The 41,391-nt window shown below is 59.7% G+C and carries 46 protein-coding genes, 1 tRNA gene and 2 pseudogenes; 47 read left to right on the top strand and 2 right to left on the bottom strand.

Going from position 1 to position 41,391, the window contains the following annotated elements:
- From tuf (HY067_03120) to rplQ, 43 genes and pseudogenes are all read left to right on the top strand, one after another.
- Window positions 1–139: elongation factor Tu (tuf, locus tag HY067_03120; GenBank protein MBI3526937.1), on the top strand; the 139-nt coding region annotated here is incomplete at its 5' end.
- A gap of 46 nt (window positions 140–185) precedes the next feature.
- Window positions 186–261 (top strand) — tRNA-Trp (locus HY067_03115).
- Between the two features lie 82 nt (window positions 262–343).
- Window positions 344–691: a preprotein translocase subunit SecE gene (gene secE / locus HY067_03110; GenBank protein MBI3526936.1), complete on the top strand. Its 348-nt coding sequence runs from the start codon at window positions 344–346 to the stop codon at window positions 689–691.
- Window positions 691–1,227 carry a transcription termination/antitermination protein NusG gene (nusG, locus tag HY067_03105; protein MBI3526935.1) on the top strand — a complete coding sequence of 179 codons (537 nt, stop codon included), beginning with the start codon at window positions 691–693 and terminating at the stop codon, window positions 1,225–1,227. The genes secE and nusG overlap by 1 nt, the downstream gene beginning before the upstream one ends.
- Before the next feature lie 65 nt (window positions 1,228–1,292).
- A complete protein-coding gene (gene rplK, locus HY067_03100) occupies window positions 1,293–1,724 on the top strand; it encodes a 50S ribosomal protein L11 (protein ID MBI3526934.1) in 432 nt (143 codons plus the stop codon).
- A gap of 1 nt (window position 1,725) precedes the next feature.
- A complete protein-coding gene (gene rplA / locus HY067_03095) occupies window positions 1,726–2,424 on the top strand; it encodes a 50S ribosomal protein L1 (protein MBI3526933.1) in 699 nt (232 codons plus the stop codon).
- A gap of 238 nt (window positions 2,425–2,662) precedes the next feature.
- Window positions 2,663–3,193: a 50S ribosomal protein L10 gene (gene rplJ, locus HY067_03090; protein MBI3526932.1), complete on the top strand. Its 531-nt coding sequence runs from the start codon at window positions 2,663–2,665 to the stop codon at window positions 3,191–3,193.
- Window positions 3,194–3,237: 44 nt separating this feature from the next.
- Window positions 3,238–3,618, top strand: a complete 381-nt coding sequence (gene rplL / locus HY067_03085) for a 50S ribosomal protein L7/L12 (GenBank protein MBI3526931.1) — start codon at window positions 3,238–3,240, stop codon at window positions 3,616–3,618.
- A 253-nt stretch (window positions 3,619–3,871) separates the two neighbouring features.
- A complete protein-coding gene (gene rpoB, locus HY067_03080) occupies window positions 3,872–7,945 on the top strand; it encodes a DNA-directed RNA polymerase subunit beta (protein ID MBI3526930.1) in 4,074 nt (1,357 codons plus the stop codon).
- A gap of 38 nt (window positions 7,946–7,983) precedes the next feature.
- Entirely contained in the window at window positions 7,984–12,225 is a 4,242-nt protein-coding gene (gene rpoC, locus HY067_03075; GenBank protein MBI3526929.1) for a DNA-directed RNA polymerase subunit beta', read from the top strand.
- A 134-nt stretch (window positions 12,226–12,359) separates the two neighbouring features.
- Window positions 12,360–12,737: a 30S ribosomal protein S12 gene (rpsL, locus tag HY067_03070; GenBank protein MBI3526928.1), complete on the top strand. Its 378-nt coding sequence runs from the start codon at window positions 12,360–12,362 to the stop codon at window positions 12,735–12,737.
- 33 nt (window positions 12,738–12,770) lie between these two features.
- The gene (gene rpsG / locus HY067_03065) at window positions 12,771–13,241 is read left to right on the top strand and encodes a 30S ribosomal protein S7 (protein MBI3526927.1); all 471 of its coding nucleotides are present in this window, start codon (window positions 12,771–12,773) and stop codon (window positions 13,239–13,241) included.
- A 24-nt stretch (window positions 13,242–13,265) separates the two neighbouring features.
- Window positions 13,266–15,362: an elongation factor G gene (fusA, locus tag HY067_03060; protein ID MBI3526926.1), complete on the top strand. Its 2,097-nt coding sequence runs from the start codon at window positions 13,266–13,268 to the stop codon at window positions 15,360–15,362.
- Window positions 15,363–15,378: 16 nt separating this feature from the next.
- Window positions 15,379–16,445 (top strand): annotated as a pseudogene (tuf, locus tag HY067_03055) (elongation factor Tu).
- A 5-nt stretch (window positions 16,446–16,450) separates the two neighbouring features.
- Window positions 16,451–16,759, top strand: coding sequence for a 30S ribosomal protein S10 (gene rpsJ / locus HY067_03050; protein ID MBI3526925.1), 309 nt, complete (start codon window positions 16,451–16,453; stop codon window positions 16,757–16,759).
- A 98-nt stretch (window positions 16,760–16,857) separates the two neighbouring features.
- Window positions 16,858–17,502: a 50S ribosomal protein L3 gene (gene rplC / locus HY067_03045; GenBank protein MBI3526924.1), complete on the top strand. Its 645-nt coding sequence runs from the start codon at window positions 16,858–16,860 to the stop codon at window positions 17,500–17,502.
- A complete protein-coding gene (rplD, locus tag HY067_03040; GenBank protein ID MBI3526923.1) occupies window positions 17,502–18,122 on the top strand; it encodes a 50S ribosomal protein L4 in 621 nt (206 codons plus the stop codon). Before rplC ends, rplD begins: the two co-directional genes overlap by 1 nt.
- Window positions 18,123–18,181: 59 nt before the next feature.
- Window positions 18,182–18,466 carry a 50S ribosomal protein L23 gene (gene rplW, locus HY067_03035; GenBank protein ID MBI3526922.1) on the top strand — a complete coding sequence of 95 codons (285 nt, stop codon included), beginning with the start codon at window positions 18,182–18,184 and terminating at the stop codon, window positions 18,464–18,466.
- Window positions 18,467–19,294: a 50S ribosomal protein L2 gene (gene rplB, locus HY067_03030; protein MBI3526921.1), complete on the top strand. Its 828-nt coding sequence runs from the start codon at window positions 18,467–18,469 to the stop codon at window positions 19,292–19,294. It begins immediately after the preceding gene.
- Between the two features lie 13 nt (window positions 19,295–19,307).
- A complete protein-coding gene (gene rpsS, locus HY067_03025) occupies window positions 19,308–19,607 on the top strand; it encodes a 30S ribosomal protein S19 (protein ID MBI3526920.1) in 300 nt (99 codons plus the stop codon).
- Window positions 19,608–19,628: 21 nt separating this feature from the next.
- Window positions 19,629–19,964 carry a 50S ribosomal protein L22 gene (gene rplV / locus HY067_03020; protein ID MBI3526919.1) on the top strand — a complete coding sequence of 112 codons (336 nt, stop codon included), beginning with the start codon at window positions 19,629–19,631 and terminating at the stop codon, window positions 19,962–19,964.
- Between the two features lie 2 nt (window positions 19,965–19,966).
- Window positions 19,967–20,677 carry a 30S ribosomal protein S3 gene (gene rpsC / locus HY067_03015; protein ID MBI3526918.1) on the top strand — a complete coding sequence of 237 codons (711 nt, stop codon included), beginning with the start codon at window positions 19,967–19,969 and terminating at the stop codon, window positions 20,675–20,677.
- Window positions 20,661–21,074 carry a 50S ribosomal protein L16 gene (rplP, locus tag HY067_03010; GenBank protein ID MBI3526917.1) on the top strand — a complete coding sequence of 138 codons (414 nt, stop codon included), beginning with the start codon at window positions 20,661–20,663 and terminating at the stop codon, window positions 21,072–21,074. Before rpsC ends, rplP begins: the two co-directional genes overlap by 17 nt.
- 3 nt (window positions 21,075–21,077) lie before the next feature.
- Entirely contained in the window at window positions 21,078–21,272 is a 195-nt protein-coding gene (rpmC, locus tag HY067_03005) for a 50S ribosomal protein L29 (GenBank protein ID MBI3526916.1), read from the top strand.
- A complete protein-coding gene (rpsQ, locus tag HY067_03000; GenBank protein ID MBI3526915.1) occupies window positions 21,269–21,544 on the top strand; it encodes a 30S ribosomal protein S17 in 276 nt (91 codons plus the stop codon). Before rpmC ends, rpsQ begins: the two co-directional genes overlap by 4 nt.
- Before the next feature lie 149 nt (window positions 21,545–21,693).
- Window positions 21,694–22,062 (top strand): 50S ribosomal protein L14, encoded by a 369-nt coding sequence (gene rplN, locus HY067_02995; protein MBI3526914.1) that lies wholly within the window; start codon window positions 21,694–21,696, stop codon window positions 22,060–22,062.
- A 9-nt stretch (window positions 22,063–22,071) separates the two neighbouring features.
- On the top strand, window positions 22,072–22,389 hold the full coding sequence (rplX, locus tag HY067_02990; protein MBI3526913.1) for a 50S ribosomal protein L24: 318 nt from the start codon (window positions 22,072–22,074) through the stop codon (window positions 22,387–22,389).
- A gap of 10 nt (window positions 22,390–22,399) precedes the next feature.
- On the top strand, window positions 22,400–22,993 hold the full coding sequence (gene rplE, locus HY067_02985) for a 50S ribosomal protein L5 (GenBank protein ID MBI3526912.1): 594 nt from the start codon (window positions 22,400–22,402) through the stop codon (window positions 22,991–22,993).
- Window positions 22,994–23,000: 7 nt separating this feature from the next.
- Window positions 23,001–23,306: a 30S ribosomal protein S14 gene (rpsN, locus tag HY067_02980; GenBank protein MBI3526911.1), complete on the top strand. Its 306-nt coding sequence runs from the start codon at window positions 23,001–23,003 to the stop codon at window positions 23,304–23,306.
- Between the two features lie 13 nt (window positions 23,307–23,319).
- Window positions 23,320–23,715, top strand: a complete 396-nt coding sequence (rpsH, locus tag HY067_02975; protein MBI3526910.1) for a 30S ribosomal protein S8 — start codon at window positions 23,320–23,322, stop codon at window positions 23,713–23,715.
- Window positions 23,716–23,737: 22 nt separating this feature from the next.
- Window positions 23,738–24,271 carry a 50S ribosomal protein L6 gene (rplF, locus tag HY067_02970; GenBank protein ID MBI3526909.1) on the top strand — a complete coding sequence of 178 codons (534 nt, stop codon included), beginning with the start codon at window positions 23,738–23,740 and terminating at the stop codon, window positions 24,269–24,271.
- A gap of 17 nt (window positions 24,272–24,288) precedes the next feature.
- A complete protein-coding gene (gene rplR / locus HY067_02965; protein ID MBI3526908.1) occupies window positions 24,289–24,639 on the top strand; it encodes a 50S ribosomal protein L18 in 351 nt (116 codons plus the stop codon).
- Between the two features lie 11 nt (window positions 24,640–24,650).
- Complete coding sequence (gene rpsE, locus HY067_02960) at window positions 24,651–25,163, top strand: 30S ribosomal protein S5 (GenBank protein MBI3526907.1); 513 nt, start codon at window positions 24,651–24,653, stop codon at window positions 25,161–25,163.
- Between the two features lie 18 nt (window positions 25,164–25,181).
- Window positions 25,182–25,391, top strand: a complete 210-nt coding sequence (gene rpmD / locus HY067_02955) for a 50S ribosomal protein L30 (GenBank protein MBI3526906.1) — start codon at window positions 25,182–25,184, stop codon at window positions 25,389–25,391.
- The gene (gene rplO / locus HY067_02950) at window positions 25,392–25,826 is read left to right on the top strand and encodes a 50S ribosomal protein L15 (protein MBI3526905.1); all 435 of its coding nucleotides are present in this window, start codon (window positions 25,392–25,394) and stop codon (window positions 25,824–25,826) included.
- A gap of 2 nt (window positions 25,827–25,828) precedes the next feature.
- Window positions 25,829–27,145: a preprotein translocase subunit SecY gene (gene secY / locus HY067_02945; GenBank protein MBI3526904.1), complete on the top strand. Its 1,317-nt coding sequence runs from the start codon at window positions 25,829–25,831 to the stop codon at window positions 27,143–27,145.
- 9 nt (window positions 27,146–27,154) lie between these two features.
- On the top strand, window positions 27,155–27,373 hold the full coding sequence (gene infA, locus HY067_02940) for a translation initiation factor IF-1 (protein MBI3526903.1): 219 nt from the start codon (window positions 27,155–27,157) through the stop codon (window positions 27,371–27,373).
- A 42-nt stretch (window positions 27,374–27,415) separates the two neighbouring features.
- Window positions 27,416–27,529 carry a 50S ribosomal protein L36 gene (gene rpmJ / locus HY067_02935; GenBank protein ID MBI3526902.1) on the top strand — a complete coding sequence of 38 codons (114 nt, stop codon included), beginning with the start codon at window positions 27,416–27,418 and terminating at the stop codon, window positions 27,527–27,529.
- 40 nt (window positions 27,530–27,569) lie between these two features.
- Window positions 27,570–27,959 carry a 30S ribosomal protein S13 gene (gene rpsM / locus HY067_02930; protein ID MBI3526901.1) on the top strand — a complete coding sequence of 130 codons (390 nt, stop codon included), beginning with the start codon at window positions 27,570–27,572 and terminating at the stop codon, window positions 27,957–27,959.
- A 27-nt stretch (window positions 27,960–27,986) separates the two neighbouring features.
- Window positions 27,987–28,385 carry a 30S ribosomal protein S11 gene (gene rpsK / locus HY067_02925; protein MBI3526900.1) on the top strand — a complete coding sequence of 133 codons (399 nt, stop codon included), beginning with the start codon at window positions 27,987–27,989 and terminating at the stop codon, window positions 28,383–28,385.
- Window positions 28,386–28,402: 17 nt separating this feature from the next.
- The gene (rpsD, locus tag HY067_02920; protein MBI3526899.1) at window positions 28,403–29,029 is read left to right on the top strand and encodes a 30S ribosomal protein S4; all 627 of its coding nucleotides are present in this window, start codon (window positions 28,403–28,405) and stop codon (window positions 29,027–29,029) included.
- Between the two features lie 99 nt (window positions 29,030–29,128).
- Window positions 29,129–30,103, top strand: coding sequence for a DNA-directed RNA polymerase subunit alpha (gene rpoA / locus HY067_02915; GenBank protein MBI3526898.1), 975 nt, complete (start codon window positions 29,129–29,131; stop codon window positions 30,101–30,103).
- 11 nt (window positions 30,104–30,114) lie between these two features.
- Window positions 30,115–30,510 (top strand): 50S ribosomal protein L17, encoded by a 396-nt coding sequence (rplQ, locus tag HY067_02910; protein MBI3526897.1) that lies wholly within the window; start codon window positions 30,115–30,117, stop codon window positions 30,508–30,510.
- Between the two features lie 195 nt (window positions 30,511–30,705).
- Here rplQ and uvrA read toward each other — a convergent pair whose 3' ends face one another.
- Window positions 30,706–33,555 carry an excinuclease ABC subunit UvrA gene (gene uvrA, locus HY067_02905; protein ID MBI3526896.1) on the bottom strand — a complete coding sequence of 950 codons (2,850 nt, stop codon included), beginning with the start codon at window positions 33,553–33,555 and terminating at the stop codon, window positions 30,706–30,708.
- 101 nt (window positions 33,556–33,656) lie between these two features.
- Here uvrA and HY067_02900 point away from each other — a divergent pair, with 101 nt between their 5' ends.
- From HY067_02900 to HY067_02885, 4 genes and pseudogenes are all read left to right on the top strand, one after another.
- On the top strand, window positions 33,657–35,006 hold the full coding sequence (locus HY067_02900; protein MBI3526895.1) for an MFS transporter: 1,350 nt from the start codon (window positions 33,657–33,659) through the stop codon (window positions 35,004–35,006).
- A 3-nt stretch (window positions 35,007–35,009) separates the two neighbouring features.
- Window positions 35,010–35,474 carry a single-stranded DNA-binding protein gene (locus HY067_02895; protein ID MBI3526894.1) on the top strand — a complete coding sequence of 155 codons (465 nt, stop codon included), beginning with the start codon at window positions 35,010–35,012 and terminating at the stop codon, window positions 35,472–35,474.
- 234 nt (window positions 35,475–35,708) lie between these two features.
- A complete protein-coding gene (locus HY067_02890; GenBank protein MBI3526893.1) occupies window positions 35,709–39,179 on the top strand; it encodes an indolepyruvate ferredoxin oxidoreductase family protein in 3,471 nt (1,156 codons plus the stop codon).
- Between the two features lie 130 nt (window positions 39,180–39,309).
- Window positions 39,310–40,505: pseudogene (locus HY067_02885) on the top strand (metallophosphoesterase).
- A gap of 24 nt (window positions 40,506–40,529) precedes the next feature.
- Here HY067_02885 and ugpQ read toward each other — a convergent pair.
- A complete protein-coding gene (gene ugpQ / locus HY067_02880) occupies window positions 40,530–41,282 on the bottom strand; it encodes a glycerophosphodiester phosphodiesterase (protein ID MBI3526892.1) in 753 nt (250 codons plus the stop codon).
- Window positions 41,283–41,391: the final 109 nt, after the last annotated feature.

The raw sequence follows: 41,391 nt of genomic DNA, 5'->3' as shown, positions 1-41,391 counted from the left end.
GATGGTGATGCCAGGGGACAACATCGGGATCACGGTGCAGTTGATTCAGCCCATTGCGATGGAAGAGGGCTTGCGCTTTGCCATTCGCGAGGGTGGTCGTACCGTGGGCGCCGGCGTCGTCGCCAAAATCCTGGAATAAAGGAAGTTTGAAACCGGGGCGTATGTAACGTCCCCACCGAATCGGAAGGCCAGTAGCTCAATTGGCAGAGCGTCGGTCTCCAAAACCGAAGGTTGGGGGTTCGAGACCCTCCTGGCCTGCCACCCGACAACCCGCAACCGGGATTTTATTAAGAGCCTAAGGTTGCGGGTTGGCGTTTAAAAGGTGGCTGAACAAGGTTCATAGATGGCAGACAAGATCAAACTGGGACTGGCGGTACTGCTGGTTGTCGCGGGCGTCGCCGGTTTTTATTTGCTGAAGGATAGCGCGGCAATTCTGCGTGTTGCTTCGGTGTTGGCCGGCCTCGTGGCAGCGGCGCTCGTTGCATGGACGACTGCGCCGGGCCGGGAGTTCTTCGTGTTCGCCCAGGAATCCGCCGCCGAAACAAAAAAGGTTGTCTGGCCGTCGCGCAAGGAAACGGTGCAGACCACCGGTATGGTGCTGGCATTCGTGCTGGTGATGGCCATATTCCTCTGGATCGTGGACGCGCTTCTGGTTTGGGGTGTGAAATTCTTGATGGGGCCTGGGGCGTGATGTCGAAGAAATGGTACGTGGTACACGCCTATTCGGGCTTCGAAAAAAGCGTTCAGCGTGCGCTGATCGAGCGCATCGCCCGAGCCGGGATGGAAGACAAGTTCGGTCAGATTCTGGTCCCGGTCGAGGAAGTCGTGGAGATGAAGGGTGGCCAGAAGAATATAAGCGAGCGCAAATTCTTCCCCGGTTATGTGCTGGTGGAAATGGAAATGTCGGACGAAACTTGGCATCTGGTCAAGAACACTGCCAAGGTGACCGGTTTTGTCGGCGGCGCGCCAGGGCGACGTCCGCCCCCGATCAGCGAAAAAGAAGTTCAGGCGATCTTGCATCAGATTCAGGAGGGCGTGGAAAAGCCCAAACCAAAGGTCTTGTTCGAAACGGGAGAGGCGGTTCGCGTAAAGGAGGGTCCGTTCACGGATTTTCACGGTTCCGTCGAGGAAGTGAACTACGACAAGAACAAGTTGCGGGTATCGGTATCCATCTTCGGGCGCGCCACGCCCGTAGAACTGGACTTCAGCCAAGTCGAGAAGGCTTGACTGTTTTGTAACGGGGAGCGCGCTCGCGGGCGCGCGCTGGGACCCACTCTCTAGAGGAGTTTTTTGTGGCCAAGAAAATTGTCGGTTTCGTCAAGCTGCAGGTACCTGCAGGCAAGGCCAACCCGAGTCCGCCCATCGGTCCGGCACTCGGCCAGCGTGGCCTGAACATCATGGAATTCTGCAAGGCATTCAACGCTCAGACGCAGGGCGTCGAGCCCGGTCTGCCGCTGCCGGTAGTGATCACGGCCTTCGCGGACAAGAGTTTCACCTTCATCATCAAGACCCCGCCCACCTCGGTGCTGATCCGCAAGGCGGCCAAGATCGAGAAAGGCAGCTCGACGCCGCACACCGATAAAGTGGGCCGGCTGACCCGTGCGCAGGTCGAGCAGATCGCGAAGCAGAAGACGCCCGATTTGACGGCGGCCAGCCTGGAAGCGGCCATGCGCACCGTAGCTGGCAGTGCCCGCAGCATGGGCGTAGAAGTGGAGGGGTTCTGACATGGCTCACCTATCCAAGCGAACCAAGGCACTGCGGTCCAAGATCGACCGCGACAAGATTTATCCGATTGTCGATGCGATCAAGCTCGTCAAGGAAGGTGCAAGCGCGAAGTTCAACGAATCGATCGACGTTGCCATCAATCTTGGCATCGACGCCAAGAAGTCGGACCAAGTCGTGCGCGGCGCGATCGTGTTGCCCAAAGGCACCGGCAAGACCGTGCGCGTCGCCGTCTTTGCCCAAGGCGATAAGGCGCAGGCGGCGAAAGACGCAGGTGCCGATGTCGTTGGTTTCGAAGATCTGGCTGCCCAGGTCAAAGAGGGCAAAATCGACTTCGATATCGCCATCGCCACGCCGGATGCCATGCGTGTGGTCGGCCAGTTAGGCCAGGTGCTCGGTCCGCGCGGTCTGATGCCCAACCCGAAAGTGGGCACGGTAACGCCCAACGTCGCGGAAGCGGTCAAGAACGCCAAGGCAGGCCAGGTGCAATACCGTGCAGATAAAGCGGGTATTGTCCAGTGCACCATCGGCCGTGCTTCATTCACCGAAGATGCGCTCAAAGAAAACTTTCTGGCTTTGATCGATGCATTGAACAAAGCCCGACCGGCAAGTACTAAGGGTATCTATTTAAAAAAGGTCTCGGTCTCCAGCACCATGGGACCGGGCGTGAAAGTGGACCAGGGAAGCCTGGCCGCTCAGTAAGAACTTTGGGACCCGGCTGCTTCAAACAGCCGGGGCCGTCAAAGACCGTAGGAATCCGCAAGGATTTAATCGTCGAGTGCAGGATCGCGACGTCCTACGCAGATGGCGTACCCACGAAACAGGTTTCGAGCAGATTGGTTGTTGTTGTCGGCTCCTGGATCGAAGGTCGCTGTATCTGAAGGGTGAGGCTGATTACCTCGGTGAGAGGCCTCTTGTTCAACTTTAGGAGGGTAGACCTTTGAGTCTCAATCTAGACGACAAGAAAGCGGCGGTGGCGGAAATCAGTGCGAAGGTTGCGGATGCGCAATCCATCGTACTCGCCGAATACCGCGGCCTCGAAGTCGGTGACATGACCGCGTTGCGCGCCAAAGCCCGCAACTCGGGCGTGTACCTCCGGGTTCTCAAGAACACCCTGGCACGCCGCGCCGTAACCGGCACGCCGTTCGAGAGTCTGGCCGAGCACATGATCGGCCCACTCGCTTATGGCATTTCCACCGATCCGGTGGCAGCGGCGAAGGTGCTCAATGAATTCGCCAAGGCGAACGAAAAGTTCGTCATCAAGGCCGGCGCCATGCCTGGCCAGGTCATGACCCCGAAACAGGTCGCGACTCTGGCCACCATGCCCAGCCGCGAGGAATTGCTGGCGAAACTCATGGGCACCATGCAGGCACCGGTCGCCAAATTTGTCCAGACGCTCAATGAAGTGCCTGGAAAATTCGTGCGTACCGTGGCTGCAGTCAGGGATCAAAAAGAGAAACAGGCTGCGTAATCGATTCCGCGACTCAACAATTTTCAAGATTTCAGGAGAACAACATGGCAGTAGCCAAAGCTGACATTCTCGAAGCAATTTCAGGCTTGACCGTTCTGGAGCTGTCCCAGCTCATCAAGGACATGGAAGAAAAATTCGGCGTTTCCGCGGCTGCGACCGCGGTTGCCGTGGCTGCACCCGCCGCCGGTGGCGGAGCGGCTGCCGCAGAAGAAAAGACCGAGTTCACCGTCATTCTCAATTCGTCTGGGGACAACAAGGTCAACGTGATCAAAGTGGTTCGTGCGGTTACCGGTCTTGGACTGAAGGAAGCCAAGGATCTGGTAGACGGCGCGCCGAAGCCCGTCAAAGAAGCCATTCCGAAGAAGGATGCCGAAGACATCAAGAAACAGCTCGAAGACGCTGGCGGCAAGGCTGAAATCAAGTAAGCAAGGCACTCGGAAGGCTGGCGGCTTCGGTCGCCGGCCTTCCCCCGTCTGACGAGCGGGTCGGAGAGGCCAAAGAAAAACCTGAAAACGGTTTTTCTTTGTCTTCTGAAGCGACTGCAGAAGACAGGTTTGGTCGGATGATCGGGGTCCCGTTCATCGTCAGCCAGCGGTTGGTAGAGGCCAACCACCACGCCAAACACCAGTCGATGAACGCAGCGTGCGGCTCCCGCCGCTGCCGTGAATCGGAGATGTCATGGCTTATTCCTTCACCGAGAAAAAGCGGATTCGCAAGAGTTTCGCCAAACGCGCGAGCGTGCTGCCCGTCCCTTATCTGCTGGCAACGCAGATCAATTCCTATGCGCAGTTTTTGCAGGCGGACGTGCATCCGGACAAGCGCAAGACTCAAGGGCTGCAGGCGGCGTTCCAGTCGATCTACCCAATCGCGAGCCACTCCGGCAATGCACGGCTCGATTTCGTCAGCTTCCAGCTTGGGATTCCGCCTTTCGATGTGAAGGAATGCCAGCAGCGCGGGTTGACCTTTGCCGCGCCGCTGCGCGCCAAGGTGCGGTTGACGATCATGGACAAGGAAGCGGCCAAGCCGACCGTCAAGGAGGTGAAGGAACAGGAGGTCTACATGGGCGAGATTCCGCTCATGACCACCACCGGCTCATTCGTCATCAACGGGACCGAGCGCGTCATCGTGTCCCAGTTACATCGGTCGCCTGGCGTTTTCTTCGAGCACGACCGCGGCAAGACGCACTCGTCCGGCAAGCTGTTGTTCTCCGCACGCATCATTCCCTACCGCGGCTCGTGGCTGGATTTCGAATTCGACCCCAAGGATTATCTGTACTTCCGCGTCGACCGTCGGCGCAAGATGCCGGCGACCATTTTGCTGAAGGCGATTGGCTACACCCCGGAACAGATCCTGGCGGGCTTCTTCATGATGGACACCTTCCATCTTTCGAAGAAGGGCATTCAGTTCGAACTCAAGCCGGACCGCTTGCGCGGCGAAACGGCACGTTTCGACATCGTCACCAAGCAGGGCAAACTCATCGTCCAGAAAGACAAGCGTATTACGGTCAAGCACGTGCGCGAAATGGAGCAAGCGGGCTTAAGCAAGATCACGGTTGCAGAGGACTTTCTGATCGGACGTACGTTGGGGCACGGCCTGGTCAACAAGGAGACCGGGGAGATCGTCGCCAATGCCAACGATGAGGTGACGGAAGATCTGCTGAAGAAGATCGTCGAAGCCGGCGTGGATACGATCGAGACCATCTATACCAACGATCTGGATCAGGGGCCTTACATCTCGCAGACACTGCGCACCGACGAAACCACCGACCAGCTGGCTGCGCAGGTGGCGATCTATCGCATGATGCGTCCGGGGGAACCGCCGACCGAAGACGCTGTTCGTACGCTGTTCAACGGCCTGTTTTACGCCGAGGAGCGTTACGACCTGTCCGCAGTGGGCCGGATGAAATTCAACCGCCGCGTCGGCCGCGATGAGCTGACTGGTCCGGGCACGCTGTCGAACGAGGACATCATTTCCGTCATCCAGATCCTGATCGACTTGCGCAACGGGCGCGGCGAAATCGATGACATCGACCATCTGGGCAATCGCCGCGTACGTTCGGTCGGCGAACTGGCGGAAAATCAGTTCCGTGCGGGTCTGGTACGGGTCGAGCGCGCGGTCAAGGAGCGTCTGTCCCAGGCCGAGTCGGAAAACCTGATGCCGCACGATTTGATCAACGCGAAGCCGGTTTCCGCGGCGGTGCGTGAATTCTTCGGTTCCAGCCAGCTGTCGCAGTTCATGGATCAGACCAATCCGCTTTCCGAGATTACCCACAAGCGCCGTGTGTCGGCGCTTGGACCGGGCGGTTTGACTCGCGAGCGGGCCGGCTTCGAGGTGCGCGACGTGCATCCGACCCATTACGGCCGGGTGTGCCCAATCGAGACGCCGGAAGGCCCGAACATCGGCCTGATCAACTCGCTGGCGCTTTATGCGCGCACCAATGAATACGGCTTTCTCGAAACGCCGTATCGCAAGGTTGCCAACGGCCGTGTAACCGATGACATCGAATTCCTGTCGGCGATCGAGGAAGGCAAGTACGTCATCGCGCAGGCCAATGCCGCTATCGACAAGAAGGGCAAGCTCCTCGACGAATTGGTCTCTTGCCGCTATCAGAATGAATTCATGATGGCTACCGGCGACCGCGTGGAATACATGGATGTGGCGCCTTCGCAGATCGTGTCGGTTGCCGCTTCGCTGATTCCCTTTCTGGAGCATGACGACGCCAACCGAGCGTTGATGGGGTCGAACATGCAGCGGCAGGCCGTGCCTTGCCTGCGCGCGGAAAAACCGCTGGTTGGTACCGGTATCGAACGCACAGTTGCGGTGGATTCCGGCACGGCCGTGCAGGCGTTGCGCGGCGGCGTGGTTGACTACGTAGACGCTTCGCGCATCGTGATACGCGTGAACGACGAGGAAACCTCGGCGGGCGAAGTTGGCGTGGATATCTACAACCTAGTCAAATACACGCGCTCCAACCAGAATACCAACATCAACCAGCGGCCGATCGTCAAAGTCGGCGACAATATTGCCCGTGGTGATGTCGTTGCGGACGGTGCCTCAACCGACGTTGGAGAATTGGCGCTCGGGCAGAACCTTCTGGTCGCGTTCATGCCCTGGAACGGCTATAACTTCGAGGATTCGATTCTGATCTCGGAGCGAGTCGTTGCCGAGGACCGCTTCACTTCGATTCACATCGAGGAGCTGTCGGTGGTAGCGCGCGACACCAAGCTTGGACCCGAGGAAATCACGCGCGATATCTCCAACTTGTCGGAAGGCATGCTGGCGCGACTGGACGAGTCGGGCATTGTTGCCATAGGCGCCGAAGTCGAGGCGGGCGATGTGCTGGTGGGCAAGGTTACGCCCAAGGGCGAGACTCAGCTTACTCCGGAAGAAAAGCTGCTGCGTGCGATCTTCGGCGAGAAGGCCTCCGATGTGAAGGACACCTCCCTGCGCGTGCCCTCGGGCATGTCCGGCACGGTGATCGATGTGCAAGTGTTTACACGCGAGGGAATCGAGCGCGATAAGCGTGCCGCTCAGATCATCGACGATGAACTCAAGCGGTACAAGAAGGACCTGGCGGACCAGTTGCGGATCGTCGAGGACGACGCATTCGGTCGTATCGAGCGCCTGCTGACCGGCAAGACCGCCAACGGTGGGCCGAAGAAACTTGCGAAGGGCACCAAGATTACCAAGGCCTACTTGCAGGAGATCGAGCGCTACCACTGGTTCGATATACGCCTGTCCAACGAAGAAGCGGCGCAACAGCTCGAAAGGTTGCAGGAAGGCCTGGAACAGACCCGCAAGTCCTTTGATGCTGCTTTCGAGGAAAAGAAACGCAAGCTGACCAGCGGCGACGAACTGCCCCCGGGCGTGCAGAAGATGGTCAAGGTCTACCTGGCGGTCAAGCGCCGGCTGCAACCCGGCGACAAGATGGCTGGTCGCCACGGCAATAAGGGCGTCATCTCCAAGATCACACCGATCGAGGACATGCCGCACATGGCAGACGGGACGCCAGTGGATGTTGTGCTCAATCCGCTCGGTGTGCCGTCGCGGATGAACGTCGGTCAGATCCTGGAGACCCATCTCGGTTGGGCGGCCAAGGGACTTGGCAAACGCATCGGCGAATTGTTGAAGGCGCAGGCGAAGATCGCCGACATCCGCAAGGCACTGATGCTGATCTACAACTCCAGCGGCAAGGCCGAAGACCTGAGCACCTTGTCCGACGAAGAGGTAATCGACCTCGCGACTAACCTGCAAGCCGGCGTGCCTTTCGCGACCCCCGTATTCGACGGGGCAACCGAAGAGGAAATCAAGACCATGCTCGAGCTCGCAGGCCTGCCCAAATCGGGACAGGTGACGCTTCTCGACGGGCGCACCGGCGAGAATTTCGACCGACCGGTCACTGTGGGTTATATGCACATGCTCAAGCTGCACCACCTGGTCGACGACAAGATGCACGCGCGTTCCACCGGCCCGTACTCGCTCGTCACCCAGCAGCCGCTGGGCGGCAAGGCGCAATTCGGCGGCCAGCGCTTCGGCGAAATGGAAGTGTGGGCGCTGGAGGCATATGGCGCCGCGTACACGCTGCAGGAAATGCTCACTGTCAAGTCCGACGATGTGGGCGGTCGCACCAAAGTGTACGAAAACATCGTCAAGGGCGAACACAAGATCGACGCCGGCATGCCGGAATCCTTCAACGTGCTGGTGAAGGAAATCCGCTCGCTCGCGATCGACATCGACCTAGACCGTTATTGATCCGGCAGTAGCCCATACCCACTGCTAAGGAGTCGTGAATGAAAGCTTTGCTCGATTTGTTCAAGCAAGTCACACAGGAAGAAGAGTTCGATGCCATCAAGATCGGCCTGGCATCGCCCGAAAAAATCCGGTCCTGGTCCTACGGGGAAGTGAAGAAACCCGAAACCATCAACTACCGGACGTTCAAACCGGAGCGCGATGGCCTGTTCTGCGCCAAGATTTTCGGTCCCGTGAAGGACTACGAGTGTCTGTGCGGAAAGTACAAGCGCCTTAAGCATCGCGGCGTCATCTGCGAAAAATGCGGCGTAGAGGTAACGCTGTCCAAGGTGCGCCGCGAGCGCATGGGACATATCGAACTGGCCTCGCCGGTGGCACACATCTGGTTCCTGAAGAGCCTGCCGAGCCGGCTCGGCATGGTGCTCGACATGACGTTGCGCGATATCGAACGGGTGCTTTATTTCGAAGCTTTCGTGGTGACCAATCCGGGGATGACGCCGATGAAGCGCGGCGACCTGCTCTCCGAAGATTCCTATATCGAGAAGGTTGAGGAATTCGGTGACGAGTTCCAGGCTGCCATGGGTGCCGAGGGCGTGCGCGAGCTGCTGCGTCATCTCAATCTCAATAAGGAGATCGACACTCTGCGCAAGGATCTGGAAGCGACGGATTCCGAAACCAAGATCAAGAAAATCGCCAAGCGCCTGAAGGTGATGGAAGGCTTCCAGAAATCGGGCATCAAGGCCGACTGGATGGTGATGGAAGTGTTGCCCGTGCTGCCGCCGGAGTTGCGCCCGCTGGTCCCGCTCGACGGTGGCCGCTTTGCGACTTCCGATCTGAACGATCTGTATCGCCGGGTGATCAACCGCAACAACCGGCTCAAGCGTCTGCTGGAACTCAAGGCCCCGGAAATCATCGTGCGCAACGAAAAGCGCATGCTGCAGGAGGCTGTCGATTCGCTTCTGGATAACGGTCGTCGCGGCAAGGCGATGACTGGCGCGAACAAGCGTCCGCTGAAATCGCTCGCCGACATGATCAAGGGCAAGGGCGGCCGTTTCCGCCAGAACCTGCTGGGCAAGCGCGTCGACTATTCCGGTCGTTCGGTGATCGTGGTCGGTCCCCAGCTAAAGCTGCATCAGTGCGGTTTGCCGAAGAAGATGGCGTTGGAGTTGTTCAAACCTTTCATCTTCCACAAGCTCGAGATCATGGGCATTGCCGGCACCATCAAGGCAGCCAAGCGTGAGGTCGAGAACGAGAACCCGGTGGTCTGGGACATCCTGGAAGAGGTCATTCGCGAGCATCCGGTGATGCTGAACCGTGCGCCCACATTGCACCGTCTGGGCATCCAGGCGTTCGAACCGGTGTTGATAGAAGGCAAGGCCATCCAGCTCCATCCGCTGGTCTGCGCGGCGTTCAACGCCGACTTCGACGGCGACCAGATGGCGGTGCACGTGCCGTTGTCGCTGGAAGCGCAGATGGAAGCGCGGACGCTGATGCTGTCGACCAACAACATTCTGTCGCCTGCGAACGGTGAACCGATCATCGTGCCGTCGCAGGACATCGTGCTGGGGCTCTACTACATGACGCGCCAGAAAATCGGCGCGCGCGGCGAAGGCATGATTTTCCGTGATGTAGCCGAGGTGCAGCGTGCCTATGACAACCGGCAGGCTGAACTCCACGCACGGGTATTGGTGCGCATCAAGGAACTGCAGAAGGACGCGGCGGGCCACGTGACCGAGAAGATCACTCGCTACGACACGACCGTCGGTCGGGCGCTGCTATCCGAGATTCTTCCTCCCGGACTGCCGTTCGAGCTGATCAACAAGGCGCTCAAGAAGAAGGAGATCTCCAAGTTGATCAACGCCGGCTTCCGGCGCTGTGGCCTGCGCGAAACGGTGATCTTCGCCGACAAGCTGATGTACACCGGATTTACTTACGCGACCCGCGCCGGCCTCTCGATTTGCGTGGACGACATGGAAATCCCGCCGGAGAAGGAGCAGCTGATCGCCGCCGCCGAGAAGGAGGTGCAGGACATCGAGGCGCAATACACGTCCGGCCTGGTCACTCAGGGCGAGCGCTACAACAAGGTGGTGGATATCTGGGGGCGCGCCGGAGACATGGTGGCCAAGGCGATGATGGAACGCCTCGGCCAGGAACCCGTGGTGGAATGGGATTCCAAGAAAGACGAGTGGGCGCAGATGAAGGACAAGAAGGGCAATCCGATGTCCCAGGAATCGTTCAATGCCATCTACATGATGGCCGATTCGGGAGCGCGTGGTTCTGCGGCGCAGATTCGCCAGCTTGCCGGAATGCGCGGCTTGATGGCGAAGCCCGACGGTTCGATCATCGAAACGCCGATCACCGCGAATTTCCGCGAAGGCCTGAACGTGCTTCAGTACTTCATTTCGACGCATGGCGCGCGCAAAGGTCTGGCCGATACCGCGTTGAAGACGGCGAATTCCGGCTATCTGACGCGACGCCTGGTCGACGTGACCCAGGATCTTGTGGTCATCGAGGACGATTGCGGTACGACGCAGGGCGTGGCGATGAAGGCGTTGATAGAGGGCGGTGAAGTGGTCGAACCGCTGCGTGATCGTATTCTCGGCCGCGTAGCAGCGAACGACGTCATTGATCCGGAGAGCAGCCAGGTCATCTTTTCGGCCGGCATGCTGCTGGATGAAGAGGCGGTGGAGCAGATCGAAGCTCGAAGCATCGACGAGGTCAAGGTGCGTACGCCGCTTACTTGCGATACGCGTTACGGATTGTGCGCCCAGTGCTACGGACGCGATTTGGGCCGCGGCCAGATGGTCAACGTCGGCGAAGCGGTCGGTGTGATCGCGGCGCAATCCATCGGCGAACCGGGAACGCAGTTGACGATGCGTACGTTCCACATCGGCGGTGCGGCATCGCGTACCGCAGTGGCAAGTCAGATCGAATCCAAGTCCAATGGCTCGGCGCGATTCTCGCCGTTGATGCGCTACGTCACCAATGCGCGCAATGAGCAGATCGCGATCTCGCGTTCCGGTGAAGTGCTGATTCTGGACGACAACGGCAGGGAGCGCGAGCGTCATAAGGTGCCTTATGGCGCCACTCTGCTTGTGGCTGATGGAAGTCCGGTCAAAGCCGGCAAGGTGCTGGCGACCTGGGACCCGCATACCCGGCCGATCATCACCGAGTATGCCGGCCGCGTGAAGTTCGACAACGTCGAGGAAGGCGTCACGGTTGCGCGTCAGATCGACGATGTAACCGGCCTCTCCACCCTCGTCGTGATCGATCCTAAGCGACGTGGTTCGGCACAGGTCAAAGGTTTGCGCCCCAGCGTCAAGCTGATCGACGACAAGGGCAGGGAAGTGAAGCTGCCCGGATCCGACCTGCCGGTCAACATCACCTTCCAGATACATTCCGTGATTACGGTGAAGGACGGGCAACAGGTCGGCGTCGGTGAAGTGCTCGCGCGTATTCCGCAGGAAACTTCCAAGACCCGCGACATCACCGGTGGTCTGCCGCGAGTGGCCGAGTTGTTCGAAGCAAGGTCACCGAAAGACGCGGGCGTGCTTGCGGAAGTGACCGGCTCCGTCTCGTTCGGCAAGGACACCAAGGGCAAACAGCGTTTGGTGATCACCGATCCGGACGCCGTTGCTCACGAATACCTGATCCCCAAGGACAAGCACGTGATGGCGCACGACGGCCAGGTGGTGAACAAGGGCGAAGTCATCGTCGACGGTCCGGCCGATCCGCACGACATCCTGCGTCTGCTGGGTGTCGAGGCGCTGGCACGTTACATCACGGATGAAGTGCAGGATGTCTATCGTCTGCAAGGCGTCAAGATCAACGACAAGCACATCGAAGTGATCGTGCGGCAGATGTTACGTCGGGTGCAAATCGTGGATATCGGCGACTCGGAGTTCATTATCGGGGAGCAGGTCGAGCGCTCCGAAGTGCTCCAGGTCAACGACAAGCTCGTTTCCGCAGGCAAGAAGCCGGCGATTTACGAATATCTGTTGCTTGGCATCACCAAGGCGTCGCTCTCCACCGATTCGTTCATTTCCGCGGCTTCCTTCCAGGAAACCACCCGCGTACTGACCGAAGCGGCGATCATGGGCAAGAAGGACGACCTGCGCGGCCTCAAGGAGAATGTCATCGTAGGCCGGCTGATTCCGGCAGGTACCGGATTGGCTTATCACAAGAATCGGCGTACCCGCGATCAGGTGGATCAGTTCGGGGCGGAGAGTCTTATCGCCGAACCAGCCACCGCGGAAGCGGCAGGCGACGAGCAGGTTGCTTGACACTCTAGGCGACGGCACTTAGAATCTGCCGTCTTTTTACCCGCCGTTCCGGCGGCAATCCCGGAGCGGTGGCGGACGCAGTACACACAAGGGACGGCGGCGACGCCGTCCCGGGTTTTTTAGGACTGTAAATAATGCCAACAATCAATCAGTTAGTCCGAAAATCCCGGACTTCGCCGAAAACGAAAAGTAAGGTGCCCGCGCTGGCGAGATCGCCGCAAAAGCGTGGTGTGTGCACTCGCGTGTACACCACAACCCCGAAGAAGCCCAACTCCGCATTGCGTAAAGTTGCCAAAGTCCGTCTAACCAATGGCTTCGAAGTCATCAGCTACATCGGCGGTGAAGGACACAATTTGCAGGAGCACTCGGTCGTGCTGATTCGCGGAGGCCGGGTGAAGGATCTGCCGGGTGTGCGTTACCACATGGTACGCGGCAGTCTGGATACCCAGGGTGTGAAGGATCGGAAGCAGAGCCGCTCCAAATACGGCGCCAAGAAGCCGAAAGCCGCCTGATCGCGGAAAAAAATTCTGAAGGACTGAGGACTTATGCCACGACGCAGAGAAGTACCGAAGCGCGAGACGCTTCCGGATCCCAAATACAGCAGCCAGGAGCTTGCCAAGTTCGTCAACGTGCTGATGACGCGCGGCAAGAAATCGGTCGCGGAACGCATCGTCTACGGGGCACTTGATCAGATCAGCAAAAAAACCGGCAAGGATCCGCTGGAAGTTTTCAGTCTGGCACTCAACAACGTGCGTCCGATGGTTGAGGTCAAGAGCCGACGCGTCGGCGGTGCGAACTACCAGGTTCCGGTCGAAGTGCGCTCGGTGCGCCGCAATGCCCTGGCGATGCGCTGGCTGCGCGATGCCGCACGCAAGCGCGCCGAAAAATCGATGGATGCGCGTCTGGCAAGTGAGCTGGCCGAAGCCGCGGAAGGCCGCGGCGGCGCGATGAAGAAGCGCGAGGAAGTGCACCGCATGGCAGAGGCCAACAAGGCTTTTGCCCACTATCGGTTCTAACTCGCGAGACATCCGGAAAAACTCATGCCCCGCTCCACGCCTATCGAACGTTACCGCAACATCGGCATCAGTGCGCATATCGATGCAGGTAAGACCACGACCACCGAACGCATCCTGTTCTACACCGGTGTATCGCACAAGATCGGCGAGGTCCACGACGGCGCCGCCATCATGGACTGGATGGAGCAGGAGCGCGAACGCGGCATTACCATCACTTCGGCGGCAACGACGTGCTTTTGGAAGGGGATGGACGGCACGCGACCCCAGCACCGCATCAACATCATCGACACGCCGGGACACGTCGATTTCACCATCGAAGTCGAGCGTTCAATGCGGGTGCTCGATGGTGCGTGCATGGTCTATGACGCTGTGGCGGGTGTGCAGCCGCAGTCGGAGACGGTCTGGCGCCAGGCGAACAAGTACAAGGTGCCGCGACTGGCATTCATCAACAAGATGGACCGGCAGGGCGCCGACTTCTTCAAGTCCTACGATCACATCAGAACGCGGCTGAAGGGTAATCCGATACCGATTCAGGTGCCGATTGGCGCGGAGGAGAAATTTGAAGGCCTGGTCGATCTGGTCAAGATGAAGGCCATCTACTGGGACGAAGCGTCCCAGGGGATGAAGTACGAGGAGCGCGAAATTCCGGCTGATCTCGTCGAGGAATGCAAGACCTGGCGGGAAAAGCTCGTCGAAGCTGCGGCGGAAGCCAATGACGAGTTGATGAACAAATATCTCGAGGGGCACGATCTCTCGATCGAAGACATCAAGAAGGGCCTGCGCATCCGCGTCATCAAGAACGAGGTCGTGCCCATGCTGTGCGGCTCGGCGTTCAAGAACAAGGGCGTGCAGGCCATGCTCGACGCTGTGATCGACTACATGCCGTCGCCGATCGATATTCCCCCGGTCTCCGGTGAGACCGAGAGGGGCGAGCTCGTGACGCGCAAAGCTGACGACAGCGAGCCGTTTGCGGCGCTGGCGTTCAAGATCATGACCGACCCTTACGTCGGCCAGTTGACGTTCATCCGAGTCTATTCCGGCGTGCTGAATTCCGGCGACACCGTTTACAACTCGGTACGCGAGCGCAAGGAACGTATCGGCCGGCTGCTGCAGATGCACGCCAACCAGCGCGAGGAAATCAAGGAAGTGCGCGCCGGGGACATCGCGGCCGCCGTCGGCCTGAAGGAAGCATCGACCGGCGAAACGCTGTGTCATCCCGACAAGATCATCATGCTTGAGCGCATGGTTTTCCCGGAGCCTGTCATTTCCCAGGCCGTGGAACCGAAAACCAAGGCCGATCAGGAAAAGATGGGTATCGCGCTGAACCGCCTTGCGCAGGAAGATCCGTCATTTCGCGTGCGCACCGACGAAGAATCCGGTCAGACCATCATTTCCGGGATGGGCGAGTTGCATCTCGAAATCATCGTCGATCGCATGAAGCGCGAATTCGGCGTCGAAGCCAACGTTGGCAAGCCGCAGGTGGCTTACCGGGAAGCGATCAAAAAATCGGTCGAAGTCGAGGGCAAATTCATCAAGCAGTCCGGTGGCCGTGGTCAGTATGGCCACGTCTGGATCAAGGTCGAGCCGAACGAGGCGGGCAAGGGCTACGAGTTCGTCGATGCGATCAAGGGTGGCACGGTGCCGCGCGAATATATTCCGGCAGTGGATAAGGGTTTGCAGGAAACCTTGCCGAACGGCGTGCTGGCCGGCTTCCCGGTTGTGGATGTCAAGGTCACGTTGTTCGACGGTTCTTACCACGATGTCGATTCGAACGAAAACGCATTCAAGATGGCGGCCTCGATGGCATTCAAGGACGGCATGCGCAAGGCGAACCCGGTTCTGCTCGAGCCGATGATGGCGGTGGAAGTGGAAACGCCGGAAAATTTCATGGGTAATGTGATCGGCGATCTCTCTTCGCGTCGCGGCATGATCCAGGGGCAAGAGGAAGTGGCCGGCACGATGGTGATCAAGGCCGAGGTGCCGCTGGCTGAAATGTTCGGTTATTCGACCTCGTTGCGTTCGGCCACCCAGGGGCGCGCTACGTACACGATGGAATTCAAGCACTACGCCGAAGCTCCGAAGACGGTCGCGGAAGCTGTGATCAATAAGAAGGCTGCGTAAGCAGGAAGGAACAGCGATGGCAAAGGGAAAGTTTGAGCGCACGAAGCCGCACGTGAACGTGGGGACGATAGGGCACGTGGACCATGGCAAGACGACGCTGACGGCGGCGATCACGCACGTGCTGTCGAAGAAATTCGGTGGCGAGGCGAAGAACTACGACCAGATCGATGCGGCGCCGGAAGAAAAGGCACGCGGCATCACGATCAACACGGCGCACGTGGAATACGAGACGGCCAAGCGCCACTACGCCCACGTCGACTGCCCGGGGCATGCCGACTACGTCAAGAACATGATCACCGGTGCGGCGCAGATGGATGGCGCGATTCTGGTGGTCTCCGCCGCGGACGGTCCGATGCCGCAGACGCGCGAGCACATCCTGCTGGCGCGCCAAGTGGGCGTGCCCTACATCGTCGTGTTCATGAACAAGGCCGACATGGTCGACGACAAGGAACTGCTCGAACTCGTCGAAATGGAAGTGCGCGAACTGCTCTCCAAGTACGAATTCCCCGGCGACAAGACCCCGATCATCATCGGCAGCGCGTTGAAGGCCCTGGAAGGCGACAAGGGGGAACTGGGCGAAGTGGCGATCTTCAAGCTCGCCGACGCCCTGGACTCCTACATCCCCGAGCCCAAGCGGGCCTTGGATGGTCCGTTCCTGCTGCCGGTGGAAGACGTCTTCTCCATCTCCGGTCGCGGCACCGTGGTGACGGGGCGGGTGGAGCGCGGCATCGTCAAGGTGGGCGATGAACTCGAGATCGTGGGCCTGAAGCCCACCGTCAAGACCGTGTGTACCGGGATTGAAATGTTCCGCAAGCTGCTCGACCAGGGGCAGGCGGGCGACAACGTGGGGGTGCTGCTGCGCGGCACCAAGCGCGAAGAAGTCGAGCGCGGCCAGGTGCTGGCCAAGCCCGGCTCGATCACCCCGCACACCAAGTTTTCTGCCGGATGGTGATGCCAGGGGACAACATCGGGATCACGGTGCAGTTGATTCAGCCCATTGCGATGGAAGAGGGCTTGCGCTTTGCCATTCGCGAGGGTGGTCGTACCGTGGGCGCCGGCGTCGTCGCCAAAATCCTGGAATAAAGAAAATGCAAAGCCAGAAAATCCGCATTCGGTTGAAAGCCTTCGATTACCGCCTGATCGACCAATCGGCGATCGAAATTGTCGAGACCGCCAAGCGCACCGGCGCCGTAGTCAAGGGCCCGGTTCCGTTGCCCACCCGCATCGAGCGTTTCGATGTGCTGCGCAGCCCGCACGTGAACAAGACGTCGCGCGATCAGTTCGAGATCCGTACGCATCTGAGACTGATGGACATCATCGACCCCACCGACAAGACGGTCGATGCATTGATGAAGCTCGACCTGCCCGCAGGTGTGGACGTAGAGATCAAGCTGTAACGAGCAGTACCCGGGGCCCGGTCTAATAAGAGCCGGCCCGGTAAAAATAGATCGGCCGGTCAATTGAAACTGGCCCCTTTTGTTAAAGGGAAACAAAAATGAGCTTAGGACTTGTCGGTCGCAAGATCGGCATGACGAGACTGTTTACCGATGATGGCGATGCTGTCCCGGTTACTGTCGTCGACGTGTCGAACAATCGCGTGACCCAGATCAAGACGCCGGAAACCGACGGTTATGCCGCGGTCCAGGTCGCATTCGGCAAGCGCCGCGCGAGTCGCGTGAGCAAGCCCGCTGCCGGCCATTTTGCCAAGGCAGGCGTCGAGGCTGGTCACGTTCTCAGTGAATTTCGCGTGGAGCCCGATCAACTTGCCAATTTCAAGGTTGGCGGGCAGATCGGCGTAGACATATTCAAGGTTGGCCAGCTGGTGGACGTTACCGGCACAACGGTGGGCAAGGGTTTCGCTGGCGTTATCAAACGCCACCACTTCTCCTCGAACCGCGCCAGTCACGGTAATTCGCGTTCCCACAACGTTCCCGGCTCCATCGGCATGGCACAGGATCCGGGGCGCGTTTTCCCCGGCAAACGCATGTCCGGTCACCTGGGTTCGGTGAAGCGTACGGCGCAGAAGCTTCAGATCGTACGCATCGACGCCGAACGCCAGCTGCTGCTCATCAAAGGGGCGGTACCTGGGTCCGAGGGTGGTGGCTTGGTTGTACATCCTTCTGTGAAGGCGAGGGCGTAATGGAATTAAAACTGATCGACGAAAAGGGTCAGGCCACAGCCAGCGTGAAGGCGTCGGACGAATTGTTTGGCCGCGAATACAGCGAGTCTCTCGTGCATCAGGTCGTGACCGCTTACCTGGCCAACGCACGCATGGGGACGCGCGCGCAGAAGGGCCGCAGCGATATCGCGAAATCCACACGCAAGCCTTGGCGCCAGAAAGGCACCGGCCGTGCACGTGCGGGCATGGCTTCCAGCCCGTTGTGGCGCGGTGGCGGCAAGATATTTCCGAACAGCCCGGAAGAGAATTTCACCCACAAGGTCAACCGCAAGATGTTCCGCGCCGGCCTGGCTGCGATCCTGTCGCAGCTCGCGCGCGAAGGCCGGCTTGCGGTCGTGGAGGACTTTGCCCTCACCTCGCCCAAGACTAGGCTGCTGGCCCAAAAGGTCAAGGAAATGGGCCTGGAGAATGTGCTGATCATTACCGACAAGCTCGACGAAAACCTGGTCCTGTCGGCACGCAACCTGCCAAATGTTCTCGTGATAGAACCGAAGCAGGCCGATCCGGTCAGCCTGCTGCGCTTCAATAACACGCTGATCACCAAAGGCGCGGTCGCTAAAATCGAGGAGATGCTGGCATGAACGCAGCCGCTATTAAACAGGACGGTATCAAGCAGACCGGTTTCAATCCGGAGCGCCTGATGCAGGTTCTGCTGGCGCCGGTGGTTTCCGAAAAGAGCACCTTTGTTGCGGACAAAAACGAACAGGTGATTTTCCGTGTCGTCGCGGACGCGACCAAGCCCGAGATCAAGGCCGCAGTGGAACTGCTGTTCAAGGTCCAGGTCGACAGCGTCCAGGTAGCCAACGTCAAGGGCAAGGAAAAGCGTTTCGGCCGCTTCATCGGCCGGCGCCGTCACTGGAAGAAGGCCTACGTTTGCCTGAAGCCAGGCCAGGAGATCAATTTCGCAGCCGGGGAGACCAAGTAAATGGCACTGGTCAAAGTCAAGCCGACATCGCCGGGCCGCCGTGCGCTCGTCAAGGTCGTCAATCCGAACCTGCATAGGGGCAAGCCGGTCGCCGCGCTGATCGAAAAGCAGAGCAAGCGTGCCGGCCGGAACAACAGCGGGCATATCACCACCCGCCATCAAGGCGGCGGACACAAGCAGCACTACCGTATCGTCGACTTCGTCCGCGACAAGGACGGCATTGTGGCCAAAGTCGAACGCCTCGAGTACGACCCGAACCGAAGCGCCAACCTCGCATTGCTGTGTTATGCCGACGGCGAGCGCCGTTATGTGATCGCGCCCAAGGATGCAACGGTAGGCCAGGAAATCATCAATGGTTCGGAAGCGCCGATCAAGCCGGGCAACACGTTACCGTTGCGTAACATCCCGGTCGGCACCACGATCAACTGCATTGAAATGCAGCCAGGCAAGGGCGCGCAACTGGCCCGCGCAGCCGGCGCGTCGGTGCAGTTGCTGGCGCGCGAAGGCGTTTACGCCCAGCTACGCCTGCGCTCCGGCGAGATCCGCAAGGTGCACGTCGATTGCCGCGCGACTATCGGTGAAGTCGGCAACGAGGAACATAACCTGGAATCGATCGGCAAGGCGGGCCGTGTACGCTGGCGCGGCGTGCGCCCGACAGTGCGCGGCGTTGCCATGAACCCGATCGATCACCCGCACGGCGGCGGCGAAGGCAAAACTGCAGCCGGTCGCGATCCGGTGAGTCCCTGGGGCACTCCAACGAAGGGTTACAAGACCCGCCGCAACAAGCGCACGCGCAGCATGATTGTGCGTAATCGCCACGGCAAATAAAGGGTAAGGACATATGGCACGTTCGATCAAGAAGGGCCCGTTCGTCGATCACCATCTGGTGCAGAAAGTGGAGACGGCGCGTGCGTCCAAAGACAAGCGTCCGATCAAAACCTGGTCGCGCCGTTCCACCATCCTTCCCGATTTCGTCGGACTGACCATCGCCATACACAATGGCCGGCAGCATGTGCCGATCTATATCAGCGAAAACATGGTCGGACACAAGCTCGGTGAATTTGCGTTGACCCGTACGTTCAAAGGCCATACCGGGGACAAGAAAGCTGCTGTCGCCCCGACGTCGGGTCCGAAGAAGTAAGGGAGACGAGGAGACATGACTATGAGAACTTCTGCTGTACTGCGCGGTGTCCGGTTATCGGCCCAGAAAGGCCGGCTGGTCGCCGACCAGATTCGCGGAATGCCGGTGGACAAGGCCCTCAATCTGCTGGCCTTCAGTCCCAAGAAAGGCGCCAAGATCATTCGCAAGGTCCTCGAATCGGCCATCGCCAATGCCGAGCATAACGACGGCGCCGATATCGACGAATTGCAGGTGAGGATCATTCATGTGGAGCAGGGCGCGAGCCTCAAGCGCTTCATGCCACGCGCAAAGGGTCGTGGTTTCAAAATCACCAAGCCCACCTGCCATATCTATCTCACCGTCGGGGACAAGGAGTAAGCATGGGACAGAAAATTCACCCGATAGGATTCCGGCTTTCGGTTCAGCGCAACTGGACATCGCGCTGGTATTCGAACAGCAAGAATTTCCCAGCAATGCTGCACGAGGACATCAAGGTCCGTGACTTCCTGAAGAAGAAGCTGGCGCATGCCGCGGTCAGCAAGGTTGTCATCGAGCGTCCGGCCAAGAACGCCAAGATCACCGTATACAGCGCGCGGCCCGGCGTGGTCATCGGCAAAAAAGGCGAGGACATTGAAAATCTGCGCGGACAACTGCAGAAACTGATGGGCGTGCCGGTCCATGTCAACATCGAGGAGGTGCGCAAGCCCGAGGTGGATGCGCAGCTGATCTCCGATTCGATCGCGCAGCAGCTGGAAAAGCGGATCATGTTCCGTCGTGCGATGAAGCGGGCGATCCAGAACGCCATGCGCCTGGGCGCGCAAGGCATCAAGATCATGAGTGCCGGGCGTCTGAACGGGATAGAAATTGCCCGCACCGAGTGGTATCGCGAAGGCCGCGTACCGCTTCATACCCTGCGCGCCGATATCGATTATGGATTCTCCGAAGCGAAAACCACCTATGGCGTGATCGGCATCAAGGTCTGGGTGTTTAAGGGCGAAGTACTGGGTCGCGGCGAGCAACCGGTGGCCGCGCCCGCTCCCGAACCCGAGAGGAAGGCAAGACGAGGAGCGAAGCATGCTGCAACCAGCTAGAAGGAAGTATCGCAAGGAACAGAAGGGCCGCAACACCGGCGTGGCAACCCGCGGTGCGAAGGTCAGCTTCGGCGAGTTTGGCCTGAAGGCCGTCGGCCGCGGCCGGTTGACCGCGCGCCAGATCGAAGCTGCGCGTCGGGCGATGACGCGCCATATCAAGCGCGGTGGACGGATCTGGATCCGGATTTTCCCGGACAAGCCGATTTCACAGAAACCCGCGGAAGTGCGCATGGGCAACGGCAAGGGCAACCCGGAGTACTACGTGGCGGAAATCCAGCCCGGCAAGGTGCTCTACGAGATGGACGGCGTCGACGAAACACTGGCGCGCGAGGCATTTCGCCTGGCGGCGGCCAAGCTGCCGATCCAGACCACGTTCGTAATCAGACAGGTGGGATAAGCGATGAAGGCGAGTGAACTCCGGTCGAAGTCCGAGGCCGATCTGGGCAAGGAGCTCAATGAGCTTCTGAAAGCGCAGTTTTCCCTGCGCATGCAACTGGCTACCCAGCAGCTGACCAACACCAGCGAAATCAAGAAGGTGCGCCGCGACATCGCTCGCGTGCGCACGTTGATCGGTGAAAAGGCGAAAAAAGCATGAGCGAGCAGACATCCACGTCCAATCCCCGCAAGCTGACCGGTCGGGTAGTGAGCGACAAGATGAACAAGACCGTCACGGTCCTGGTCGAGCGCAAGGTCAAGCATCCGCTGTATGGCAAATTCGTCAGCCGCTCCAAGAAGTACCACGCACACGATGAGAAGAACGAATTCCATCCCGGCGATCTGGTTTTGATCGAAGAGACCCGCCCGCTGTCCAAGACCAAAGCGTGGAAAGTGGTGAAACTGGTTGAAAAGGCCAAGGAGGAAATTTAAGCCCCTTGCCTGGGCGGCGTTTTTTCCATAGAATGCCGCCTTTTTCCCGGAACGCCTCGCGGCGGTCCGGCTTCTGACCCAGACACGGGTTCCAAAACTGGTCTGCCGACCCGCAGTACGAGGCGGACGAAGTTGGAGAGAGAAAGCAGATGATTCAAATGCAAAGCAGGCTAGATGTAGCCGACAACACCGGTGCACGCTCCGTCATGTGCATCAAGGTGCTCGGTGGCTCCAAGCGCCGCTATGCCGGCATTGGCGACATCATCAAGGTCAGCATCAAGGATTGCGCGCCGCGCGGGCGTGTCAAGAAGGGCGAGATCTATCACGCCGTGGTCGTGCGGACGGCCAGTGGCGTGCGTCGTCAGGATGGCTCGCTGGTGAAATTCGATTCCAATGCGGCAGTTCTGCTCAATGCCAAGCTCGAGCCGATTGGCACGCGCATTTTCGGCCCGGTTACCCGTGAGCTGCGTACCGAGCGCTTCATGAAAATCGTATCGCTTGCTCCCGAAGTGTTGTAAGGAAAGATCATGCGCAAGATTCGCAAAGGCGACAACGTCGTCGTCATCACCGGCAAAGACAAGGGTAAACGTGGAGCGGTGCTGCGCATACTGAGCGACAGCTACCTGCTGGTGGAAGGCGCCAACAATGTCAAAAAGCACCAGAAGCCCAATCCGATGAAGGGAACCACTGGCGGTATTGTCGCGAAAGAAATGCCGATTCACGTCTCCAACGTGGCGTTGTTCAACCCGACCACCCAGAAGGCGGACAGGGTCGGGGTGAAGCGCCTGGACGACGGCCGCCGCGTGCGGGTCTACAAGTCGAACGGCGAGATGCTGGACGCGTAAGAGGAAGATTATGGCGAAGGCGAAGTTGAAGGCAGCATCTACCGAGAAAACCGCGTCCGCGCAGGCGGCGCGGTTGCATACACACTACCGTGACGCAATCGTGCCGGCTTTGATGAAGCAGTTCGGTTACAAGACTTCCATGCAGGTTCCGCGCATCGACAAAATTGTCCTGAACATGGGCGTGGGCGAAGCCGTCAACGACAAGAAGATTCTCGAGAATGCGGTTGGCGACATGATCAAGATCGCCGGCCAGAAGCCGGTGGTCACCAAGGCGAAGAAGTCGATCGCCGGTTTCAAGATCCGCAAGGACTACCCGATCGGCTGCATGGTGACCCTGCGGCGAGGGCGCATGTATGAATTCCTGGACCGTCTGGTTTCCATTGCGATTCCCCGCATCCGCGATTTCCGCGGTATTTCGGCGCGCTCCTTCGATGGTCGTGGGAATTTCAACCTGGGTGTGAAGGAACAGATCATATTTCCGGAGATCGAGTACGACAAAATCGACGTGCTCCGGGGTTTGAACATTACGATAACCACGACAGCGAAGACCGACGAAGAGGCGCGTGTGCTTCTCGCCGCCTTCAAGTTCCCCTTCAAGAACTGAGGTCGTCATGGCAAAGACCGCTCTGATCAATCGAGAACAAAAGCGCCGGGTTACCGTGAAGAAGTTCGCGGCCAAGCGCGCCGAGCTGTTCGCAATCATCAATAACAGCAAGGCGTCCGACGAGGAACGCACGGAAGCGCGCGACAAGCTGGGCAAGTTGCCGCGTAATTCCAGCCCGGTCCGGTTGCGCAATCGCTGCGCGCTGACCGGTCGTCCTCGCGGGGTATTCCGCAAGTTCGGCCTCGGGCGCAACAAGCTGCGCGAAATCGCCATGCGTGGCGAGATTCCCGGCGTGACCAAAGCAAGCTGGTAGCAGGAGACTCTGGATGAGCATGAGCGACCCCATTGCCGATATGCTGACGCGCATCCGCAACGCGCAAACTGCGGAGAAGACGTCGGTTGTCGTGCCCACGAGCAAACTCAAGGTATCGATCGCCAAGGTCCTCAAGGACGAGGGCTACATCGAGGACTTTGCGGTTCGCGACGACAGCGGCAAGCAATTTCTCGAGATCGGATTGAAATACTACGCCGGTCGCCCCGTGATCGAGCGCATCGAGCGGGTGAGCCGCCCGGGCCTGCGTATCTACAAGCCGGCGAGCGATATTCCGGAAGTCATGAACGGCCTCGGAGTGGCGATCGTGTCCACTTCCAGGGGGGTCATGACCGATCGCAAGGCCCGCCAGTCCGGCGTCGGCGGCGAAGTGTTGTGCATCGTTGCGTAAAGTGGCTTAGGAGCAAAACAAGATGTCTCGCATTGGCAATCTTCCGGTCAACGTTCCGAAGGGCGTGGACGTGACGGTAGCGTCGGGTCAGATCTCGATCAAGGGGCCGCTGGGCACGCTGTCGCAACGCTTGTCCACGACTGTGGAAGTTACGCGGGATGGAGACCATATCGTGTTCAAGGCGCTGGACGAGTCGATTCAGACGAACGCGATGTCCGGCACGCTGAGATCATTGGTTGCGAACATGGTGCAAGGCGTGACCAAAGGATTCGAGAGAAAGCTGCAGCTGTTTGGCGTTGGCTATCGAGCTCAAGCGCAGGGCGATAAGCTCAACCTGACGCTGGGCTTTTCGCATCCGGTAGTGCATCAGATGCCCAAGGGTATCAAGGTGGAGACGCCGGTACAGACTGAAATTCTGATTAAGGGCATCGACAAGCAGGTCGTCGGTCAGGTCGCAGCGGAAGTACGCGGCTATCGCCCGCCGGAGCCCTACAAAGGCAAAGGCGTGCGCTATTCCGACGAGCGTGTAGTGCTGAAGGAAACCAAGAAGAAGTAACGGAGCCGACGATCATGATTGACAAGAAACAATCGCGCATACGCCGTGCCCGCCAGACCCGTGCCAAAATCGCGGAATTGAAGGCGGTGAGGCTTGCGGTGTATCGCTCCAATGACCATATATATGCACAGGTGATCGATCCAACTTCGAGGGTGCTCGCGTCGGCTTCTACACTCGAACCCGATGTACGCAAAGAGGTCGGCAACGGCAGCAACGTCAAGGCGGCGGCCGTGGTTGGCAAGCGTATTGCGGAGAAGGCCAAGGCGCAGGGTGTGGAGCAAGTCGCGTTCGATCGTGCAGGATTCAAGTACCACGGCCGTGTGAAGGCGCTTGCGGAAGCAGCGCGCGAAGCCGGACTCAAGTTCTGAGGATATAGACCATGGCCAGAATGCAACAGCACAACGAAGAGCGTAGCGACGGCATGCGCGAGAAGATGGTGTCTGTCAACCGCGTCACCAAGGTGGTGAAAGGCGGCCGTATCCTCGGCTTCGCGGCGCTGACAGTGGTCGGCGATGGCGACGGCGGAATCGGCATGGGCAAAGGCAAGGCCAGGGAAGTGCCGGTGGCCGTGCAGAAAGCAATGGACGAGGCACGCCGCAAGATGGTGAAGATCAGTCTCAAGAACGGGACTCTCCAGCACGCGGTGGTGGGCGAGCACGGTTCGGCGAAGGTATTCATGCAACCGGCATCGGAAGGTACCGGGATCATTGCCGGCGGACCCATGCGTGCGATTTTCGAAGTCATGGGCGTAACCAACGTGTTGGCAAAGTGTCTTGGCTCGACCAACCCGTACAACGTTGTGCGTGCCACGATCAACGGCCTGCAGGGAATGAGCACCCCTGCTGAGATTGCGGCAAAGCGCGGCAAGACCGTGGAAGAGATCCTGGGCTGACCGGGTACTGAAAAAATCATGGCCAAGAAAAAAGAAGCAGCAAAGAAATCGGGAAAGACGGTCAAGGTCACGCTGGTGCGTGGCGTGGTCGGCACCCGTGAAAGCCATCGCGCAACGGTGCGTGGCCTCGGCCTGCGGCACATCAACCATACAGTTGAACTGGAAGATACGCCAGCGGTGCGTGGCATGATCAACAAGGTGAACTACCTGGTGAAGTGCGAGGCATAAATGCGTTTGAACCAGATCAAACCGGCAGCCGGCTCCAAGCACGCAAAAAAGCGTGTCGGTCGTGGCATTGGCAGCGGATTGGGCAAGACCGCGGGTCGCGGCCACAAAGGTCAGAAGGCGCGTTCGGGCGGCTTCCACAAAGTGGGCTTCGAAGGCGGCCAGATGCCTTTGCACCGGCGCCTGCCGAAGCGCGGTTTCGTATCGCTTACTAGAGGGGATACGGTCGAGGTGAGATTGTCTTCGCTCGACAAACTGACGGTGGACGACATCGATATTCTGGTGCTGAAGCAGGCGGGCGTGGTGCCGAACGCGGCCCTTGCGGCCAAAGTGATACTGAATGGGGAAATCAAGCGCAAGGTGATTGTGCGCGGATTGCTGGTAACGAAGGGCGCGCGCGCAGCCATTGAAAAGGCCGGCGGCAGCGTCGAAGGCTGAGCTTGGCGCAGAACTCTTTGATCGGGGGCAAGTTCGGCGATCTGAAGCGCCGATTGTTGTTCCTGCTGGGCGCTCTGATCGTATATCGCATCGGTGCGCACGTTCCGGTGCCAGGTATCGACCCAGTGCAGCTCGCGGAGCTGTTCAAGTCGCAGAAGGGCGGCATTCTGGACATGTTCAACATGTTCTCGGGCGGCGCGTTGTCGCGATTTACCATCTTCGCGCTGGGCATCATGCCGTACATCTCGGCTTCTATCATCATGCAGTTGATGACCGTCGTATCGCCGACACTCGAGCAACTGAAGAAGGAAGGTGAGGCCGGCCGCCGGAAGATTACGCAGTACACACGCTACGGCACCTTGTTTCTGGCGACTTTCCAGGGCCTGGGAATCGCAATCGCGCTGGAATCGCAGCGCGGGCTGGTGATCGAACCGGGACTCGCGTTCCGCTTCACCACCGTGGTCACGCTGGTGACCGGAACAATGTTCCTGATGTGGCTCGGCGAACAGATCACGGAGCGAGGTATCGGCAATGGCATTTCGCTGATCATTTTCGCGGGCATTGCCGCGGGGTTTCCGAGGGCGATCGGCGGTACGCTGGAACTGGCGCGTACGGGTGCATTCTCGATCCCGTTGGTGCTGTTGCTGCTGGTGGGCGCAATCCTGGTGACCGGGTTCGTGGTCTTTGTGGAACGCGGCCAGCGCAAGATACTGGTGAATTACGCGAAGCGACAGGTTGGCCGCAAAGTTTATGGCGGGCAGAGCTCGCATCTGCCATTGAAGCTGAACATGTCGGGCGTGATTCCGCCGATATTCGCCTCGAGCATCATTTTGTTTCCGGCCACGCTGGCCGGCTGGTTTGGCAGCAACGAAAGTATGACCTGGCTGCGCGATATCAGCGGCACCCTGCATCCCGGGCAGCCGATTTACGTATTGTTGTATGCGTCTGCGATTATTTTCTTCTGCTTCTTTTACACGGCCCTGGTGTTCAACCCCAAGGAAACCGCGGAGAATCTGAAGAAGGGCGGTGCGTTCGTGCCGGGGATCCGGCCTGGCGAACAGACGGCAAAGTACATCGAGAAGATCACCATGCGGCTGACCCTGGCGGGCGCGATCTATGTGACGCTGGTGTGCCTGTTGCCGGAGTTTCTGATCGTGAAATGGAACGTGCCGTTCTATTTCGGCGGCACCAGCCTGCTGATCATCGTGGTGGTGACCATGGATTTCATGGCCCAGGTGCAGGCGTATGTCATGTCGCACCAGTATGAGAGCCTGCTCAAGAAGGCGAACTTCAAGGGCGGGATGTTCCCGACCCGCTAGCGGAGGAGCATGGCCAAGGAAGAAACCATCCAGATGCAGGGAGAAATCCTGGAAACCCTGCCGAACGCGACGTTTCGCGTGAAGCTGGAAAACGGCCATGTGGTGCTGGGACATATTTCCGGAAAGATGCGGATGCACTACATCCGGATTCTGCCGGGCGACAAGGTGACGGTGGATTTGACGCCTTACGATTTGACGCGAGCGCGCATCGTATTCCGCGCCAAGTAAGTTTGAACAACGGCTCGCCGAACGGCGGCTGAGGGAGTAGAAATGAGAGTACAAGCATCGGTCAAGAAAATGTGCCGGAACTGCAAGATAGTCCGTCGCAACCGCGTTGTGCGCGTAATTTGCACTGATCCGCGCCACAAGCAGCGCCAGGGTTAACCGGGCGGGGACGCAACTTTTAACAGAACGCAGGACAACTATGGCTCGTATCTCCGGTGTAAACATTCCGAACCATCAGCACGCGGTCATTGCGCTGACTTCAATCTATGGAATCGGCCGCGCCCGTTCGCGCGCCATCTGCGCTGCCGCAGGCATCAACGGCTCGACCAAGATGAAGGATTTGTCCGACAACGACATGGAGAAGCTGCGCGAACAGGTGGCGAAGTTCACCGTGGAGGGGGACCTGCGTCGTGAAGTGACGATGAATATCAAGCGCCTGATGGATCTGGGCTGCTACCGAGGCACACGCCATCGCCGCGGATTGCCCGTGCGCGGTCAGCGCACCCGTACCAACGCACGTACCCGCAAGGGTCCGCGCAAGGCGATTCAGCGCACCGGCGGAGCGACCCCGGCGCCGGCGGCGAAGTAAGCGAATTTAGATCAAGGATTTTTTGACATGGCAAAAGCAGCTACTCCAGCGGTAAGGGTCCGGAAGAAGGTCAAGAAGAACGTGGCCGAGGGCATCGCCCATATTCACGCATCCTTCAACAACACCATCGTGACCATCACGGATCGCCAGGGGAATGCGCTGTCCTGGGCAACATCCGGCGCGGCAGGTTTCAAAGGTTCGCGCAAGTCCACTCCGTTCGCGGCGCAGATTGCCGCCGAGCAAGCTGGCCGTGCCGCACAGGAGTGCGGCGTGAAGAACCTCGAAGTGCGCATCAAGGGCCCCGGTCCGGGGCGCGAATCCGCGGTTCGCGCCTTGAACGCGGTCGGGTTCAAGATCACCAGCATCTCGGATGTCACGCCGGTCCCGCACAACGGCTGCCGTCCGCCCAAGAAGCGCCGTATCTGATCCCAAGGAGACAAGCAGTGGCAAGGAACCTAGATCCGAAGTGCCGCCAATGCCGCCGAGAAGGCGAAAAGCTGTTCCTCAAAGGCGAGAAGTGTTTCAGCGACAAGTGCTCTATAGAGCGCCGTTCGTACGCGCCAGGCCAGCACGGTCAGAAGAACCTGCGCCGTTCCGACTACGGCACGCAACTGAGGGAGAAGCAGAAGATCCGTCGCATTTACGGAATGCTGGAGCGCCAGTTCCGCAATACCTACAAGTTGGCCGCGCGGGCGAAGGAAGTCACCGGCGAGGCCCTGTTGCAAATGCTGGAAAGTCGACTGGACACCGTCGCGTATCGCATGGGTTTCGGCTCGTCGCGGACCGAAGCCCGCCAGGTTGTGCGCCACAACGGCATTCTGGTTAATGGCAAACGGGTCAACATCCCCTCGTATCAGGTTCGCCAGGGCGACGTTATCGAAGTTGCCGAGGGCGCGAAGGGCCAATTGCGCATCAAGGGCGCAGTCGAAGCGGCAGAAGGTCGCGGGTTCCCGGAGTGGATCGAAGTCGATATCAAAGCGCTCAAAGGCACATTCAAGGCGAAGCCGCAACGCTCTGAACTGCCCTCGACGATCAACGAATCGCTGGTGGTGGAACTGTATTCGAAGTAAGCGAACCGGTATTGCGGCCCGCCGTCGTCTCCTTAGGACCGGCCGGGCCGTATGTTTTTAATACGGAACGTCCCGAATTCAATCTAGAGGGTCACGTTTATGCAAAGCAGCTTTCTGAAGCCGCGAATCATCGATGTTCAGACGATCTCCGCCTTCCATGCGAAGGTGACGATGGAGCCGTTCGAACGCGGCTATGGTCACACCCTCGGCAACGCACTGCGCCGGGTGCTGCTGTCCTCGATGCCAGGATTTGCGCCGACCGAGGTCAAGATCAACGGCGTTCTGCACGAATACTCCACCATCGACGGTGTGCAGGAGGATGTCGTCGACATCCTGCTCAACCTGAAGGGCATCGTGCTGAAGCTGCACAATCGCGATGAAGTCGTGCTCAATCTGAAGAAGCAGGGCGAGAGCGTCGTCACCGCGGGCGACATCGAAGCGTCGCACGACGTCGAGATCATCAACCCCGAGCATGTCATCGCGCACATTGCGCCCGGCGGCAAGCTCGACATGCAGATCAAGGTCGAAGGCGGCCGCGGTTATGTGCCGGCGACGACGCGTGCTCTGGCGAAGGAAGGCCGCACTATCGGTAACATCATGGTGGATGCGTCGTTCAGTCCGGTGAAGCGGGTCAGCTATGCGGTCGAGTCGGCGCGCGTGGAACAGCGCACTGACCTCGACAAGCTGATCATGGACATCGAGACCAACGGCGTTGTGGAGCCGGAAGAGGCAATCCGCTATGCCGCACGCATCCTGGTCGACCAGTTATCGCTGTTTGCAGATCTGAAAGGCACGCCGGCACCGATCGAACAACCGAAGGCTCCGCAGGTCGATCCGATCCTGCTGCGTCCGGTGGATGATCTCGAACTCACCGTGCGTTCGGCAAACTGCCTAAAGGCGGAGAACATTTATTACATCGGCGATCTGATCCAGCGTACCGAAACGGAGTTGCTGAAGACGCCGAACCTCGGCCGTAAATCGCTCAACGAGATCAAGGAAGTACTTGCCTCGCGCGGCCTGACACTCGGCATGAAGCTCGAGAACTGGCCGCCGGTCGGACTCGAGAAGGTTTAAGGGGATAGAAAATGCGTCACCAACTGGGACTGCGAAAACTCAACCGCACCAGCAGCCATCGACTAGCCATGCTGCGCAACATGACCAATTCTTTGCTGAGACACGAGGTCATCAAGACCACGTTGCCCAAGGCGAAGGAACTGCGCCGGGTCGCCGAGCCGATCATTACGCTGGGTAAGAAGCCGTCGCTTGCCAACCGGCGTCTGGTGTTTTCGCGCTTGCGTGACCGCGAGATGGTGCTCAAGCTGTTCAACGAACTGGGTCCGCGGTTTGCCAATCGCAATGGCGGCTACCTGCGTATCCTCAAGTTCGGTTTTCGGCAGGGCGACAATGCGCCCATGGCGCTCGTGGAGTTGCTGGATCGTCCCGACGTCGCTGAAGAAACCAAGACCGCTGCGAAGAAATAGGCGGGACGGCGCAAGGAAAGATGTCATAGAAAAAACGAAGAAGCCGGCATAAGCCGGCTTCTTCGTTTTTATGGGCTGAATCAACCGGATTTTGCACTGATCCTTCCGCGACTACGGCAGCGGAAGGCCGGCGTTGAGTCCGGACTGCGTCTGGCAAGACGCTTGAACCGAGTCTCGGAAGATGTGGTTCGGAGGTTAGCCCGCTGCGACGCGGCTGCGGGCGGGTCTGGGCGGGATGATCTGGCGCAGGTAGCTGCCGGTATAGGACGACGCGGTGCCGGCGATGGCTTCTGGCGTGCCTTGCGCGATGATGGCGCCGCCTCCGTCGCCGCCTTCCGGGCCGAGATCTATTATCCAGTCCGCGGTCTTGATGACATCCATATTGTGCTCGATCACCACCACGGTATTGCCGTGATCGCGCAACCGGTGCAGCACGGTGAGCAGCATCTCGATGTCGTGGAAATGCAGACCGGTGGTCGGCTCGTCGAGGATATAGAGCGTGCGTCCGGTATCGCGTTTGGATAGCTCGAGCGCCAGCTTGACGCGCTGCGCCTCGCCGCCCGACAACGTGGTCGCGCTTTGTCCGAGGCGGATATAACCGAGCCCGACGTCGAGCAGCGTGTCGAGCTTGCGGGCGAGCACCGGAACGGCGCTGAAGAAATCCCGCGCCTGCTCCACGGTCATGTCCAGCACTTCATGAATGTTGCGGCCTTTGTACTGGATCTCCAGGGTTTCGCGGTTGTAGCGGTTCCCGTGGCAGACATCGCAGGCAACGTAGATATCCGGCAGGAAATGCATTTCCACCTTGATGACGCCGTCCCCCTGGCAGGCTTCGCAGCGGCCGCCCTTGACGTTGAACGAGAAGCGTCCGGCGCCGTAGCCACGCTCGCGCGCCAGCGGTACGCCGGCGAACAAATCGCGTATCGGCGTGAACAGGCCGGTGTACGTGGCCGGATTCGAGCGCGGCGTGCGACCGATCGGGCTCTGGTCCACGTTGACGACCTTGTCGAAGAAATCCAGTCCCTGAATGTCGTCGTGCGGCGCCGGTTCGGCAGTGCTGCCGTAAAGGTGCTGCGCCACTGCGTGGCAGAGCGTGTCGTTGATCAGCGTGGATTTGCCGGAACCCGAAACGCCCGTTATGCAGACGAACAGGCCGACTGGAAGATCGAGGTTCACGTTTTTCAGGTTGTTGCCGCGTGCTCCAAGCAGACGGAGCATTTGCTTCGCCTGGGGCTTGTGACGCAGCTGCGGCATCGCGATGTGACGACGCCCGGACAAATACTGTCCGGTGAGCGATTCTGGGCTGGCGGCGATTTGTGCGGGCGTTCCTTCCGCGACGATGCGGCCGCCATGTACGCCGGCGCCCGGACCCATGTCCACGACGTAGTCGGCATTCATCATCGCATCGGTGTCGTGTTCCACCACGATGACCGAATTGCCGAGGTCGCGCAGCTCCTTCAGCGTTTCAAGCAACCGATCATTGTCGCGCTGGTGCAGGCCGATCGAGGGTTCGTCCAGCACGTACATGACGCCGGTCAGTCCCGAGCCGATCTGCGAGGCGAGCCTGATGCGCTGCGCTTCACCGCCGGAGAGCGTGTCGGCCGAGCGGTCCAATGCCAGGTAGTCCAGCCCGACATTGACCAGGAATTGAAGCCGATTGGCGATTTCGTGCACGATCTTTTCCGCGATCGCGAGCTTCGCGCCCTCCAGCCTCATTTCGTGGAAGAACTGCAGCGCCAGTTTCAGCGGCAGGCAGCTGACTTCGTAGATTGCTTTGCCGGCGACGAATACATTACGTGCTTCGCGGCGCAGCCGGGTGCCCTTGCACTCGGGGCAAGGCTGGCTGGCGAGATATTTCGCCAGTTCTTCGCGTACCGCGGCTGAATCGGTTTCGCGATAGCGTCGCTCCAGATTGGGCAGAATGCCTTCGAAAGGATGCTCGCGCTGGTACTTGTTACCGCGCTCGCCGACGTAGAGAAAACGTACTTTTTCGCGGCCGGTTCCATTCAGAATCAGATCGCGCACGGTTTCCGGCAGTTTCTCGAAGGGGGTGTCGACGTCGAATCCATACTGCTGCGCGAGGCTGCCGATCATCTGGAAATAGAACTGGTTGCGCTTGTCCCAGCCCCTGACTGCGCCGGCCGCAAGCGACATATGCGGAAATGCCACCACGCGTTCTGGATCGAAGAAAGTGATCTGGCCGAGACCGTCGCAGCGCGGGCAGGCGCCCATCGGATTGTTGAACGAGAAAAGCCGCGGTTCCAGCTCTGGCAGTGAATAGCTGCAGATCGGGCAGGCAAAGCGCGCGGAAAACAGGTGTTCGTGCCCGCCATCCATTTCCACCGCCAGTGCGCGCCCATCGGCATGACGCAGCGCCGTTTCGAACGACTCGGCCAGACGTTGCTTAATGTTCGGGCGTACCTTCACCCGGTCGATGACGATCTCGACCGTGTGTTTTTTGGTCTTAGAGAGCTTCGGAACACCGTCGATGTCAACCACCTTCCCGTCGACACGCACGCGCACGAAGCCCTGCGCGCGCAGGTCCTCGAACAATTCCAGGTTCTCGCCCTTGCGTTCGACTACTAGCGGCGCAAGGATCATCAGGCGCGTGTCCTCGGGAAGCCGGAGCACATGGTCGACCATCTGCGACACGCTCTGCGCCGACAGGACCAGGTCGTGGTCCGGACAATGCGGCTCGCCTACGCGGGCGTAAAGCAGCCGAAGGTAGTCGTGGATTTCGGTGACCGTGCCTACGGTCGAGCGTGGATTGTGGCTGGTCGCTTTCTGTTCGATCGAGATGGCCGGCGACAATCCCTCGATCAGGTCGACATCCGGCTTTTCCATCAACTGCAGAAATTGTCGCGCGTAAGCAGACAGGGATTCGACGTAGCGGCGCTGGCCTTCCGCGTAGAGCGTATCGAAGGCGAGAGAAGACTTGCCGGAGCCGGACAGTCCGGTAATCACGATCAGCCGGTTGCGCGGCAGATCGAGATTGATGTTCTTCAGATTGTGCGTGCGCGCGCCGCGTACGCGGATGAAATCCATGCGGTGGATGAATATTTGATCAACCTGTTAATATACTGCACTTCAAAAGCAATTCCCAACCCGCTTTTCAGTTCCGTTCACGAATGTCTGCATCAGACCGCATGACGCCCCAGGAGTTGCGCGCGAGCTTTGGTCTCGCCGGCATTTTCGGGCTGCGCATGCTTGGCATGTTCATCATCCTGCCTGTGTTTGCGCTCTACGCAGCGAAGCTGCCGGGGGGAAGCAGCCACACCATGGTCGGTATTGCGCTCGGCGCTTACGGCCTGACCCAGGCCTGCCTGCAAGTGCCATTCGGCTGGCTTTCGGATCGCTGGGGGCGCAAACGCACGATCTACCTCGGCCTGATCATTTTCGCGTTCGGCAGCTTCGTTGCAGCGCTGGCGCACGACATAAACATGGTGATCCTGGGTCGCATAATTCAGGGAGCGGGTGCGATTTCCGCCGCCGTGATCGCGCTTGCGGCGGATCTGACGCGCGATGGTCAGCGCACCAAAGCCATGGCCATCATCGGCATGACCATCGGCGGCACGTTCGCGCTGTCCATGGCGGCCGGACCGGTGCTCGATCGCATAGTGAGTGTTCCGGGAATCTTCGCGCTGACCGGATTTCTGGCGATCGCGGCGTTGCTGGTTGTGCGGGTCATCGTCCCCGATCCCGTGCAGGCCGCCGTACCCAAGCCGCCGGTTCAGCAGGCATCATTGAAATCGGTGTTGCGCGACACGCAGTTGTTGCGGCTCAACTACGGCATATTCGCGTTGCACGGGATCCTGATGGCGCTTTTTGTGGTGGTGCCTTTCGCGCTGCAGGCGCACCTGCCCGCGGGCAGTCATTGGCGTGTGTATCTGCCGGTCATGCTCGGCGCGATTGTGCTGATGTTGCCGCCGATGCTGCTCGCCGAACGCAGGGGACTGCAGAAACCGGTATTCGTCGGTGCGGTGACCGTGTTGATCAGCGCGCTCGCGCTGTTGATGATCTCGGATAGAGGGCTGCCCGCGCTGGTGGTCGGCCTGCTGGTGTTCTTCGCTGCCTTCAATCTGCTCGAAGCCACACTGCCCTCCATGATCTCGAAGCGGGCACCGGCCAGCGCCAAGGGAACCGCCATCGGCGTTTATAGCTCCGTGCAATTCATCGGTACTTTCGTGGGTGCGGCGAGCGGTGGCTGGTTGTCGCAACACTACGGCACCCCGGCAGTATTCGGTTTCTGCGGCATGCTGGCGATCGTCTGGCTGCTGCTGGTTTTCGGCATGCGCATCCCGCGCAGCCTCGAGACGCGCCGATATCAGCTACCCAGGTCTGACTCGCAAACCACCTCGGGGCTGGTGCGCAGCCTGTCCGGTCTGCCGGGTGTGCGCGAGGTGAACCTGAGCGGCGAGGGCGTGGCGTATCTGAAAGTGGACAGTAAGGGTTTCGACGAACAGAATGTCATCAAACTACTGGCACGGGAGATTTGAGCGATGGCCTCGGTAAATAAAGTGATCCTGATCGGTAACCTGGGGAAAGACCCGGAGGTGCGCTATCTGCCCAGCGGCGACGCGGTGGCCAATATCAGCATCGCCACCACGGAAACGTGGAAGGACAAGGGCGGCGAGAAGCAGGAAAAGACGGAATGGCACCGGGTGTCGATGTTCAGCAAACTCGCGGAGATCGCCGGCGAATACCTGAAGAAGGGATCGCAGGTCTACATCGAAGGGCGACTGGAGACCCGCAAGTGGACCGACAAGGAGGGCCACGAGCGCTACACGACGGAAATACGCGCCGACCGCATGCAGATGCTCGGCTCGCGCTCGGGCGGATCAGAGCGCATGGCGCCGCCGGATGACGACGCCCCCTCCCGTTCCACCGCTGCCCCCGCGAAAAAAGCCGCAGGGGCCGGGAAGGGCAGCGGTTTCGACGACCTCGAGGACGACATTCCGTTCTGATTGCGCCGCAAGCTCGGATGCGGTCGCGCACGCCCATGCTGACTGCGTCGCCCGATATCGCCGGCCGCGATTCCCCGTGCGAATTCTGGTCTGCGGAACGGGTCGAAGTCCTTCATGATTCCGGCGACGTCCGCATGTGGAGAATGGCCGGAATTTCCGCGAAAATGACGACTTGTCAGGACCGTCCTGAACGCGTTTGGATGGTCCGGAAATGCCCACAAAGAGATTAATGCCATGACCCTGTCCAGCGTTGCGCTCGACGACAAATACACGTTGCAGTCGGGACGTGTTTTCATCACCGGCACCCAGGTACTCGTGCGGTTGCCGATCATGCAGCACCTGCGCGACCGCGCCTCCGGCATCACCTCCGGTTGTTACATCTCGGGTTACCGCGGATCACCGCTCGGCGGTTTCGACCAGCAGCTCTGGGCCGCCGGCAAACATCTCACGGCGCATAACATCGTATTCCAGCCCGGTGTCAACGAAGATCTGGCGGCGACGGCCTGTTGGGGCACGCAGCAGGCGCATTTCGACGGCGACAACAAGTACGACGGCGTCTACGCCATCTGGTACGGCAAGGGTCCCGGGGTGGATCGCACCGGCGACGCCTTCCGCCACGGCAACCTGGCCGGTTCCGCACCCCTCGGTGGCGTGCTTTGCCTGATGGGCGACGACCATACCTGCGAATCTTCAACGACCGCGCACCAGAGCGAGTTTGCAATGGTGGATGCGATGATGCCGATCCTGAATCCCGCCGGCGTGCAGGAACTGCTGGATTACGGCCTCTATGGCTGGGCGCTGTCGCGCTACTCGGGTTGCTGGGTGGGTCTGAAATGCATGAAAGACACGATCGACGCGAGCGCTTCGGTCAACGTCGATCCGGAACGCGTGCGCATCTTGGTGCCCACCGATTTCAAAATGCCGGAAGGCGGGCTGAACATCCGCTGGCCCGACGCGCCGCTCGATCAGGAAGCGCGACTGCATACGTACAAGCTGGAGGCCGCAAAGGCGTTTGCCCTGGCAAACAGGCTCGACCAGGTCGTTATGGATTCGCCGGATGCGAAGCTGGGCATCGCAACGTGCGGCAAGTCCCATATGGATGTGCGCCAGGCGTTGCAGTATCTCGGCATCGACGACGCTGAAGCGGCAAGGCTTGGGCTTCGCATCTACAAGATCGGCATGACGTGGCCGCTCGAGCCGAGCGGCGCGTCGAAATTCGCCGAAGGCCTCGAGAAAATCATCGTCGTGGAGGAAAAGCGCGGACTGATCGAGCCGCAGCTGAAGGAAGTCCTCTACGGCAAGGCGGATGCACCGGAAATCATCGGCAAGTGCGATGAAGTCGGGAAAATCCTGTTTCGCTCCAACGCCGCGCTCGATCCCAATGAGATCGCGGTTGCGATCGGACGCCGGTTGCTTGCGCGCGTGAGCGACGCGCAACTGGCTGCGTGTGTGGCCGAGCAGGAACGTCTGGAAGCGCGGGTGACGGATAAGCCGGCGATGGATCGAACACCCTATTTCTGTTCCGGCTGTCCGCACAATACCGGCACCCGGGTGCCGGAGGGTTCGCGCGCGCTGGCCGGCATCGGCTGTCACTTCATGGCGCAATGGATGGACCGCAGCACCGCCGGATATACGCAAATGGGCGGTGAGGGCGCCAGTTGGGTCGGCGAAGCGCCATTCGTCAACACGTCGCACATGTTCCAGAACATCGGCGATGGGACCTATTACCATTCCGGATTGCTGGCGGTGCGCGCTGCAGCCGCGTCGGGTGTGAATGTCACCTACAAGATCCTCTACAACGATGCGGTCGCGATGACCGGCGGCCAGCCTGTCGACGGTCCGCTCACGGTGCCGCAGATCACGCTGCAGGTCTACGCGGAAGGTGCGAAGAAGATCGCGGTGGTCACCGACGAGCCGGAAAAATATCGGTCCACCGTCGAGTGGGCGCCTGGCGTGACCATCCATCATCGCGACGACTACGACCAGGTGCAGCGCGAATTCCGCGAAATACCCGGCTTGTCGGTCATCATCTACGACCAGACCTGCGCTGCGGAAAAGCGCCGCCGGCGCAAGCGCAATCAGTATCCCGATCCGGCCAAGCGCGCATTCATCAACGATCTCGTATGCGAAGGTTGCGGCGACTGCGGGGTCAAGTCGAACTGCGTATCCGTATTGCCGCTGGAAACCGAGTTCGGCCGCAAGCGCATGATCGACCAGTCGGCCTGCAACAAGGATTTCTCCTGCGTGAAGGGCTTCTGCCCAAGCTTTGTCACCGTGCACGGCGGTGGCGTTCGTAAAGGCACGAGCTCGCCCGCCGGACAGAACGTCGAAGCGTTGTTCGCCGCAGTGCCCGAACCGCAGATGTCGAAGCTCGATCAGCCCTACGGCATCATGGTCACCGGCGTCGGCGGTACCGGCGTGGTGACCATCGGCGCGATCGTCGGCATGGCGGCGCATCTGGAGAACAAGGGTTTCGGCGCCCTCGACATGGCCGGCCTGGCGCAGAAGGGCGGCGCGGTGTGGAGCCATCTGCAGATCGCAGCGAAGCCGGGAGACATCAGAACGGTGCGTCTCGGCTCGGGCGGGGCGAAGCTGGTGCTGGGCTGCGATTTCGTGGTCTCGGCCAGCCAGAAAACCATGGACACGACGCGGGAAGGCACGCGCATGGTCGTGAACACGCACCAGCAGATGACCGGAGAGTTCACCCGCAACGCGAACATTCAATTTCCCGGGCAGTCGCTCAAGCGGACCATCACGAAAGGCGTGGGCGAGGGCAATGCCGAGTTCGTGGATGCGACGCGCATTGCCACCGCGCTGATGGGCGATTCGATCGCGACCAATCTGTTCATGCTTGGTTACGCCTTCCAAAAGGGTCTGGTGCCGGTTTCTTCCGCAGCCATCAACAAGGCGATCGAGCTGAACGGCGCTGCGGTGAAAATGAATCAGACTGCGTTCCTGTGGGGTCGCCGTGCCGTGATCGATCTCGCCGCGATAGAGCGGCTCATCGCGCCGAAAGCGGATGTTGCGCCGACGATGGAAATTTCCCGGACCCTCGAAGAAACCGTGGCGCGCCGCGTGGAGTTCCTGACCGGCTATCAGAATGCGGCGTACGCCGAAAAATACCGGAACCTGGTCGAACGGGTGAAGCAGGCGGAGTCGTCACTGACGAAGGGGCTTACCGGATTTTCCGAAGCGGTCGCGCGCTATTACTTCAAGCTGCTCGCCTACAAGGACGAGTACGAAGTTGCGCGGCTGTACGCCGATCCGGCCTTCATGCAGAAGATCAAATCCCAGTTCGAAGGCGACTACAGCCTTCACTTCCATCTGGCGCCGCCGCTGCTGGCCAAGCGCGATCCGGGTACGGGTGAACTGCGCAAGGCGGAGTACGGCGCCTGGGTATTCACCGCGTTCAGGCTGCTGGCGAAGTTGCGCGGTTTGCGTGGCACCGCATTCGACATTTTCAGTTATACGCAGGAGCGGCGCATGGAACGCCAGTTGATCGGCGAGTACGAAGCGACGATCGAGGAACTCATCGGCAAACTGAGCAGCGACAACCACGCGCTCGCGGTGAAAATCGCTTCGATTCCGGAAGAGATCCGCGGTTACGGCCACATCAAGGAACGCAACCTCGGTATTGCGAAAGCGAAGCAGGCGGACCTGCTAACGGCATTCCGATCTCCGGAGGCAGTTCGGTCCGCGGCGTAGCGTTCGGAGGCCTTCAGGTCTCCGGTGAGCAATCATCTGCCTGTAACAAAGCTGCATTAAGCTTGGGCCGACGCACTCATTGCGAAGGCCCACGCTGAAGCCGACCGACTACCTCGTCCAGACCGCTCTCATGCGCGCCGGTGATGACATATCCGGGAGCGCGGATTTGCTTTCGGCTCCCTGCGTCGTGCGCTCGATCTTCCTGTCGGACATTCATCTCGGTACGCGCGCCTGCTATCCTTTCTGCGCCATTACGAATCCCAGCATCTCTATCTCGTGGGCGATATCGTGGATTTCTGGGCGATGAGCCGGGGCATCCACTGGTCGCGGCAGCAGAACACGGTCATTCAGAAGGTGCTCAAACGAGCACGCCACGGCACCAGGGTGATATTCGTACCCGGCAATCATGACGAGGTTCTGCGGGAGTATGTCGGCACATCCTTCGGCGACATCGAGTGCGGAGACTGGGTAGACAGTTGCACGGCGATCGTCGAGCACCACGACGGCCGCATGGAACTCATTCAATGGCTTGCCGAGCCGGTCGCCGACGTTGCAATGCCAAACCCCTGCAGATCAACGGCTTTCCATTTCAGGTTGCGCCCGCCCGACAAGCGAGTAAGGTTTGCGAAAGCGCTCCGGCATCTGGAGGAGGGCATGGCGTCCAACCCATTGCAAATGTCCGCCAAAAGGCTAAGCCGAGCGGCAGCCGAGTCGGTGGAGAGCGGGGAGCATGTGCGCGATCGCGTGCGCGATCTGACTCTGCGCGCGTTTCATGCGAAGCAGCTCGACTACGAAGGCATGAAGGAAGTCATCGAAGCGATGACCGTCGGCATCAGCCATGGTGCGCAAGCGCGCTCGATCCATATGAAACAAGCGGTGGCGGAAGCGCTGTCCGGACTGGATCAGGCGTTGATGCAATCCGCAGAGGCTTCCCGCCGTGCGCTTGAGGAACTCACCGGCCGAGGCAGGGAACTGAGCGATCGCGAACTCAAGCTGGCGGTCGAGCAGATGAAAAAACTGGAAAGCGATTTCATCGCGATGGTGAACAAGGTGGCGGAGTCAGCGGCGGAGACAGTGGCACCGGAATTCCGCAGTTTCGTGGTGCACGCCCAGCGTGTGGGAACGGAAACCGGCAGCGTCGTGGCGCAGACTATGCTGGAGTTTTCAAACACCATTGCGGCGCAGATGCTGGATGCGCAAGCCGCGGGAATTGAGGCGGCTGTGGAACTCAACAAGCGCTTTGTACAGGTCGCCAGCAGATTCCTGCAATCGCTTTCACAATCGTTGCGCGATGGTGGCCTACCTGAACGCGATAACGATAGCTGACAGCCGCAGTCGTATCGTCAGCGCTCAAGCGAAAGCAGGCGTGATGGCGTCCAGATGATCGGTCACCAGCGCATCCACACCCCATTCCAGCATATCGAGCGCCGTTTCCGAATCGTTGACCGTATAAGTCAGTACGCCGCGACCGGAGTCATGCACGGCCTTGATCAGCGCCGGATGGAGGTGCCGATGACTGATGTGCAGGGCAACGCACTGCAGCCGTTCGAGTTGAGCTTGCCAGTTTGGCGGTATCTCTGCGACCAATAGCGCACGCGGCAGATCCGGCGACTCGACTGCGGCCGCTTCCAGCGCCAGCGCGGAGAACGACGACAGTAGCGGCAGGGGTTGTGAGCCGGTCCAGAGCAGTTTTGTCATGCGCGCTACCGCTTCCCCTGTCTCTCGTTCCCGTCCGGGGCTGGGCTTGATTTCGATATTGGCCCAGACCCCCGCCTCGCGGCACAAAGCAGAGGCAGCCGCGAAACTGGGTACGGGTTCGCCGCTGAATTCGTTACCGAACCAGCCGCCTGCGTCGAGCCTTGCGATTTCCCTATAACTGGCTTGAGCCACCGCACCCGAGCCGTTGGTCGTACGCTCCAGAGTATCGTCGTGCATCAGCACCGGAACGCCGTCCGCGGTTAGTTTGACGTCGAATTCGACGCCGACGAAGCCCAGGTTGCGGGCCAGGCGAATGCCCGCCAGGGTGTTTTCGGGTGCGAGCAGGCCTCCGCCGCGATGGGCAACGATGCGTGGATAGGGCCAGAGCGGTCGCGGGACATTCATGCGTGCATCGTCGGAAAAGGAGATCGATGCCTGGATTATAACGGCCGGTATGGGGTATCGAGCGGACGTTGAGGCGCGCTGCATTGGCCCTATGTAAGCGTGGGGAGCG

It is taken from the genome of Betaproteobacteria bacterium, from assembly GCA_016194905.1.
GTDB lineage: Bacteria > Pseudomonadota > Gammaproteobacteria > Burkholderiales > JACQAP01 > JACQAP01.
Note: the sequence above shows the minus strand (reverse complement) of the source record. Positions and strands in the feature narration are given on the sequence as shown.

Bases quoted from the DNA above. Each gene is read 5' to 3' on its own strand.
- secE (MBI3526936.1), top strand. From the start codon at position 344: ATGGCAGACAAGATCAAACTGGGACTGGCGGTACTGCTGGTTGTCGCG.
- nusG (MBI3526935.1), top strand. From the start codon at position 691: ATGTCGAAGAAATGGTACGTGGTACACGCCTATTCGGGCTTCGAAAAA.
- rplA (MBI3526933.1), top strand. From the start codon at position 1,726: ATGGCTCACCTATCCAAGCGAACCAAGGCACTGCGGTCCAAGATCGAC.
- rplL (MBI3526931.1), top strand. From the start codon at position 3,238: ATGGCAGTAGCCAAAGCTGACATTCTCGAAGCAATTTCAGGCTTGACC.
- rpoB (MBI3526930.1), top strand. From the start codon at position 3,872: ATGGCTTATTCCTTCACCGAGAAAAAGCGGATTCGCAAGAGTTTCGCC.
- rpoC (MBI3526929.1), top strand. From the start codon at position 7,984: ATGAAAGCTTTGCTCGATTTGTTCAAGCAAGTCACACAGGAAGAAGAG.
- rpsL (MBI3526928.1), top strand. From the start codon at position 12,360: ATGCCAACAATCAATCAGTTAGTCCGAAAATCCCGGACTTCGCCGAAA.
- rpsG (MBI3526927.1), top strand. From the start codon at position 12,771: ATGCCACGACGCAGAGAAGTACCGAAGCGCGAGACGCTTCCGGATCCC.
- fusA (MBI3526926.1), top strand. From the start codon at position 13,266: ATGCCCCGCTCCACGCCTATCGAACGTTACCGCAACATCGGCATCAGT.
- rpsJ (MBI3526925.1), top strand. From the start codon at position 16,451: ATGCAAAGCCAGAAAATCCGCATTCGGTTGAAAGCCTTCGATTACCGC.
- rplC (MBI3526924.1), top strand. From the start codon at position 16,858: ATGAGCTTAGGACTTGTCGGTCGCAAGATCGGCATGACGAGACTGTTT.
- rplD (MBI3526923.1), top strand. From the start codon at position 17,502: ATGGAATTAAAACTGATCGACGAAAAGGGTCAGGCCACAGCCAGCGTG.
- rplW (MBI3526922.1), top strand. From the start codon at position 18,182: ATGCAGGTTCTGCTGGCGCCGGTGGTTTCCGAAAAGAGCACCTTTGTT.
- rplB (MBI3526921.1), top strand. From the start codon at position 18,467: ATGGCACTGGTCAAAGTCAAGCCGACATCGCCGGGCCGCCGTGCGCTC.
- rpsS (MBI3526920.1), top strand. From the start codon at position 19,308: ATGGCACGTTCGATCAAGAAGGGCCCGTTCGTCGATCACCATCTGGTG.
- rplV (MBI3526919.1), top strand. From the start codon at position 19,629: ATGAGAACTTCTGCTGTACTGCGCGGTGTCCGGTTATCGGCCCAGAAA.
- rpsC (MBI3526918.1), top strand. From the start codon at position 19,967: ATGGGACAGAAAATTCACCCGATAGGATTCCGGCTTTCGGTTCAGCGC.
- rplP (MBI3526917.1), top strand. From the start codon at position 20,661: ATGCTGCAACCAGCTAGAAGGAAGTATCGCAAGGAACAGAAGGGCCGC.
- rpmC (MBI3526916.1), top strand. From the start codon at position 21,078: ATGAAGGCGAGTGAACTCCGGTCGAAGTCCGAGGCCGATCTGGGCAAG.
- rpsQ (MBI3526915.1), top strand. From the start codon at position 21,269: ATGAGCGAGCAGACATCCACGTCCAATCCCCGCAAGCTGACCGGTCGG.
- rplN (MBI3526914.1), top strand. From the start codon at position 21,694: ATGATTCAAATGCAAAGCAGGCTAGATGTAGCCGACAACACCGGTGCA.
- rplX (MBI3526913.1), top strand. From the start codon at position 22,072: ATGCGCAAGATTCGCAAAGGCGACAACGTCGTCGTCATCACCGGCAAA.
- rplE (MBI3526912.1), top strand. From the start codon at position 22,400: ATGGCGAAGGCGAAGTTGAAGGCAGCATCTACCGAGAAAACCGCGTCC.
- rpsN (MBI3526911.1), top strand. From the start codon at position 23,001: ATGGCAAAGACCGCTCTGATCAATCGAGAACAAAAGCGCCGGGTTACC.
- rpsH (MBI3526910.1), top strand. From the start codon at position 23,320: ATGAGCATGAGCGACCCCATTGCCGATATGCTGACGCGCATCCGCAAC.
- rplF (MBI3526909.1), top strand. From the start codon at position 23,738: ATGTCTCGCATTGGCAATCTTCCGGTCAACGTTCCGAAGGGCGTGGAC.
- rpsE (MBI3526907.1), top strand. From the start codon at position 24,651: ATGGCCAGAATGCAACAGCACAACGAAGAGCGTAGCGACGGCATGCGC.
- rpmD (MBI3526906.1), top strand. From the start codon at position 25,182: ATGGCCAAGAAAAAAGAAGCAGCAAAGAAATCGGGAAAGACGGTCAAG.
- rplO (MBI3526905.1), top strand. From the start codon at position 25,392: ATGCGTTTGAACCAGATCAAACCGGCAGCCGGCTCCAAGCACGCAAAA.
- infA (MBI3526903.1), top strand. From the start codon at position 27,155: ATGGCCAAGGAAGAAACCATCCAGATGCAGGGAGAAATCCTGGAAACC.
- rpmJ (MBI3526902.1), top strand. From the start codon at position 27,416: ATGAGAGTACAAGCATCGGTCAAGAAAATGTGCCGGAACTGCAAGATA.
- rpsM (MBI3526901.1), top strand. From the start codon at position 27,570: ATGGCTCGTATCTCCGGTGTAAACATTCCGAACCATCAGCACGCGGTC.
- rpsK (MBI3526900.1), top strand. From the start codon at position 27,987: ATGGCAAAAGCAGCTACTCCAGCGGTAAGGGTCCGGAAGAAGGTCAAG.
- rpoA (MBI3526898.1), top strand. From the start codon at position 29,129: ATGCAAAGCAGCTTTCTGAAGCCGCGAATCATCGATGTTCAGACGATC.
- rplQ (MBI3526897.1), top strand. From the start codon at position 30,115: ATGCGTCACCAACTGGGACTGCGAAAACTCAACCGCACCAGCAGCCAT.
- uvrA (MBI3526896.1), bottom strand. From the start codon at position 33,555: ATGGATTTCATCCGCGTACGCGGCGCGCGCACGCACAATCTGAAGAAC.
- HY067_02900 (MBI3526895.1), top strand. From the start codon at position 33,657: ATGACGCCCCAGGAGTTGCGCGCGAGCTTTGGTCTCGCCGGCATTTTC.
- HY067_02895 (MBI3526894.1), top strand. From the start codon at position 35,010: ATGGCCTCGGTAAATAAAGTGATCCTGATCGGTAACCTGGGGAAAGAC.
- HY067_02890 (MBI3526893.1), top strand. From the start codon at position 35,709: ATGACCCTGTCCAGCGTTGCGCTCGACGACAAATACACGTTGCAGTCG.
- ugpQ (MBI3526892.1), bottom strand. From the start codon at position 41,282: ATGAATGTCCCGCGACCGCTCTGGCCCTATCCACGCATCGTTGCCCAT.